Source organism: Enterococcus sp. R12 (assembly GCF_058135755.1).
In genome coordinates, this window is the sequence record NZ_CM176874.1 from 2,607,843 (window position 1) to 2,665,513 (window position 57,671).

Annotated in this window: 49 protein-coding genes, 2 tRNA genes and 2 pseudogenes (2 of these 53 cut by a window edge); 3 read left to right on the forward strand and 50 right to left on the reverse strand. The window is 42.5% G+C overall.

The features are described from left to right. The 11 genes from ftsZ to ACTW1R_RS12160 form a co-directional block, all read right to left on the reverse strand. Positions 1 to 866 carry the 5' portion of a cell division protein FtsZ gene (gene ftsZ / locus ACTW1R_RS12110; RefSeq protein ID WP_005228816.1) on the reverse strand. It extends 379 nt beyond the left edge of the window, so only the first 866 of its 1,245 coding nucleotides appear in the window; the start codon lies at positions 864 to 866; its stop codon lies beyond the left edge, outside the window. Between the two features lie 31 nt (positions 867 to 897). Beyond that, positions 898 to 2,220: a cell division protein FtsA gene (ftsA, locus tag ACTW1R_RS12115; protein ID WP_005228814.1), complete on the reverse strand. Its 1,323-nt coding sequence runs from the start codon at positions 2,218 to 2,220 to the stop codon at positions 898 to 900. Between the two features lie 153 nt (positions 2,221 to 2,373). Next, complete coding sequence (locus ACTW1R_RS12120) at positions 2,374 to 3,357, reverse strand: cell division protein FtsQ/DivIB (protein WP_081116377.1); 984 nt, start codon at positions 3,355 to 3,357, stop codon at positions 2,374 to 2,376. Between the two features lie 86 nt (positions 3,358 to 3,443). Next, on the reverse strand, positions 3,444 to 4,538 hold the full coding sequence (gene murG / locus ACTW1R_RS12125) for an undecaprenyldiphospho-muramoylpentapeptide beta-N-acetylglucosaminyltransferase (protein ID WP_010749767.1): 1,095 nt from the start codon (positions 4,536 to 4,538) through the stop codon (positions 3,444 to 3,446). 15 nt (positions 4,539 to 4,553) lie between these two features. Next, positions 4,554 to 5,912 (reverse strand): UDP-N-acetylmuramoyl-L-alanine--D-glutamate ligase, encoded by a 1,359-nt coding sequence (murD, locus tag ACTW1R_RS12130; protein WP_271812944.1) that lies wholly within the window; start codon positions 5,910 to 5,912, stop codon positions 4,554 to 4,556. A gap of 12 nt (positions 5,913 to 5,924) precedes the next feature. Next, positions 5,925 to 6,887 (reverse strand): phospho-N-acetylmuramoyl-pentapeptide-transferase, encoded by a 963-nt coding sequence (mraY, locus tag ACTW1R_RS12135; protein WP_271812945.1) that lies wholly within the window; start codon positions 6,885 to 6,887, stop codon positions 5,925 to 5,927. Between the two features lie 19 nt (positions 6,888 to 6,906). After that, the gene (locus tag ACTW1R_RS12140; protein ID WP_121260844.1) at positions 6,907 to 9,102 is read right to left on the reverse strand and encodes a penicillin-binding transpeptidase domain-containing protein; all 2,196 of its coding nucleotides are present in this window, start codon (positions 9,100 to 9,102) and stop codon (positions 6,907 to 6,909) included. Further along, entirely contained in the window at positions 9,103 to 9,522 is a 420-nt protein-coding gene (gene ftsL, locus ACTW1R_RS12145; protein ID WP_005228796.1) for a cell division protein FtsL, read from the reverse strand. It abuts the gene before it with no gap. 5 nt (positions 9,523 to 9,527) lie between these two features. Further along, on the reverse strand, positions 9,528 to 10,487 hold the full coding sequence (gene rsmH / locus ACTW1R_RS12150) for a 16S rRNA (cytosine(1402)-N(4))-methyltransferase RsmH (RefSeq protein ID WP_005228794.1): 960 nt from the start codon (positions 10,485 to 10,487) through the stop codon (positions 9,528 to 9,530). A gap of 25 nt (positions 10,488 to 10,512) precedes the next feature. Further along, positions 10,513 to 10,944 (reverse strand): division/cell wall cluster transcriptional repressor MraZ, encoded by a 432-nt coding sequence (gene mraZ / locus ACTW1R_RS12155; protein ID WP_005228792.1) that lies wholly within the window; start codon positions 10,942 to 10,944, stop codon positions 10,513 to 10,515. Between the two features lie 198 nt (positions 10,945 to 11,142). Further along, entirely contained in the window at positions 11,143 to 11,511 is a 369-nt protein-coding gene (locus tag ACTW1R_RS12160) for a DUF3397 domain-containing protein (protein WP_005228786.1), read from the reverse strand. 332 nt (positions 11,512 to 11,843) lie between these two features. Between ACTW1R_RS12160 and ACTW1R_RS12165 the strand changes: the two genes are divergently transcribed. After that, positions 11,844 to 11,963, forward strand: a complete 120-nt coding sequence (locus ACTW1R_RS12165; protein ID WP_005237290.1) for a DUF4044 domain-containing protein — start codon at positions 11,844 to 11,846, stop codon at positions 11,961 to 11,963. A gap of 64 nt (positions 11,964 to 12,027) precedes the next feature. On the opposite strand, the gene cls is transcribed toward ACTW1R_RS12165, so the two are convergent. From cls to ACTW1R_RS12245, 16 genes and pseudogenes are all read right to left on the reverse strand, one after another. Beyond that, entirely contained in the window at positions 12,028 to 13,473 is a 1,446-nt protein-coding gene (gene cls, locus ACTW1R_RS12170) for a cardiolipin synthase (protein ID WP_005228785.1), read from the reverse strand. Between the two features lie 124 nt (positions 13,474 to 13,597). Further along, positions 13,598 to 14,482 (reverse strand): permease-like cell division protein FtsX, encoded by an 885-nt coding sequence (gene ftsX, locus ACTW1R_RS12175; protein ID WP_010749773.1) that lies wholly within the window; start codon positions 14,480 to 14,482, stop codon positions 13,598 to 13,600. After that, entirely contained in the window at positions 14,475 to 15,161 is a 687-nt protein-coding gene (gene ftsE / locus ACTW1R_RS12180) for a cell division ATP-binding protein FtsE (protein WP_005228783.1), read from the reverse strand. The genes ftsX and ftsE overlap by 8 nt, the downstream gene beginning before the upstream one ends. Before the next feature lie 112 nt (positions 15,162 to 15,273). Next, positions 15,274 to 16,381, reverse strand: a protein-coding gene (gene prfB, locus ACTW1R_RS12185) for a peptide chain release factor 2 (protein ID WP_100214389.1) whose coding sequence is annotated in 2 segments (ribosomal slippage) — positions 15,274 to 16,308 and positions 16,310 to 16,381 — 1,107 coding nt in all. Because the reading frame shifts where the segments join, the coding sequence is not laid out codon by codon here. Positions 16,382 to 16,469: 88 nt separating this feature from the next. Next, a pseudogene (locus tag ACTW1R_RS12190) lies at positions 16,470 to 16,544 on the reverse strand (SEC-C metal-binding domain-containing protein); the annotation flags it as partial. Positions 16,545 to 16,589: 45 nt separating this feature from the next. Next, positions 16,590 to 18,974, reverse strand: a pseudogene (gene secA / locus ACTW1R_RS12195) (preprotein translocase subunit SecA); the annotation flags it as partial. A 248-nt stretch (positions 18,975 to 19,222) separates the two neighbouring features. Then, entirely contained in the window at positions 19,223 to 20,038 is an 816-nt protein-coding gene (locus ACTW1R_RS12200) for a DUF1189 family protein (RefSeq protein ID WP_010749776.1), read from the reverse strand. Between the two features lie 10 nt (positions 20,039 to 20,048). Then, positions 20,049 to 20,882: a sugar ABC transporter permease gene (locus ACTW1R_RS12205; protein WP_016608756.1), complete on the reverse strand. Its 834-nt coding sequence runs from the start codon at positions 20,880 to 20,882 to the stop codon at positions 20,049 to 20,051. Positions 20,883 to 20,884: 2 nt separating this feature from the next. Further along, the gene (locus tag ACTW1R_RS12210) at positions 20,885 to 22,174 is read right to left on the reverse strand and encodes a carbohydrate ABC transporter permease (protein ID WP_010749778.1); all 1,290 of its coding nucleotides are present in this window, start codon (positions 22,172 to 22,174) and stop codon (positions 20,885 to 20,887) included. A 160-nt stretch (positions 22,175 to 22,334) separates the two neighbouring features. Beyond that, positions 22,335 to 23,600: an extracellular solute-binding protein gene (locus tag ACTW1R_RS12215; protein WP_015510171.1), complete on the reverse strand. Its 1,266-nt coding sequence runs from the start codon at positions 23,598 to 23,600 to the stop codon at positions 22,335 to 22,337. A 156-nt stretch (positions 23,601 to 23,756) separates the two neighbouring features. Then, on the reverse strand, positions 23,757 to 24,704 hold the full coding sequence (locus ACTW1R_RS12220) for a LacI family DNA-binding transcriptional regulator (protein ID WP_005228774.1): 948 nt from the start codon (positions 24,702 to 24,704) through the stop codon (positions 23,757 to 23,759). Positions 24,705 to 24,888: 184 nt separating this feature from the next. After that, positions 24,889 to 25,446 (reverse strand): ribosome hibernation-promoting factor, HPF/YfiA family, encoded by a 558-nt coding sequence (gene hpf, locus ACTW1R_RS12225; protein WP_005231866.1) that lies wholly within the window; start codon positions 25,444 to 25,446, stop codon positions 24,889 to 24,891. A gap of 137 nt (positions 25,447 to 25,583) precedes the next feature. Beyond that, positions 25,584 to 26,267 (reverse strand): ComF family protein, encoded by a 684-nt coding sequence (locus tag ACTW1R_RS12230; RefSeq protein WP_010749781.1) that lies wholly within the window; start codon positions 26,265 to 26,267, stop codon positions 25,584 to 25,586. Next, on the reverse strand, positions 26,257 to 27,567 hold the full coding sequence (locus tag ACTW1R_RS12235) for a DEAD/DEAH box helicase (RefSeq protein WP_086337985.1): 1,311 nt from the start codon (positions 27,565 to 27,567) through the stop codon (positions 26,257 to 26,259). Before ACTW1R_RS12235 ends, ACTW1R_RS12230 begins: the two co-directional genes overlap by 11 nt. A gap of 106 nt (positions 27,568 to 27,673) precedes the next feature. Continuing rightward, positions 27,674 to 27,994: a PTS sugar transporter subunit IIB gene (locus ACTW1R_RS12240; RefSeq protein WP_005228768.1), complete on the reverse strand. Its 321-nt coding sequence runs from the start codon at positions 27,992 to 27,994 to the stop codon at positions 27,674 to 27,676. Positions 27,995 to 28,066: 72 nt separating this feature from the next. Next, positions 28,067 to 28,360, reverse strand: coding sequence for a DUF7662 domain-containing protein (locus tag ACTW1R_RS12245; RefSeq protein ID WP_005228767.1), 294 nt, complete (start codon positions 28,358 to 28,360; stop codon positions 28,067 to 28,069). 110 nt (positions 28,361 to 28,470) lie between these two features. Here ACTW1R_RS12245 and ACTW1R_RS12250 point away from each other — a divergent pair, with 110 nt between their 5' ends. Continuing rightward, positions 28,471 to 29,112: a YigZ family protein gene (locus tag ACTW1R_RS12250; RefSeq protein ID WP_086337984.1), complete on the forward strand. Its 642-nt coding sequence runs from the start codon at positions 28,471 to 28,473 to the stop codon at positions 29,110 to 29,112. A gap of 194 nt (positions 29,113 to 29,306) precedes the next feature. On the opposite strand, the gene ACTW1R_RS12255 is transcribed toward ACTW1R_RS12250, so the two are convergent. Both ACTW1R_RS12255 and ACTW1R_RS12260 read right to left on the reverse strand, forming a co-directional pair. Next, positions 29,307 to 30,014, reverse strand: coding sequence for a GntR family transcriptional regulator (locus ACTW1R_RS12255; RefSeq protein WP_005228765.1), 708 nt, complete (start codon positions 30,012 to 30,014; stop codon positions 29,307 to 29,309). Between the two features lie 198 nt (positions 30,015 to 30,212). Then, a complete protein-coding gene (locus ACTW1R_RS12260; RefSeq protein ID WP_270289875.1) occupies positions 30,213 to 34,439 on the reverse strand; it encodes a 2-hydroxyacyl-CoA dehydratase in 4,227 nt (1,408 codons plus the stop codon). 174 nt (positions 34,440 to 34,613) lie between these two features. Here ACTW1R_RS12260 and ACTW1R_RS12265 point away from each other — a divergent pair, with 174 nt between their 5' ends. Then, positions 34,614 to 35,219 carry a TetR/AcrR family transcriptional regulator gene (locus ACTW1R_RS12265; protein ID WP_005228762.1) on the forward strand — a complete coding sequence of 202 codons (606 nt, stop codon included), beginning with the start codon at positions 34,614 to 34,616 and terminating at the stop codon, positions 35,217 to 35,219. Positions 35,220 to 35,345: 126 nt separating this feature from the next. Here ACTW1R_RS12265 and ACTW1R_RS12270 read toward each other — a convergent pair whose 3' ends face one another. From ACTW1R_RS12270 to ACTW1R_RS12370, 21 genes are all read right to left on the reverse strand, one after another. Continuing rightward, a complete protein-coding gene (locus ACTW1R_RS12270) occupies positions 35,346 to 36,374 on the reverse strand; it encodes a LacI family DNA-binding transcriptional regulator (protein ID WP_270289873.1) in 1,029 nt (342 codons plus the stop codon). 208 nt (positions 36,375 to 36,582) lie between these two features. Further along, complete coding sequence (locus ACTW1R_RS12275) at positions 36,583 to 37,506, reverse strand: carbohydrate ABC transporter permease (protein ID WP_489927283.1); 924 nt, start codon at positions 37,504 to 37,506, stop codon at positions 36,583 to 36,585. A gap of 37 nt (positions 37,507 to 37,543) precedes the next feature. Next, positions 37,544 to 38,407: a carbohydrate ABC transporter permease gene (locus ACTW1R_RS12280; protein WP_115232640.1), complete on the reverse strand. Its 864-nt coding sequence runs from the start codon at positions 38,405 to 38,407 to the stop codon at positions 37,544 to 37,546. After that, positions 38,404 to 40,659 carry a DUF5696 domain-containing protein gene (locus ACTW1R_RS12285; RefSeq protein ID WP_270289871.1) on the reverse strand — a complete coding sequence of 752 codons (2,256 nt, stop codon included), beginning with the start codon at positions 40,657 to 40,659 and terminating at the stop codon, positions 38,404 to 38,406. Before ACTW1R_RS12285 ends, ACTW1R_RS12280 begins: the two co-directional genes overlap by 4 nt. Beyond that, complete coding sequence (locus ACTW1R_RS12290; RefSeq protein WP_489927284.1) at positions 40,656 to 42,671, reverse strand: hypothetical protein; 2,016 nt, start codon at positions 42,669 to 42,671, stop codon at positions 40,656 to 40,658. Before ACTW1R_RS12290 ends, ACTW1R_RS12285 begins: the two co-directional genes overlap by 4 nt. Before the next feature lies 1 nt (position 42,672). Beyond that, the gene (locus ACTW1R_RS12295; protein WP_270289869.1) at positions 42,673 to 43,542 is read right to left on the reverse strand and encodes a carbohydrate ABC transporter permease; all 870 of its coding nucleotides are present in this window, start codon (positions 43,540 to 43,542) and stop codon (positions 42,673 to 42,675) included. Positions 43,543 to 43,569: 27 nt separating this feature from the next. Beyond that, positions 43,570 to 44,505 carry a carbohydrate ABC transporter permease gene (locus ACTW1R_RS12300; RefSeq protein WP_271812961.1) on the reverse strand — a complete coding sequence of 312 codons (936 nt, stop codon included), beginning with the start codon at positions 44,503 to 44,505 and terminating at the stop codon, positions 43,570 to 43,572. After that, the gene (locus ACTW1R_RS12305; protein ID WP_375826512.1) at positions 44,489 to 47,503 is read right to left on the reverse strand and encodes an extracellular solute-binding protein; all 3,015 of its coding nucleotides are present in this window, start codon (positions 47,501 to 47,503) and stop codon (positions 44,489 to 44,491) included. Before ACTW1R_RS12305 ends, ACTW1R_RS12300 begins: the two co-directional genes overlap by 17 nt. An 89-nt stretch (positions 47,504 to 47,592) precedes the next feature. Further along, positions 47,593 to 49,119, reverse strand: coding sequence for a type 2 periplasmic-binding domain-containing protein (locus ACTW1R_RS12310; protein ID WP_271812965.1), 1,527 nt, complete (start codon positions 49,117 to 49,119; stop codon positions 47,593 to 47,595). A gap of 719 nt (positions 49,120 to 49,838) precedes the next feature. Continuing rightward, the gene (locus ACTW1R_RS12315) at positions 49,839 to 50,006 is read right to left on the reverse strand and encodes a hypothetical protein (protein WP_005228760.1); all 168 of its coding nucleotides are present in this window, start codon (positions 50,004 to 50,006) and stop codon (positions 49,839 to 49,841) included. A 153-nt stretch (positions 50,007 to 50,159) separates the two neighbouring features. Next, positions 50,160 to 50,231: transfer RNA gene (locus ACTW1R_RS12320), tRNA-Gln, on the reverse strand. 4 nt (positions 50,232 to 50,235) lie between these two features. Beyond that, a tRNA-Tyr gene (locus ACTW1R_RS12325) sits at positions 50,236 to 50,319 on the reverse strand. 85 nt (positions 50,320 to 50,404) lie between these two features. After that, entirely contained in the window at positions 50,405 to 50,638 is a 234-nt protein-coding gene (locus tag ACTW1R_RS12330) for a DUF2969 domain-containing protein (protein WP_005228752.1), read from the reverse strand. A gap of 126 nt (positions 50,639 to 50,764) precedes the next feature. After that, the gene (locus tag ACTW1R_RS12335) at positions 50,765 to 51,412 is read right to left on the reverse strand and encodes a CBS and ACT domain-containing protein (protein ID WP_010749788.1); all 648 of its coding nucleotides are present in this window, start codon (positions 51,410 to 51,412) and stop codon (positions 50,765 to 50,767) included. 3 nt (positions 51,413 to 51,415) lie between these two features. Further along, positions 51,416 to 52,117 (reverse strand): ABC transporter ATP-binding protein, encoded by a 702-nt coding sequence (locus ACTW1R_RS12340; RefSeq protein ID WP_015510178.1) that lies wholly within the window; start codon positions 52,115 to 52,117, stop codon positions 51,416 to 51,418. Next, the gene (locus ACTW1R_RS12345; RefSeq protein ID WP_015510179.1) at positions 52,117 to 52,893 is read right to left on the reverse strand and encodes an ABC transporter ATP-binding protein; all 777 of its coding nucleotides are present in this window, start codon (positions 52,891 to 52,893) and stop codon (positions 52,117 to 52,119) included. Before ACTW1R_RS12345 ends, ACTW1R_RS12340 begins: the two co-directional genes overlap by 1 nt. Further along, on the reverse strand, positions 52,874 to 53,851 hold the full coding sequence (locus tag ACTW1R_RS12350) for a branched-chain amino acid ABC transporter permease (protein ID WP_005228744.1): 978 nt from the start codon (positions 53,849 to 53,851) through the stop codon (positions 52,874 to 52,876). The genes ACTW1R_RS12345 and ACTW1R_RS12350 overlap by 20 nt, the downstream gene beginning before the upstream one ends. Positions 53,852 to 53,860: 9 nt before the next feature. Then, complete coding sequence (locus ACTW1R_RS12355) at positions 53,861 to 54,739, reverse strand: branched-chain amino acid ABC transporter permease (protein ID WP_271812968.1); 879 nt, start codon at positions 54,737 to 54,739, stop codon at positions 53,861 to 53,863. A 108-nt stretch (positions 54,740 to 54,847) separates the two neighbouring features. After that, positions 54,848 to 56,035: an ABC transporter substrate-binding protein gene (locus ACTW1R_RS12360; RefSeq protein ID WP_010749790.1), complete on the reverse strand. Its 1,188-nt coding sequence runs from the start codon at positions 56,033 to 56,035 to the stop codon at positions 54,848 to 54,850. Positions 56,036 to 56,319: 284 nt separating this feature from the next. Next, complete coding sequence (locus ACTW1R_RS12365) at positions 56,320 to 57,201, reverse strand: ROK family protein (RefSeq protein WP_489927285.1); 882 nt, start codon at positions 57,199 to 57,201, stop codon at positions 56,320 to 56,322. A gap of 124 nt (positions 57,202 to 57,325) precedes the next feature. After that, a protein-coding gene (locus tag ACTW1R_RS12370) for a GNAT family N-acetyltransferase (protein WP_087627834.1) crosses the window boundary here: on the reverse strand, positions 57,326 to 57,671 show its 3' portion. Its footprint extends 113 nt past the window's final position; the window shows 346 of its 459 coding nt (coding positions 114–459); its start codon lies off the right edge, out of view; it ends in the stop codon at positions 57,326 to 57,328.

Genomic DNA, 57,671 nt, shown 5'->3' on the forward strand with positions numbered 1-57,671 from the left:
CCTGTTGCCGCATGAGCGACGATATCAGAAGCATCTTGTGCTTCAAATAAAGTCATATCCAATCCGCCAGTGATGTTCAATAGCACTTGTTCTGCGCCATCGATCGACGTTTCTAGTAATGGTGAAGAGATCGCTTTTTTCGTTGCTTCGATTACACGTTCTTCCCCGCTAGCAACACCGATTCCCATCAAGGCTGTGCCTTGATTTTCCATTACTGTTTTCACATCAGCGAAGTCTAAGTTGACATAGCCAGGTGCAGTGATCAAGTCTGAGATCCCTTGAACCCCTTGACGCAAGACATTGTCTGCTTCACGGAATGCTTCAAGCATTGGCGTTTTCTTGTCAACAACTTCTAATAAACGGTTGTTTGAGATGATCAATAAGGTATCGACATTCTCTTTTAATTTAGCGATGCCTTCAGCCGCAAAACGGCCACGTTTTGGTCCTTCAAATGTAAACGGACGAGTAACGACACCGACTGTCAACGCGCCGATTTCTTTAGCGATTTTCGCTACGATCGGTGCAGCACCTGTTCCGGTTCCGCCACCCATACCAGCGGTAATGAAAATCATGTCTGCGCCTTCTAATGATTCGCGAATAGAATCTTCACTTTCTTCCGCTGCTTTTTGACCAACTTCTGGTTGAGAGCCAGCACCAAGTCCGCGGGTATATTTAGGGCCTAATTGAATGACTGTTTCTGCTTTTGAGTTTTTTAACGCTTGAACGTCAGTGTTGGCTGCAATAAATTCTACGCCCTTGACATTTTCTTCGATCATACGATTAACTGCGTTGCCGCCACCGCCACCGACTCCGATGACTTTGATCACAGCGCCGTCATTGATGTTATTATCAATTGAAAATTCCATAATTTATCTTCCTCCTGAGAATCGTTTTAGATTATTCAAAGATATTTGAGAAGAAATCTTTTACTCGGTTTGTGATCGACTCACCTTTTTTCTCTTCTTCTGCTTCTTCATAAGTTTCTTCTGGCGCTTCATATTGTTCGTAATGCACTTCTTGTTGTTGAATAGCAACGGGCTGTTGCGCCACTGTTTTTTCACCAGTGATCGCACTTTTGGCAAGCTGGTACACTTCGCTTAAGTTTGCCGAATAGTCAACGATACTGATCACATTCGTGAAAACAGGATTTCTAAGTCCCATATGATTAGGAACGTAAAGCTTGACGTTTGTTTCGAATACTTCTTGAGCAAGATCTACGACACCAGGAAGACTTGCAGCGCCACCAGTCAAGATCACGCCACCCGGTAAATCAAGTCCATCGATTTCGTCTAGGACTTCTTTTGATTTGGTGAAGATTTGTTCCATACGGGCTTCAATGATTTCTGATAAATAGCGTTCATCGATTTTCACTGGTTCTGATTTTCCGATCACATCAACCGGAAATTCTTCGCTGGCTGAAGTGCGTTCAGGATACGCATCCCCATAATTGATCTTCAATGCTTCTGCATTGTTGAAAGAGGTATTTAAAACCGTCGAAATGTCTTTTGTGACAAATTCGCCGCCCTCTTGGTTCACATGGGTGAATTTCAATTGCTTGTCGTGCATCGCTGCTGTGGTTGTTTGGCCGCCACCAATGTCGATGACGATCGTACCAAAATCTTTTTCACCGTCTGATAAAATCGATTCTGTTAGTGCTAATGGCGTAATGACTACTTCATTTACAATCAAACCAGATTTTTCAACACATTTGCGAATGTTGTGAATGATGGTTTTTGGTCCTGTATACACAACACCAAACATTTCTAGGCGAACCCCGATCATGCCACGAGGATCTTTGATTCCTTCAAAACCATCAACGGTAAATTCCTGCGGTAAAATAGCAATGATCTGTCTTTCAGGAGGGGTAGAACGAACGAGTGCTGCGGAGGCAACATTACGCACGTCTTCGTCGGTGATCTCTTTTGATTCACTATTGACAGCGATCATTCCTTGACAATTTTCCACTTCAAGAAGATTGGCTGGTACACCAACACTTACACTGCGAATTTGAATTCCTGCTTTTTCTTCTGCTTGTCTTACTGCTCTTTGAATGGCTTGTACCGTTTTATCGATATCTACAATGATCCCACGGTTGATTCCTTCTGATTTTGCATTACCTACACCAATGATATTCATTTGGCTGTCAACGTATTCGGCTACTACAACTTTTACAGATGTCGTACCGATATCAAGGCCAACATACATTCCCGTTTTTGCCATGGATGGGGTTCCCTCCTACTTAAATTGGATATATAGCGAACCATCACAGTCCGTTTTTAGAGTTCATTCGAATAATTTGTTCACTGTTACCAATTCTACCATATAATGGCGCTTTTTAGAAACAAGTTAATGAAAAAAACTCTTGAATTTTTCCTAAGAATCACTATCAGCTGTTTGATTTTCGTCTGCATCGTCTTCTTGTGTATTTGAAATTGGGTAAGTAAAGATTCCAACTTCCATATCCACAATACTGTCCTCGGTCAAATCTTTGGCAATTTGCGGATAATACTGCATTTGACTCACCATATTCGAAATGTTGACGATCACTTGATTGCCATCATTCATAAAGAGAGTCAGCAGCTCATCATTGCTGTCACGGGGGGTATATTTGATTTGAGAAACGCCATCGCGAATTTCTGAACTTAATTCTTGATAGGCACTAAGTGTTGCTTTGATTTTATCTTCAGCCGAAAAATTTTCTAAAACCGGCAATCCTTCCACTGGCTGCTCACTGATTTCATCTAACACAACGCCATTTTCTAAAACCGGCGCATAGCCACCATCTTGGGCTAGTAAAGCAACTTCTTGAAATTCAGTGACAGTGATATCGAAGCGATTGATACCAGATAGAGAAATTGAGGCATTTTTTATACGTGGCAATTCTTTTTTGATGGCAGACACGCTTTGATTACGTTCGAAAAATTGCGGCCACATCTCTTCATTGACGGTTAGGTCCGAATTTTCGAGAATTGCTTCTGCGGATACTTCATGATTGCCTTTGACGACCACATTCGCCAAACGACTAAGGGGCGAAACGAAATACAAAACAATCAATAAAGGAATCATCAACAATCCAATAATCAAGGCTAAACGGCGAATCAACACTTGGTTGCGGTACGCCTTTAGGTTAGGCAGCCGATCAGCAAAGGAGCGGGCCTTATTTTCTGGCTCTGGCAATGCTTCCTTCTCATCAACAGACTCTTCCATTGCTTCATCTGCTTCAAAAAATGTTTCTTCTTGCTCGTCTTCATGGTCTTTGGACGTATCTTCTGTTTCTTCAGGAGCAGGAGAAGACCAAGCTGGCTGATTGCCTTTTTCTTGCAAATACTTTAGATTTTCTTTTTGCCAAGGGGTCAACTCTTCCGTTGACGAGGGGGTTTGATCATCATGAGGTGTTTTGTCTTTACTAATGATAATCGCTCCTTTCTATCCCACACATTGTACTATTTGATTACCTCTTGCACAAGTCGAAATAATCGTTCTGAGGCATCGCTGATCCCTTGTTCTTTTGAGGCTTTTGCCATCTTACTACGAAGGGCTTCATCTTGCATGATACTGTCTACTGCTTCCACGAGGTTTTGACTGTTTAGTTCATGATCGGCAATCATTTTGACTGCTCCTGCATTGGCTAAACTTTGGGCGTTCTTCGTTTGGTGGTCATTGGTCACATAAGGACTAGGAATCAAAATCGCTGGAATCCCTAATGCAGTGAATTCTGCGATCGATGTGGCTCCTGCTCGTCCAATCAACAAATCACTATTTGCCATCACTTCCGCCATCTGATCAATGTAAGGGCGAATACTGATATTAGGAAAGGCATCTTTTGACATGCCGATTTTTTCTTCGATCTCTTTGTAATACCGTTCACCTGACGCATAGAGAAGCTGATACTCTTTTTGAGCAAACAGCGGCAGCGCATCAATGATCGCTTGATTGATTTTCAGTGCTCCTTGACTCCCACCAAAAACCAAGACCGTCTTTTTCGCCGGATTTAAATCGTAGGAAGACAAGATCGCTGACTTTTGACTGTTGCGTACTTCTTGACCTCTGGGATTCCCCACCAGCACTGTTTTCTTCGCTGGAAAGTACTGGGACGCATCGTGAAAGGCAATGGCGATTTTATCCACATATTTGGTTAGAAATTTATTCGTGATCCCGGGAACACTATTTTGTTCATGAATAATTGTAGGAATTTTCAACTTCGCTGCAGCAAAGACCACCGCGCCAGAAACGTAGCCGCCGGTGCCGATCACCACATCCGGTTGAAACTCCTTGATGATTTTTTTGGCTGCGTAATAACTTTTCATGAAAAGTTGGATCGTTTTTACATTATCGAAGGACAACTTACGCTTAAAGCCTTGGATTTCTAATGTTTTAAAAGGAATACCTGTTGGAGGGACGATTTTATTTTCCAAGCCCCTTGTTGCACCAATGTATAAAAATTCGGCTGTCGGGTCAATCTCTTTTACATAATCGACAAAAGACAACGCTGGATAAATATGTCCGCCAGTACCGCCGCCAGTCACAAGTATTTTCATATCCGTCACTCATTTCTATTTAAGTTCTGCTACTGCCGCCATAAATTTGTCGCCGCGAACTTCAAAATTAGGGTATTGATCCCAACTTGCATTCGCAGGTGACAATAAAATCGTATCTCCAGCAGCACTTAAAGAAAAGGCTAATGGGACGGCTGTTTCAACATTGTCTGTCATTTCAATTGTTTTTACCCCTGCTGCTTGAGCAGCAACGGCTAATTTTTCCTTTGTTTCACCAAACAACACGATGGCTTTTAGCCCTTTTAGTGCGGGAACTAAGTCATCAAAGCTGTTCCCTCGATCCAGACCACCTGCCAATAAAATCAGTTTCTCATTGTCAAAGCCGCCTAATGCCATTTCTGTGGCTAGAATGTTTGTTGCTTTGGAGTCATTGAAAAATTTCACCTGATTGATGGTGGTGACATACTGAGTCCGATGGGGCACGCCTGTAAAGGTTTGTAACGCTTGCTTAATGGCTTCGTTTGGCATATCGCAAAGTTTACCGACAGCAATCGCTGCTAATGCATTTTCAATATTATGATCTCCTGGCACGCCAAGTTCATCAGCTGCCATAATCACTTCTTCTTTATAATAGAGGATACCGTCAAGCATGTACGCGCCTGCTACTTTTTCCTTGGTGGAAAAAGGAATGATTTGCGCTTTTGATTTTGCCGACAGTGCTTCTAGTTCTGGCTGGTTCCAGTTGATCACCAAATAATCATCTGCAGTCATTCGCTGTTGCAACCGCCACTTTGCTAGGACATACTCTGGACGACTGCCATGGTAATCGATATGGGCTTCATAAATATTGGTGATCACGGCGATTTTTGGTCGCAAAGTATCGATCCCCATCAATTGGAAGCTAGACAATTCCATGACTAATCGGTCTTCCCCTTTGGCCGTTTGAGCAACGGAACTTGCAGGAAACCCAATGTTCCCAGAAAGCAGTGCCTGCCCTTTTTGCATCCCGGCGTTTAAGACATTGGCGATCATGGTCGTTGTGGTGGTTTTTCCGTTCGTACCAGTAATGCCGATAATCGGAGCCTCAGAGATTTGATACGCTAGCTCCACTTCCGTGATTACAGGAATTTTTTTCTCTAAAGCTTTTTGAACAAGGGGCTGTGAATAAGGGATTCCGGGATTTTTCACAACTAACGAAAAGCCTTCATCCAATAATTCGATTGGGTGGCTGCCAGTGATCACTTTGACCCCTAACGCCAAAAGATCTTGTGCTTCGGGATTTTCAGCAAATGGCTTGCCGTCATTAACGGTCACAAGTGCGCCCAAATCATGTAACAATTTGGCCGCACTGAATCCACTACGCGCTAATCCTAGCACAAGAACTTTTTTATTTTGATATGTTTTAATTTTTTTCATTTTCTTCATCTCCTACCATACAAGGGCTATTGTGAGCAACGAGCAACCTAACGCAATACACCAAAAAACAGTGTCGATCTTCCACTCAGACCATCCGCTCATTTCAAAATGATGGTGGATGGGTGACATCTTGAAGATTCGTTTGCCCGTTAATTTGAATGAGGCAACTTGCAGCATCACGCTTGCTGTTTCACAAACATAGACCAGTCCGACAAGCAAGAGGGTCCATTCTTGGTGTAAAAGAATCGAAATTGCTGCCAGCAGACCGCCTAAAGCCAGCGAGCCGACATCCCCCATAAAAATTTTAGCCGGTTTGCGATTGTACGGAAAGAAGCCGATCAATCCGCCAATGATTGCTAGACAAACGATCAATACATCGATTTGATCTTGCCGCCAAGCAATCAGTGCGTAAGTTGAAAAAGAAATCGTGCCCAGTCCTGCGACCAGACCATCGATACCGTCGGTCAAGTTGACTGCATTTGAAAAACCGACCAGCCAAAAGATGATGAACACTCCGTAAAAGATCGACAGTGGCACATCGATCCCAAAGAAATTTAACACGTCTGCATTGCCTTCCGCTCGAAAAACAAAGTAAAAGACGAGTCCGCCTAAAATTTGTCCAATCAATTTTTGCAGCGAGTTTAAGCCCATATTTCTTTTGCGGAAAATCTTGATGAAATCGTCAAGAAATCCTAATGCACCATAAACCAAGGTAATGAACAAAAGAATGAACAATGAAGCAGTCAGTTGATTTTGCCATGCCCCTACCCAAATTGCAGTGATCATTGCAGAAATCAAAAATACAAACCCACCCATCGTTGGTGTACCAGCCTTTACGTTATGCCATTTAGGGCCGTCACCACGTATTTCCTGTCCGTATTTCTTCATTTGAAAATAGCCGATAAACAAAGGCATTGCGGCTGTTACGATCGCAAAGCCGCTTGCCAAAGGTAATATCATCTCTGTCCATTCCATATCGTTCTCTCCTATTATTCTATTCGTTTTCGCTTAGTGTAAACTTGATCGATTGTCCCGATAACTCAGTATAAGGCTCCACGCTCTGTTTGGTACAATAGCCGTCCCCTTCAAAACTGACGTCCACATTCAACAGACTGCCAAATTTGATCAAATCTGCTTTGGACCAGGAGGTCGTATCAGGCATGTAATACTTGTCGCTATCCGTAATCAGCAGTACCCGTCCGCCAGGCATGATCGAAGTGCCGCTGTCAACGGACTGTGCGATGACCTTCTCGCCATCACCGATGACAACAGGGGTCAACCCAGCTTTTTGAACGTCAGTTGCCGCTGATTCTGTATCAAGATTACGATAATCCCCTACAGTCGTTTCACTACCAGAGGTTGTACTATCTTCTAATGCAGAATTTTTTAGATCCATGACTCGTTTCATCAATGGATTGGCAATTTCACCCAACACGGTGCTTTCGTGCTTCTCTGGTAATTTGATCGTCAAATACAAAATATATTCAGGTTCTTCTGAAGGAAACATCAAAACAACAGAATACAGATAATTGGTACCACCAGACAAATACTTACCGGTCGTTGGATCGGCTACTTGGGCTGTCCCCGTTTTTGCGGAAATATTGTAGCCCGGTAGTTCATAGACTCCATAAGCACTTCCGTAATTTTCACTTTCGACAACATCACGCATATATTCCCGTACTTTTGTTGCCGCTTCTTCTGTGATGGGATGGCCAACTTCTTCTGGTTGTGTGACCGTTTCTTCTCCTGTATTGCCATCAACGATTTTACTAATAAATTGTGGTTTCAACATCGTTCCGTTATTTGCCACCGACGTAAAGGCCTGCATCATTTGGAAATTCGTCACACCAATCGCTTGACCAAATGACGTCATCGCTTGGCTGACAGGGTTATCCTCTGGTGTGATCCCAGTATTTTCGTTAGGCAATCCTGAATAGGTACTGCGACCAAAACCAAATTCTTTTAAGTATTGTTGCCAACGATCTGCCATTCGCTGTTCCAAGGTCACCATTCCAATATTACTCGACCATGAAAGTGCTTGGCGCATCGTCAGTGTTCCTTTTTGACCGAAGTCCCAGTCGTTGATGGTTGCATCATAAAGTTTCATTCCATCAGGGCTTGGGGTAAAAGTTTCGTTTTCATTAAAGATCCCTTGATCGATCGCTGCTGCCGTCGTCAAGATCTTCATGGTTGATCCTGGCTCGTAGTTGTCCTCAACTAATAGGTTTTGCCAATCATTGATGGAATCCAAATTTTCTGGATTATAGGTTGGTCGTTGCGCCATCGCCACGATTTCACCCGTTTTTGCATCCATTAAGTTCGCTGTTAAGTTTTCTGGTTTGTTTTCTTTAAAGACACTGTCCATCAGCGTTTCCAAGTAGCTTTGGATCCGACTATCGATGGTCGTATAGACGTCTTTCCCATCCACCGCTGCAACAGTTTCGGCTACGGTTCCTGGCAACGGATTTTGATTGTTGTCTTTTTGATAAACGATCTCGCCATCGGTCCCAGAAAGCACGTCATTGTAGGCAGCTTCTAGCCCGGTTTTCCCAACTAGACCAGTATCGTCATCATTGGCAACAGCATACCCGATAAAGTGAGAAGAAAAGACACCATTCGGATAAAGACGAGCTGGATGACTGTCAAAATGAAAGCCAGCAATCCCTTCTTTTTCCATTGCATCTTCAATCGCATTCTTTTGTTCTAATGTAATATTGTTTCCTTTGCTTCCAAAAGAAACACGCCATAATTGTTGTTCAAGCCCTTCTTCTAATGTATTGACTGCTGTTTCTTGGTCGATGGACAATACATCCGACAAGATTTTGCCCAATTTATTGAAGTTTGCTTTTTCTGCAAAAAGATTCTTTTTGCCATCTTTGTAATTTTGGTTCAAAACAGCGTAAATCGAATACGAGGTCACATCTTCAGCAATTGGAATCCCATTGCGGTCATAGATCGTTCCACGTTTCGCTTTGATGACTTCACTGCCTTCATAAAGATTTTTCGTTTTTTCAGCTAAGGAAGTCCCTGCAACATCTCCGACAATGACGATGTAGCTCAAACGCGTGACAAACAAAAAGAACAATCCAATACTCGTAGCAAAGAGAATAATACCTACTTTTTTGCGATTGTTCGTTGTAGTTTGATTGTTCTTTTTTAAGTATTGCTTGAATTTATCTGTTAACTTCATTTAGTCCACTTTCCTTAAATTGCCGTCATCGATCGACAATCCATTATCCTCAGCAATCTTTTGGATGCGCTCGGTTTTAGAAAGTTCATTTTTCTCTTGTTCCAACTGTTCTGCTTGTGTTGTTTTTTCATTGATATCCGATTGGATCAAAGAAATATCGTGTTCGACTTGACTGATATTGGTTCGAATATTGATGGTCAAGATCGCCAACGTCAATACAGAGATGATCACAAAGGCAGCGATCAGTTTTTCCAGAGTAGAAATGCTTTTTAACCGACGAGCCGGAGATGCTGGTACGCGGATGACCTCAGGACGCTGGGGATCAGTAGGCAGTTTTTCAGTTGTCGGTTCAGAGTGTTCCATAGGTTGTGATTCAAGTGGTTCTCTGAATTCATAGTCATGAACTTTTAGTTCTGCCATAGTTGTTACCCTTCGCTTTCCTTGATTTTTTCCGCGATTCGCAGTTTCGCACTACGAGAACGATTATTTTCAGCTACTTCTTCCTCAGTTGGAAGTAGTGGTTTTCTTGTTATAAGTTTAAGTGTTGGTTGGAATTCTTCTGGTATCATCGGCAAACCTGGCGGCATATCCTTCGGTGTGCTGTATTCCTTGAACATCGATTTCACGATACGATCTTCTAAAGAGTGAAACGTGATGACACTCACACGTCCGTTGACTGCTAAAAGATGAATCGCTTGTTCAAGTGATTCTTCAATCACACCTAGCTCATCATTGACTGCAATGCGAATGGCTTGGAAAACCCGTTTTGCAGGGTGTCCGCCTTTTCTTCTTGCTGGCGCAGGAATGGCTGTTTTGATGATATCGACCAATTCACCCGTTGTTTCAATTGGATGATCTTGTCGCACCCGCTCGATTTCACGAGCGATTTGTTTCGAGAATTTTTCTTCTCCATAACGGAAGAAGATTTTGACTAATTGGTGGTAGTCGAATTGATTGACTACTTCATAGGCAGTCAATGCTGCAGTTTGATCCATCCGCATATCCAGCGGTGCATCTTGGTGGTAGCTAAAGCCGCGTTCGGCTTCATCTAATTGGGGTGAGGAAACACCTAAATCGTACAAAATCCCATCGACTCGGCTCACACCGTGTTGATGCAATGCTTCCTTTAAATAGCGGAAATTACTTTTAATGAACGTAACCATTCCTTTAGCAACATATGGTGCTAAACGTTCTTTCGCATGATCGATAGCAGTTTGGTCTTGATCAAAAGCAAAGAGATGTCCCTCTTCAGACAGTTGCGACAATAAATATTCACTATGACCGGCTCCACCTAATGTACAATCGACATAGACGCCTTCTGGACGAATCTTTAACCCATCAACGGTCTCCTGTAGCATAACGGTGTAGTGTTGAAAATCTGCCATGTGTTTTTTCCTCTTCCTATCAAGCCTATAAGCCAAAATCAATCATTGTTTCAGCAATTTCATCAAAGTTTTCTTCTGCTTCTTCAGAGAATGCTTGCCAACGCGTTTCATCCCAAATCTCGATTCGGTTTGAAACGCCGATGATCACACAGCTTTTGGTAAGGTCTGCATGATTTCTCAATGTAACAGGGATATTGATTCGTCCTTGTTTATCGATTTCGCACTCTGTTGCAGCAGAATAAAAGAAGCGGACAAATGTCCGAGCGTCCTTTTTCGCTAAAGGCATTTCGTTTAGTTTTTCTTCAAGTTTTTCCCATTCAGATAAGGGGTAGCCAAATAAACAGCCATCTAATCCACGTGTCACAACAAATTTTTCTCCGAGTTTTTCTCGTAGTTTTGAAGGGACGATTAGTCGGCCTTTTGCATCTATCGAATGTTGAAATTCACCCATAAACATCGATAAATAACCCCCGATCTCCACCTGATATTCACAGTCTACCACAATCCCCCACTTTCTACCACAAATTATATGAAATTTGAAAGGGAAGTTGTTTGACTTTTCTTTACCAAATGAGGAAAAAGAGGAAAACCGACTACTTAAAGTTTTTAAAAAAACTTTAAGTGAAAAAATGGGCGTTTATCAAGAGTCAAAACACTATAAGTAACTAACAATATTTAGAATGATCAAAACGACATGAAAAATGATCGTAAATAGAAAAATACTACGCCAATACATCTTTAAATAGCGACCATATTGGATCTCCTCATAGTAATATGCCTGAAAAACTGCCAGCAGAATCCCTAATAAAAAAATGGAGATCAAATAGTACAATGTGATCGCTTGATCAAAAGTATACTTTGATAATTGATGAATCCCGACCATCAAAAACGGTACTGCTAAATCCGGTGCCTTCACGTGGTAACGATCATTCAAGGACAACGCGGAAACAATAAACCGACAGGCGAAATAGACGAGCACAGGGAAGATATACCAAAACAAAACGATTGGATTAAATCCAGACATACAGCAAAATCCTTTCTAACAACTAGTGTCACTATACTTTATTTTCTTTACATCCGTGTTTCAGTTCTTTTAAAAATCTGAGCTGGAATAAGACAGTCATGAAATTTTTTAAGGAGCCTCTTTGTTCATCAGCTGACTTTTGAAAGTCTTGAAGAATGCATTTCTTTACCTATTAAAACAGAAGGGCGTATCTTCAACAAGTCTATCTTGCCATTCTAATGATTTTTTTTGTCCTGAAATTGAAAATTTCTTAATTTCTCTTTGGTTCAACTTGAGTTCTTGTGTATTTGAGGGTAAACTGTCACTAGAATAACTCTAAAAGGTGGATTAGAATGAACGAGAAAAAACCAAAAAGTACCTTTGCAAAAATCACGCAAGTCGTGATCTGGACCATGCTTATTCTCACTGTTGGCTCGATTTTCTTAGCAGCATACACAAGTATTATGGGTTAATCCTATTAAAAAAGTGCCCTTTTCCAAAATGATGGCTTCCATCTTTTGGAAAAGGGCACTTTTTTTACAGCAAGGGTGACACAAGGCGTGCCAAGCCTTCTTTGATTTTGATCGTCAGCTTTCTTTGCTGATACGCTTCGATCGTTAAGTGCTTGGAATCGATCGAATCCGCCAGAAACGCTTCTTTCGTTTGCGTCGCGAGTTGTGCATCGTAGATGATCGTATTGACCTCAAAGTCTAAACGAAACGAACGGACATCAATATTTGCTGAACCAATCGAAACGAGCCCACTGTCAATGATCATCGTTTTTGCATGCATAAACCCTTTCTCATAGGTTTCGATGACTGCCCCAAAATGCAGTAGCTCAGCCGCAAAGGAATAGGTCGCCCAATATACCAAGGGATGATCCGGTTTGTTCGGGATTTGTATATGAACTTTCACCCCAGAAAGCAGTGCCAACTTCAAGGCATTGTGAATGGCTTCATCCGGAATATAATAAGGTGTTTGGATCAAGATTTCCTTTTTGGCTAAGTTGATCATTTTCAGATAGGTCATTTTGATTTCTTCATGTTCCGTATCAGGACCACTCGTGATGACTTGGGCTGCAACTGTCCCGACTTGTTTAATTTCAGGAAACAAGGAAGGATCATATTTGATCTCCAACGCATGTTGTGAATTCCAATCCATCAAAAACCGATTTTGCAGCGAATAGACAGCTGAACCGGCAATTCGCAAGTGATTGTCTCGCCAATAACCAAATTTTTCCACTTGCCCTAGATATTCATCTCCCACATTAAAACCGCCTGTATAGCCAATTTCTCCATCGATCACCACGATTTTCCGATGATTTCGATAATTGATTCGCGGATTGACATAAGGAACGAATAAAGGAAAGAAGAAGGCAATTTGACCGCCATGTAGACGCAACTCATCAAAAAACTTCAATGATACTTGGGTGCTGCCCCAAGCATCTAATAAGACTCTTACTTTTACGCCTCGCTTCGCCGCGCGCACCAATGCCTCTTTGACTTCATTTCCCAATGTATCACTGCGATAAATGTAATATTCCATATGAATGTGATTTTTTGCCTGTTCGATATCCGCGATCAAGGCATCAAATTTCTGCCGTCCGTCGGTATAAAGCGTCATACTATTCGCTGTCGTATACAGGGATTGCCCAAAGACTGTCAACAGGTAGACCAGCTGCTGCACTTCTACCTGCGCGGTCGGCGGATGCGGAAACAGCTGACGAGCGAGGGCTTGTTTTTGTTCTTCTAATTCAACATTCAGCCCCACCTTTGCCTGTGAGCGCATATCAAAGATCTTTTCCTTAGAGATCCCTCTACCAAAGAAAAAGTAAAGCACAAAGCCAACGATTGGAATGAACATCAAGACCAAAAGCCAGGCCCACGTTTGAGCAGTCTGCCGCCTTTCTCTGAAAATGATAATGATTGATAACAAAATATTGACTATAAATAAAATGGTTACCAAATTATCCATTACAACCATTTCTCCACCTCTTCCCCGATTTCCCGCTACTAAAGCATATCAAAAAATAGTACCTAAAGTAAAGAAACACTGTGATGAAACAAAAAAAGCCGATCTTGACGATCGACTTTAAGAAAACATCGGTTTAGAATTTTAAGAAACGGCGCATTGATAAGACAGAACCAAGTGAACCGATCACGATCCCAATCAGTGCCATCACACCGCAAACTTGTAATAGAAACATATTTGGTGCAATTAAACTGTAATTTGAACGCAGTAAGGATGGATTGACCATTGCATAAACTTGGTGGTAGCCGAAGTACATTAATGCAATCGGAACGATCGAACCTAAGAGTCCGATCCAGCCGCCTTCAAGGAAGAATGGCCAACGAATGTAGCCGTTTTTCGCCCCCACCAGACGCATGATCTGAATTTCTCTTTGACGAGACAAAATCGTGATCCGAATCGTATTAGAGATCAGGAACATTGCCACAAAAATCAATAAGACAGCAGCAGCTAAGCCCCAAGTCCGCACAGCAGCAGACAATTCAAAGATTCGGTCAGAAGAATCTCCGCCGTAATCGGCTTTGAAAACATTTGGCAATTCGCCAGCTTGCTCAGCGATCTCTGTCGTATACTCTGGATCTGTTGCACTGACGACAAACACGTTATACAGCGGATTGCTGTCGCCTTCGAACAAGTTCCATGAATCCCCCATTGCATCTTGGATCTTCTGCAATTCTTCGTCTCGGCTAGAAAATTTCACTTCTGAAACGTTCGGCAGATCATTTAAGGACTGTTCCAAAGCATCCATGTCTTCTTGTTCCGTACCAATATCAACGAAAACCGAAACGTCCACATTCTCGCGAATGTCTTCGGCTAGTTTTGTTGCATTTAAGATTACACCTAGAAAAATACCGACTAATGTCAGTGTGATCGTTACCGCACTCAATGACGCAATAGTCATCCAGCCGTTACGCTTTAAACTTTTGATACTCTCCAGGAGATGACGGAAAAATGTTCTAATCATCGTAACCATATTCTCCTTCCGCTTGGTCGCGAATAATGCGGCCATTTTCAATCGCGATCACGCGATGACGAATCGTATTTACGATCGTACTATTATGGGTCGCCATAACGACCGTTGTTCCTTGGGCATTGATCCGATCAAGCAGCTTCATGATTTCCCATGAGTTTTCAGGATCTAGATTCCCCGTTGGTTCATCCGCAATCAATACTTTCGGCGTATTTACGATGGCACGAGCAATCGACACCCGCTGTTGTTCCCCACCGGAAAGCTCACTTGGAAATACCCGCACCTTATGTTTCAGGCCGACCAAATCTAACACTTCCATCACCCGTTTTTTGATATCACGAGGTTTGCGGCCGATAACTTGCATTGCATAAGCAACATTTTCAAAGACCGTTTTCCGTGGTAAAAGTTTATAATCCTGAAAGACCACGCCGATTTCCCGACGCATCAATGGGATCTCGCGGTTTTTCATGCCGACCAAATCATATCCTGCGACATTCAAAACGCCTTTAGTTGCTTTTTCTTCCCGATACATCAATTTGATAAAGGTTGATTTACCGGCACCCGATGGGCCCACGACATAAACAAACTCTCCTTGATCAATTGAAATCGAAAGGTTACGGATAGCAGTCGTACCATTAGAGTACTTTTTCATTATATCTTTCATTTCTATCATACAGCTATCTCTCCATCTCAAATTTTCATTCTGGCTTATTATAGCATGAATATATTTCACCTTGCTTGCAACAGATTACAATTATGTTTCAATCTGTTTAAGTCACACAAGGTTATTTTTGATTCAGTTTCAGCTTCAAATACGCGTCGATAAAGCCATCCAAATCGCCATCCATGACTGCCTGTACATTCCCAGTTTCGAAATTCGTTCGGTGATCTTTGACCATAGAATATGGATGGAAGACATAAGAACGGATTTGCGAGCCCCAACCAATTTCTAACTGCTCGCCTCGCAAAGCTGCTGCCTCTTGCTCTTTCTTTTCCACTTCTAATTGATACAGCTTGGCTTTCAACATCCCCATCGCTTGCTCACGGTTTTTCAATTGTGAGCGCTGGGCTTGGCTAGCAACGACCGTTCCTGTCGGAATATGGGTGATCCGCACAGCAGATTCGGTTTTGTTGATGTGCTGTCCACCCGCACCACTTGCGCGGTACGTATCGATTTTCAAATCATCTGAGTTGATTTCCACATCGATCGCCCCATCTAATTCTGGCATCACATCCACCGAGCAAAATGACGTGTGCCGTCTCTTGGCTGAATCAAAAGGTGAGATCCGAACTAAACGATGAACGCCTTTTTCCGATTTCAAATACCCATAGGCGTTGTGGCCTTTTACAAGTAAAGTGACACTTTTGATCCCCGCTTCATCACCAGCTTGATAGTCGAGGGTCTCTACTTGATACCCGTGTTGTTCGCAAAAACGAGTATACATCCGTAACAGCATGCTGCCCCAGTCTTGTGATTCGGTACCGCCTGCACCAGGATGAAGCTCGATGATGGCGTTATTTCGATCATAGGGTTCATCTAACAGCATCGACAATTCATAAGACGCCATTTTCTCGTTTAGCTTCGTGATCCGTGCTTCAAGTTCTGCTTCCATTTCTGGGTCTGCTTCTTCTTGAATCATTTCCAACATCACTTCCAGCTCTTCCAATTCTTCTGCTAACTGATTGAACTGATCGTAGGTCTCTTTGTTGGCATTGTTTGCGTTAATGACTTGTTGAGCTTTTTCTGAGTCATCCCAAAAGGTGGGATCTGCCATTTGGTGTTCCGCTTCCGCAATGTCCTCTTCTAACTGATCTAAGTCAAAGAGACCCCCTAAAACTGATTATTTTTTCATTCATCTGGGTCAATTGATTCCGAATATCTGCGATTTCCATTAAAATTCCTTCTTTCTTTTTTTCTTACAAACGAAAGTAGACTGGACAAAAACGTCTGCCAGCCTACTCTCAACTTTTTCAAAACGTGTTACATATTTTTCCCGTGGCAATTCTTGAATTTTTTCCCGCTGCCGCATGGACAAGGATCGTTACGACCAACGTTTTTGAAACTTGGTGCTTGGGCAGCAGGTGCTTCTTCTACCCCTTGTGCTTCCCCTTGAGCAACTTGTTCCCGTTGAACGTTTTGACGAATCTCTGCCTTCATAAAGAGACGAGTTACTTCATATTCGATCGCTCCAACCATGTTCTCAAACATATTGAATCCTTCTGTTTGGTACTCAACTAATGGATTGTTTTGTCCATAAGCCCGTAACCCAACCGATTGACGCAGCTGATCCATAGCATCGATGTGGTCGGTCCACTTCGTATCGACAACTCGTAAGATGACGACTTTTTCAAATTCCAGTAATTGTTCTGGACTATTAAGTTGTGCTTTCTTTTGTTCAAAGACTTCATCTGCCCGTTGGTTTAGGTAGTCTTTGATCTCTTGAGCTGATTTGCCCTTGATGTCCTCGATACTGATAGTATCTTCATGAACAAGTGCATTCGCCGCAAAATCAACGATTCCTTCGTAGTTCCAATTGCTTTCTTCTAATTGCGTATGACTGTCGACGACTCGGCTGATGGAACGTTTCACCATATTCATTAATTGTGGTGAAAGATCCGATTCTTCCATGATCACTTCTTGACGTTGTCCGTAAATAACTTCCCGCTGTTCTCGCATCACGTCATCGTATTGCAAGACGTTTTTCCGAGTATCGTAGTTATTGCCTTCCACTCGTCGTTGGGCAGATTCTACTTGTTTTGAAAGCATCTTGCTTTGGATCACGGCGTCGCCTTCATCGATCTTCATCCGATCCAAGAACACTTTGATTCGTTCAGAACCAAAACGCTTCATTAAATCATCTTCTAACGACAAGTAAAATTGCGACATCCCTGGATCTCCTTGACGTCCCGCACGTCCCCGCAACTGATTATCGATCCGTCGGGATTCATGACGCTCAGTACCGATAACTGCCAAGCCGCCTAGTTCTGCAACACCAAGACCTAACTTGATATCCGTTCCCCGACCAGCCATATTGGTCGCGATCGTTACAGCACCTTTTTGTCCCGCATTCAAAATGATTTCTGCTTCTTTAAAGTGATTCTTGGCATTCAATACTTCATGAGGAACTTTCTCACGATCAAGCATTGATGACAATAATTCAGAAGTCTCAACAGCGACCGTCCCTACAAGCACGGGTTGTCCTTTGCGGTGACGCTCTTTGATGTCTTGAACGACTGCTTGGAATTTGCTCGTAAGCGTTGGATAAAGCAAGTCCGCACGATCATCCCGTAAGATTGGTTTGTTCGTTGGAATCTGAATGACTTGCATGTTATAGATTTCTCGGAACTCTTCTTCTTCCGTTTTCGCTGTACCGGTCATCCCAGACAGTTTTTTGTACATCCGGAAGTAGTTCTGGAATGTGATCGTCGCCATCGTTTTGGTTTCATCTTCGATTTCGACACTTTCTTTCGCTTCGATCGCTTGATGGAGCCCATCAGAATATCGGCGACCATCCATGATCCGACCTGTAAATTGGTCAACGATCATTACTTTTCCATCTTGCACGACATAATCGATATCGCGAATCATAATGTAATTCGCTCGTAGTGCTTGATCCAAGTGATGGGTCAATGCCGTGTTTTCAATATCATACAAGTTTTCTAAGCCGAAGGTCTCTTCCGCTTTTTCGATCCCACGTTCTGTCAAACCGATCGTTTTTGATTGGATATCGATTTTGTAGTCTTCTTCTTCCGTCAAGCGTTTGACAAAATTGTCGACCCGATTGTATAGCGCAGTTGATTTTTCTGCTTGTCCTGAAATGATCAACGGTGTTCTCGCTTCATCGATCAAGATCGAATCGACCTCATCGACGATGGCATAGTTTAATGGACGCTGTACCATTTGATGACGGTAAACCACCATGTTGTCCCGCAAATAGTCAAACCCTAATTCATTGTTTGTACTATAAGTGATGTCACAAGCATATGCCGCACGTTTTTCTTCTGCTGATTTTGAGTTGATGTTCAAGCCGACCGTCAACCCTAAAAAGTTGTACAGCTCCCCCATCTCAGTCGAGTCACGAGTTGCCAAGTATTCATTGACAGTTACGACGTGGACACCTTGACCGCTCAAAGCATTCAAATAAACAGGTAATGTCGCCGTCAAAGTTTTCCCTTCACCCGTACGCATCTCTGGGATATTCCCATCATGCAAGACGATCCCACCCATTAATTGGACGTGGTAAGGATAAAGGCCCAAAACGCGTTTTGCAGCTTCACGTACTACTGCAAAGGCTTCAGGTAATAATTTATCCAAAGTCTCTCCCTCTTGGAAACGACGACGAAATTCATCGGTTTTCCCGCGTAATTGTTCATCAGATAAAGCGGCCATTTCATCCGCATGTGATTCAACTTGATTCGCAATATGGTCAAGACGTTTTAATTCTTTTTTGTCGTTTTCGATTAATTTTCTAAAAAAATTGGCCATACCTTAATAATTCTCCTTTTACTTCTGCATTATCCTAGCTGGAAACTCTCCTAACTATTTTAGCACTAGTTCACCATAAATGAAATATTTTTCGATAGAACTATCGCATCAATCTTGCGTGATAAACGGATTCTTAACCTTTTTTCACAGATTTTAAAGAAACGCGGAAAAAAAAACACGCAACAAGCCATTGATCGGCGCTGAAAGTCCAGCACACGCCCAAACGTCTTGTTGCGAATGTTTGCAAATTATGCCGTTTTAAAACGGGTTTTTAAGAAAGCTAAGAAGAGCATCAGTAGCATGCCTAAAGACTGAATCCCGATCATCAAGACGATATCAGCGCCAATAAATCCTGCCAACATCGCAACGAGAGAGCCTGCCCCCAGTGCATTTAAAATCACGTTCGTACTTTCTTTAAAGCTGCCGATTGTCGACAGTCGTGATTTTTTCGTCAACCAGAGGAAAAACGCTGCGCCTATGACTAGAATACTATTCATTGCCACCAATAAAAATGCCACTGTGATCGTCTGACTGAAGAAAATCGCTGTCTCGTTGTTGCGATAGAAGCCGTCTTCGATTGCTTTTTGAAACGAAGCCGCATCATCTACTTGATCAGGTGCCATTTCCGCCGTGTAACGCATTTCATAGTGATAAGTTTGTCCATCGATTTCTTCTTTGATGGTCCAGTCTGTTTCCCGAAAATTGATGGCGTATTTCGCTTTTTCAAGAGCCGCTTCTGAAAGCGCAACGCCTATGATCCCCGCTTCTGTTTGGGAAAAGACTTGTGACTCATCCGCTAAAAGTTTGCCATCTTCCAGCTGCAACTCATTGTATTTTGCTGCCGTTTCTGCCGTCACGAGTGTTTTTGCATGGGGAAAAAATGCCGCAAAGGCTTGATCCGTTTGCTTGCTGATCATTAAGGTCAACGGGATCATCAGCAAGGACATCAAGAAAACATAGACGAACACTTGCTGCCAGCGATTTAATTTTTTACGCCATGCATAGACTTTTGTTGGAGAAAAAATGGCCCCAAAGTACGTTAAGGGAAATCGTTGTTCAGACATCCTATCATTCCTATCCTTTTGTTCCGCCAGAGGTCAAACCTGAAACAAAGTATTTTTGTAAGAAGAAAAACAGTGCAGCGATCGGTACGGCGATCAAAATCGCCCCTGCCGCAAAGAGTGCGACCCGTTGGTTACGGGCATCATTGATAAAGGTTTGCAGCCCAACTGCGACGGTCAAACGCTCTTGTGAGCGAAGCAAGAAACGCGCCAGCAAGAATTCGCCGAATGGTCCCATAAAGGCCCACAATGCTTGGACGGCAACCATTGGTTTTACGAGGGGCAAAACGATTTGCCAAAAGATGCGAAAATGCCCTGCACCATCAAGTTTTGCTGATTCATCCAAGTCGATGGGTACCGTATCAAAGTACCCCTTCATCAGCCAAGTATTCATCGGAATCCCACCACCGATATAAATCAATGTCAAGAACCAGAAGCTATCTAGACCGTTTGCTAATAAGCCCATAACATAAAAAGCGGTCAACGCCGACATTGTCGGTACCATTTGAACGATCAAGAACACCATCAGACTACTTTTACGACCAGCAAAACGGTAACGACTGTAAGTATACCCTGCTAACGTTACGATCATTACTTGAATGATCATCGTCGAAACGGCCACGATCAAGGTGTTTTTATACCATGTCAAATACGGGGTTTCATTGAATAAACGTCGAAAGTTGTTCAATGTCCAATCCGCATCAAAATCTAAGCGAAAAGCGATCATGTTCCCTGCCTTGAAGGCTGAGGTTGCGGTAATCAACAAGGGATAGATGATAATGATCGATAACGCGATCATAAACAAGTAGGTAAATAATTTGCTGAAAGAAAACTTCTTCTTTTTCATCCTCAATCCTCCATATTAAATGCATTCGTCTTTTTAAACACCAGTAATGAAATGGAGATCACCACAAAGGAAATGATCAAGGTCAATGCAGAAGCAATCGAATATTGTGGTGAGCCGCCGGTCGTCAGTTTGTAGATCCATGAAATCAAAATATCTGTCGATCCAGCATTTCCGCCTAAACTCCCTGGTCCACCTTCGTTAAATAGATAGATCATCGAGAAGTTATTAAAGTTCCCTGTATATTGCGTAACGAAGGTTGGGGCTGCTACCAAAAAGATTGCCGGCAGCGTAATGTTCCGAAAACGCTGCAACGCATTGGCTCCATCCATTTTTGCTGCTTCATACAAATCTTCGGAAATGGATTGTAAAATCCCCGAAACCATTACATAGATGTAAGGAAACCCTAACCAACCCTGAATCAAAATAATCGCCGTTTTCGTCCAAAACGGATCAGTCTTCCAAGCAATGTTCCCAATATCCACAAAAGGCAGATTGTTCAATAGCGGGATCACCTGCGTATTGATCGCTCCTGCGGTATCATTAAACATATTTGAAAAACTCATGATTGTGATAAACGCTGGCACCGCCCAAGGAAGCAAGAAAATCACCCCAAAGACGCGACGAAACTTCACAAATTTTTGATTGGCAACAACTGCTGTCAGTATGCCGAGTGTAATTTGCAAGGTGGTTGCTAAAACGGTCCAAATCACCGTCCAACTGAATACTTTTACAAAGGTGTCGCGGTAAGAACTTAAGGTGAAGATATTCGTGAAATTCGAAAAACCGATCCAGTCGATTAAGTTTGCTGGCGGAATGTGTCGAAAATCATAGTTGGTAAATGCCATAAAGAGCGTCACCATTACTGGAAAAATAATTGCTACGATCATTACCAAGTAGGCAGGGATCGTCAGTAAGTACGCGAACCCATCTTCGTATAATTTTTTGAAAAATTCTTTTCTCGTAACAGCTACCGGGAAGCCTTTTTCAATGCTTTGCCGAACCTGATAGGCATCTTTGATATTTAAAACCCAAAAGATAATGAAAATAACGGTAACGATGACCTGCAGTGTTCCTTCAATCAACAAGAACAAAGAGTTGTCTTCCATTGGTACTGATCCGAGTGTGACAAAGTTATAAAGTGCTTGTCCACCAAACAAAAGCATTTCGACCAGAAAAATCAGAAAGGCTGCAAAAAAGAGACCCGCTTTGAATTTCTGACCATTTTTGAATTGTCCCCCACCAGGGATGATTGAAAGAAGCGCTGTCTGCATGGCTTGTGAATTCGTCCTCATATGTATCCTCCTTAAAATCGAAAGTCTGCCAAGCGGCCGACGATCGATAGAAAACAATCTCGTCAAGCAATTTCTTGCGTGCTACGTTGCAAGGAATCCTTTTGACAAACATCCTCTATAGAATCGTCGACATGAATGACAGACCGTAATCGGCTAATTATTAGTATTTCTGCTCAATCGCTTCTTCGATTGTTTTGGCAGCATTATCCGCTGCTTCTTGAGGAGTCATATTGCCTGAACCTGCATCAAACAGCATGTTTTCAGCCCCTACCCAAACCTCAGACATTTCAGGGATATTTGGCATTGGTTGTGAAACACTGTATTGCTCGATCACTGCTTTTGCTACTGGATCATCAGAAGCAGCGACTGTTTCTTGAGCCATAATGTTCGCTGGAATATCATGACGCATGTCATACAATTTCTCTTGATTGGCTTCGTTGGTCAAATACTCGACAAATTGTTGCGAAACGTCTTTGTTTTGTGAGTAGTTAGATACCACCCACGCTTTTCCGCCGCCAAATGTTTCATAGTCGTTGCCGTTGTTTAGCGTTGGGATTTTCGCTACACCATAGTTGATGCCTGCTTCTTCAAAGCCGTTCACGCCCCATGGTCCATAAATGATAGCTGCTGTTTTGCCTTGATTGAAGTAATCCAACATCAAGTTTTCGTTGGCTGATACATCCAGCATTCCTTGCGGCCAGACATTTTGGAACCAATCAGTTGCATACGTGATTGCCTCAACAGAACCTTCGTTGTTCAGCCCTAGATCAGATGGATCTGTTCCTTCATCACCAAAGACATACCCGCCATGCCCCGCTAATAGACCATACGTATAATAAAAGTCCGTCCAACGAGCTAAGAAACCAACATTGTCATCGCCTTCTGCAAAACGATCATCTTTTGCTAGTTCTTCTAAATCAGAAAAAGTTGCTGGTGCTTCATCGATCAAGTCTTTGTTGTAGAACATGACAACCGCTTCGATCATTGCTGGTGCGCCATAGATCTTATCATCGATGGTCACTTGTTGCTTGTCGGTATCGCTGTACCGTCCATCATCTGGCAAAGTCATTTCTGCCAAATGCCCTTGGGAGCCTACTTGACCCACACGGTCATAAGGAGACATCGTAACATCTGGGCCTTTCCCAGCAGGACCGTCTAGTTGAAGCGCATCCATTTGATCGAACATGTCCATTTCTACAACGTTGATGGTGACATCATTTTCAGATTCAAAGTCAGATTTCACTTCATTGATATAATCAATATAGTCTGCGCCTACAGAGACCGTGATCGTTTTTTCATCGCTACCTGAACCTGCATCTGCATTACTACCATCGGTACTACCGCCGTTGCCGCCACACGCCGCAAGCGCTAACAACGCACTTCCTGAAACTAATCCTAGAGCTGCCTTTTTCCAATTCACTTTCATCCTGTTTACCTCCTGCAATTTGTAACTCTATTATGCAACCGGTTTCTTAAAATGGCAAACATTTTCTAAATGTTAGCGATAACAAAAATTGAAAAAGCCTTTAAATTAAGATATTGAGGAATTGAAAAGAAATTGCGCAACCATTTGCTTAACTTTTCACCTTGTGGATTCACGAACCACGAGTTGCGGTAAAAAGCGCTGTTGTCGCAGGCTCGTATCGTTCTGTTCAATTTTTTGAATCAGTAATTCACCACAAGCTTCGCCCATCTCAACGATGGCTTGCTTCATAGTCGTCAACTTGGGCGAGCTGACCTGATCCAAGAATACCCCATCGTAGCCGACAATCCCAAAATCCTTTGGTATCTGCGCGCCAATCGACTGCAAGCCTTGATTGATGCCTAGTGCCAAACGATCCGTCGCACAAATAAAACAAGTATTTTCCGCAAATTGTTCCTTCTGTGCTGTGATAAACGTGCGGGCTGCAGAAGAACGGTTTTCAAAACGATGGATTTTTGGTGCTTGTCCTGTTTTTGTCACTGTATCTATGTACCCTTTTTCTCGGCTTTTCGTAAATGCTTCTTCCAACTCTAAACCAATATAGACCAAGTGTTGATAGCCAGTATCGAGGGCGTGTTTACAAGCAGAAACGATCCCTTGGTAGTTGTCACTATCAACAAAGCTGAATCCAGCTTCATTTTCACCAAATAGAACGACGGGTTTCTTTAAATTTTTTATCCAGTCCATATCCTTTTGGCGAAATCCCGTAATGATACAACCATCAGCTGGGCCACGATCCACCCCATCCGTCGTAACCAGCTGCAACGAATAATGCGCTTTGCCGATGGAACGAGCGATCCCCACTAATAAATTCATATAGTATGGCTCCGTCGTGTCCATCTCCTCTAAGATATACACTTTGATGATATGGGAACGCTTGGAAACTAATGATTTGGCAGCAATATTCGGTTGATAATCCAGTTCTAGCATTGCTTGATGAACGAGCTGCTTTAGCTCTTCGGTCACTTTATCTGGATGGTTGATCACTCGAGAAACGGTCATTGCGGAAACATTTGCTTTTTTGGCGACATCTGCTAACGTAGTCATGATTCACTCTCCCTGTATTATTTCATCTATAGTATAACACAATAAAACAAAAGAGAAACAAAGCCAACTTTTATATAGAAAGATTTCTTGCTTCATTCCAAAAGATAAAAAAACAGAGCAGCTTATCAGCTACTCTGTCAAAAAAGACTTTTTTTGGGGTGTCGCCAAAAGGATCCCACACGTGTTAATCCGTTTCGATCAACCCGTATTTACCATCTTTCCGACGATACACAATGCTCGTTCCATTCGTTTCCGCATCTTCAAAGATAAAGAAGTTGTGTCCAAGCATGTTCATTTGTAAAACAGCTTCTTCACTATCCATTGGTTTTAAAGACAAACGTTTTGTACGTACGATGTCTAAATCAGAACCATTGGTTTCTTCATCGTTTGCTTCAGTTGTGAACAAATCACCATCTGTTGGCGGAACCAACGCTGTCTCACGAGATTTGCGATTGATTTTTGTTTTGAATTTGCGGATTTGGCGTTCCAATTTGTCAACAACCAAATCGATACTAGCATATAGATCAGGTGAAGTTTCTTCCGCACGTAGAACTAGGAATGGTAAAGGAATCGTTACTTCTACTTTTGCAGTTTTTTCTGTATAAACTTTCAAATTAACGTGTGCTGTTGCTTCTGGCACATCATTAAAATAACGTTCTAATTTACCTACTTTTTTCTCGACGTAATCACGGATCGCTTCTGTTACCTCGATATTTTCGCCACGCACATTATATCTAAACATAAAAATTACCCCTTTCGTCTACCAGTAAAGAAGGAAAAGGACCACTCTTTTCTTCTTCTTAACTCTATTATATCGAACTCTTGGTCATTTGCCTAGTAAATCGAACAATTTTCTTTAAGCGTTTTCAAAATAACGTTTCAACGAGCAATAGAAAAAGAACGAATCGACTGGGGGCCAAAGGACTGCAGTGCTTCAGCTGCATGATATAACGTTCTACCGGTAGTATACACATCATCGATCAACAATAATTTTTTCCCTTTGATTTCACACGCTACATCTGGCTTCACTGCAAAGGGTTGCGCCTCTACTAATCGTTGCCTGCGAGAACGTTGTGCCTGTGGTGCGGTATCAACAACTTTCTCCAGTAACTCTTGAAATCTGACTCCGGCGGCTTCCAGCACAGCGGTGACTTGATTAAACCCTCGCTGTTGGTAACGCTCTGCCGATAGTGGGATGGGAATCAAACACTCATAGTCAAACCTGTTGAGTTTCTGTTTGATCACAGGCGCAAACGTCCCCCGCAACTGATAGTTTCCCATCAGTTTGTATTCGTGAAGCCAATCCTTCATTCCTTGATCGTAAGCAAATAGCGCTCGGTGCTGCAATTGTATCATGGGACACGTTTCTTCCCAATAGAGACAATCGCTGCAAAACTCAGTTTCTTTTTTTCCACACGAAGGGCAGCAGGTTCGCCAATCGATCACTGAAAACTGTTGGGCACATTGCGGGCACAATTCATTTTCTGGGATACGCCAAGGAGCCAACACCTCAATGATCGTTCGTTCTCTAGGAAAAGTCCTTTTACACCAACTACACACCATCGGTCAGCCAGCTTTTTGCCAATTGGTTCATTTCCTTAATTTCGTTGAGTGCTTTTCGGATCGCTTCCGTCATTTGGTCGTAGAAAAAAATGACCTCCCCTTCCGTATAGGCCCCTTTACGATCGACACGACCAGCAATTTGCACGAGCGCCGATTTTGTAAAGACTGGATGATTAGCACCCAATACGATGACTGAGACGTTTTCAAACGTCACCCCACGCTCTAAAATCATCGTTGTAAACAACACCTTGTAAATCTGTCGACGAGCAGACGCTACTTTTTCGCTCCGTTTTTGATCTTGCGACGAAACGCTTGTCAAAGACCATGACGTGCCTTGTCGGCGGACAGCCGCTTCTACTTCCTTCATCAGCGCAATGCTTGGACAAAACACCAAGACAAAGTTTTTTTGAAGCAGCCGCTGCAACTGCTGCAGCAATGGTCGCAGCCAACGTTTTCTGCGATAAGCCTGCGCCCAGTGACTATAATGAACAGGTTTTGGAACGATCAATGGACGCTGATGAAACCGCAGCGGCATTTTCAAGACAGCGAATTTCCCACGAATTTCTTGCAGCAGTCGTTCTGAAGGCGTCGCACTTAAATAGATCAGACACCCGTTTTTGGCTAAGGCATTGTATAATCCGTAACGCAGCTGCGCATCGCCCTCGTAGGGAAATGCATCTACCTCATCCACCACGATCAGTTGAAAGCTCCAATAAAAATGCAGTAGCTGATGGGTGGTGGCAATAAGGATGTTTGTGTAGCGATAAGACTCTTCTGATTTTCCATAAAGGAGCAAGCTTTCCTCTTGTGGAAATGCTTGCTGAATTCGCGGAAACAATTCACGACAAACATCGATCCGAGGTGAGACGATCGCCACTCGACCACCTTCTTGCCGAACGTAGCGGATCGTTTCAAAGATCATTTCGGTCTTCCCTGAACCCGTGACCGACCAAACAAGCGAGGATCGCTTTTGTCGACAATTAGACACCAATTGCTGGGAAATTTTTTTCTGAAACGGCGTCAATGCTCCTGGCCAGACGATGTGGTGATCAATGGCTGGACTATCCGTAGGTTGAATCACCAGTCGCCCATTTGATGTGATCCGACCATAGCGAATACAGGTTGGACAGTAATAGCTGCCTATCGGTAATTGCACCGACGGCTTGCGGTGGGAAGAACCGCATCGCTGACAAACGATTCTCTGCCCCTGCTCGAGCATTGCCGGTCGAGAATCAAAGGGTTTTCCTACATTCATTGTTTCATCTAAAACAAAAAATTGTCTTCCTTTTTGATTGGTCATAACATACACCTCAGTTTTAAGTACGCAAAAAAATCGGTTCAAGTACTTTTTGAAAAGTACTTGAACCGATTACAGGTTTCTTGTTTGCTTCAACAGCAGGTCTTGCTTATTCGCCGATCAATGTCAAAGCTTGATCTAAGACTTTTTCGCCGTTCATCATGCCGTAATCTGCCATGTTGATTACTTCTAAAGGAATTCCTTTTGGCGCTAGACGTTTCTCAAAATCGCCTTTCATGAAACGAACTTGTGGTCCTAATAATAAAACATTTACGTCTTTGCTTTCTAAATGTTGATCTGCTTCTGAAGCGGAAACTGCAAAAATATCTGCTTCTAATCCTTTTGCTTCAGCTGCTTTTTGCATTTTTGTTACTAATAAGCTTGTACTCATTCCTGCAGAACAAACTAACATAATTGTTTTTTTCGCCATATCGAACACTCCTTGAATTTTAAGAATAAGATAACATTTCCTATCTCTAGTATAGAACAAGTTTGAAATTTGTCAACGCTTTCTATCCAGCAGCCAGTTTGATTTTACTAAACGGTTAAAAACGACATACTCTTTTTTTAAATTGACGAGGACTACCTCATAGCCGGCATTCAGCCACGCATAGGCCCCGTTTTCAGGATGTCGGTAATCATTTGCCCACCAATCCGTACTCGTGCGGGCACTTTTGGGCAAACCGGATGCTGGGAAAAGAAATTCATCAAACTGGGTAAAGGTTAACGTAATTTGTGAACCGCCGTTGTTTTTTAAATAGTGCGTGATCGTATCGTACTTTTTGCGTCTACCCAAAGCAACTGCCTCCTCTTTTTCAGGTCTGTGTTGGTGCCTTTTTCTTTCTTCTATTTGTAACTTTCCTTCCGATTGCCTATACTAGAAACATAAAGGAGGCGATCGTACGCGTGACTTATCGAACGATCCGACAAGATGGAGAAACGGAAATAGAAATCAAAAAATCGCGTTTCATCTGTTCGTTAAAACGAATCCAATCAGAAGATGAAGCCAAAGCGTTTATACAAGCCCTCAAAAAAGAACATTGGAAGGCGAATCATCATTGCAGCGCCTATGTATTGGGTGAAAACCATGAGATCCAACGCAGCAGTGATGATGGTGAACCTAGCGGCACCGCTGGAGTACCGATTTTAGAAGTATTGAAGAAAAATGACTTGATCAATATGGTCGCTGTCGTTACCCGCTACTTCGGTGGAACGAAACTTGGCGCTGGCGGATTGATCCGCGCTTATTCCAGTTCAGCTTCCGCTGGCATCAAAGCGGTGGGAATCGTCGAAGGCGTTTTGCATCAAGAGCTTGCATTGACCATTGATTATCCCCTTTTAGGTAAGCTGCAAAACTATTTAGAACTGCAGAACATCTACGTAAAAGACATTGCTTATACCGAGAAAATCGTTGTTACCTTAATGATTCCCGAAGCAACGCTTGCCGACCAAGAAGCCGCTTTGATTGATTTGCTGCAAGGGCAAGTGCAGCTAAACAAAGGCAAGACCGAATATGTAGAGCGCCTCATTGAGGAGCCAACCGAGTAACTACGCAGGGCAAGCACCCTGTCAGGTTTGCTTTTTTCCTCAAAGCGCGGACTCTAATGCCGCTTGCTGCAGCGAATGCAGGAACGCCCAATCGTTGAAAAACCGAATTGACCGATGCGGAGCAACAGCACGTATGCTCGCAGTGTCCTTTCGGCTTTTTCGCGTCTTTTTTGTTTCCAGCCGTCTCAGGCAGCTTATTTTTCCATATAAAATTCGAAACGATTGCCGACATATTGGGTGCGCACATATTCAAATGGTTGTCCATCTTCAAATGAAGTGATTTGCCGCATACGTAAAATCGCATCGCCGCGTTTGATTTGTAAGTAATCAGCAATTTGCTCGGAAGCGACCATAGCTGAGATCGTTTGCGAAGCGCCGCCAATTTTCCGCTGTCCTTTTTCTTCCAACACTTTATAGAGGGAAGAGATAATCTCCTCCTTGCTAAAGTCATGAATAAACTTTTCAGGGATACTCGCTACTTCAAAACAGATCGGCACATCATCCGCATACCGAATCCGCTCCATCCGTAAAATCGTTTCGTGTCCTTCTAATTGCAGCTTTTCCATCTCACTGGAGCTAGGTGCCGTCAAGAAATAAGCGACCGCTTTGCTGGAAGGCTTACGACCAAGAGAATTCATAATTTCGGTAAAACTCGTCGTGCCCGTCATTTTCTCTTGTACTTTTTGGCGAGCCACATAAGTGCCAGAACCGATTTTGCGCTCAAGAATCCCCTCATCCGCTAAGGTTTGGATCGCTTGCCGCAACGTCATGCGACTCACGCCGAATTGTTTTGACAACTCCCGTTCTGAAGGCAGACGATCCCCGATTTTGTATGTATTGTTTTCGATATTGGCTTTGATTTGATCATGAATCTGGATATAAACAGGTAATTTTTCCACCACTACACATTCCTCCGTTCCCCTCCTATTATAACTGGTATATACCTAAATAGCTAATAAAAAAAGGAAAAACTGCTCAGTTTTTCTCAATTTGTGCGAACTCTTTCCCCATTTTATAGGCAGAAAAAGAAGTTATCACAAATTGTCCAAACAAGAGCAGTCTCTTTGCTTTTAAATTGGTTCGGTCGCTGGCTTGAGAATTTATTCAGCCAGCGCTTTATTAGCAGTGGCCATCAGCAAGCGAATGCGATTCAATTGATTGACGATCGAAACACCTGGATCGTAATCAATCGCTGCAATGTTCGCCTGTGGGTATTGACGACGTAATTCTTTCATAACACCTTTTCCTACTACATGGTTAGGCAGACAGCCAAATGGTTGCAGACAAATGATATTGTTGACATTATTTTCCAACAGATCGATCATCTCACCGGTCAAGAACCAGCCTTCTCCCGTATGATTGCCGATGGAAACAATCTCGCTCGCTTGCTCGGCAAGCTGATAGATCGAATGAATGCCCTCAAAGCGCGTTGACGCCCGCAACGCTTTATCCATTGGTTTTTGGAGCCGTTCAATCGCCATGATCGCAAAATCAGCGATCATTTTGCTTTTCTTCGCCATCCCCAAATGCTCGTAGCGCCAAATCTGATTGTAGAGGGAATAATTCATGAAGCCGACAATATCTGGTACGACCGCTTCCGCTCCTTCTGCTTCTAACAGGCGAACGACATCATTATTGGCAGTCGGTGAATACTTCACTAAAATCTCTCCCACGACACCGACACGTGGCTTCTTGATAGCATTTAACGGCACTTGATCAAAGTCTTGAATGATTTTCTTCATATTGCGATTAAAGAGGCTGAAGGAGCCATTGCGGACATTTTTGGCAATTTTTTCCAGCCATTCTTGGTGGAGCCGATCGACAGCCCCTGCTTCTTGCTCATATGGACGGGTGCGATAAACGACTCGTTCAAAGAGATCTCCGTATAAAAATGCCACCGCCAAGCGTTTCATCATCGGCAAGGTAAAGCGAAAGCCAGGATTTGATTCAACACCAGTATTGCCCATCGAAATAGATACCACCGGTACTTGCGGAAATCCTGCATCGTTCAATGCTTTACGTAACAAGGGAATATAGTTCGTTGCGCGACACCCACCGCCCGTCTGGGTCATCAATACGCTGGTGTTTTCGACGTCATATTCCCCGCTTTGTAACGCTTCTACCAGCTGTCCAATGGAAATGATGGCCGGGTAGCAGGCATCGTTATTGACAAAGCGCAAACCGACATTGACTGCTTCTCGATCTTCACTGGGCAGACAGACCACTTGATACCCAGAAGCCTGCAAAGCGACATCTACTAATCCGCTTTGATGGATGGGACTCAACATCGGCAATAAGAGCGTGTGCTGCTTGCGCATTTCCTTGGTAAAAATAATCTTTGCTGGTTCCTCGTATTGCTTTTTAGGAACAAAGTGCTGTTTATCCCGTTCGTTGACTGCTGCTTTCAAGGAACGTAACCGAATCCGAATCGCTCCAAGGTTTGCACCCTCATCGATTTTCAACACCGTATACAGCTTGCCATATTGCGCCATGATCTCTTCGACTTGATCGGTGGTCACTGCATCGATCCCGCAGCCGAAGGAGTTTAATTGAACCAATTCCAACTGCTTGTTTTTCGCCACCACTCGTGCAGCCGCATACAACCGTGAATGATAGACCCATTGATCCACGACCCGCAGATCGCCGACATTTGCTAAATGAGCAATACTGTCCTCGGTCAGTACATGAAAGCCTTCTTGGGTAATGACTTCCGCTATCCCATGGTTGATTTCAGGGTCCAAATGATACGGTCTTCCAGATAAAACGATTCCTTTTTGGTTGGTCGTCATCAGCATTCGCAGCGTTTCTTCTCCCCGTTGCGCAATATCTGCTTTGAACTGATCTAGTTCCTCGAAGCCGCTGCGCAGCGCTTGGGCAATTTCGTCTTCAGAAAAACCAAAATCTTGAAACGTCCCCATTAAGGTTTTGACCATTGAGGCTTCATCTGCCAGATTTAAAAATGGACAGCGGTAGTCAACCGCCCCTTCACGAATCGCATCGACGTTGTTACGAATCACTTCTGGATAGCTTTGTACGATTGGACAGTTAAAATGATTTTCAGCGGCAGTGTTCTCTACTCGCTCAAAAATGACTCCTGGATAAAAGATCAACGGTATGTTTTGATCGATCAGTGCTTGGATGTGTCCATGGGCTAGTTTGGCTGGGTAACAAACGGTATCGCTAGGAATCGTTTCGATCCCTTGCTCATATAGTTCTTTATTAGAACGCGGCGACAAGGTTACTCGAAACCCTAACTGGGTGAAAAAGGTATGCCATAGCGGATAATTTTCATAAAGATTCAACACTCTTGGTAAGCCGATTTCCCCATGGAGGGCATCTTTTTTACGCAAAGAACGGTACTTGAACAAGCGGCGGTATTTTTCATCCACGAGATTGACTTTGCGGTCTTCTTTTTTGATTTTGATCCGCGCACCACGTTCGCAGCGATTCCCCGTAATGAATTTTCGACCATCCGAAAAGAGGGTCACGGTTAATAAACAATTGTTTTCGCAAAGACCGCAATTTGTAAATTCTTTTTCTGCTTGAAAATCGGCCATTTCTGCAGGAGACAACAACGTACTGACATCGTCGATCGCCGCTTCTTCTAACGCGATCAACGCCGCCCCATAAGCGCCCATCAAGCCAGCGATCGATGGTCGTACGACTTCACGGCCGCTGATCAATTCAAAGGCGCGCAGAACCGCTTCATTATAGAAAGTCCCTCCTTGGCAGACGATTTTCTCGCCAAGATCTTCGGGGCGCCGAACCTTGATCACTTTATAGATAGCATTCTTTATGACCGAGTAAGACAAGCCAGCCGAAATGTCGCCAACAGAGGCTCCTTCTTTTTGGACCTGTTTGACTTTTGAGTTCATAAAGACGGTACAACGCGAACCCAGGTCAACCGGCGCTTGGGCTTTTGTCGCTGCCAGCGCAAATTCTTTGACATCCTGATTCATGGATTTGGCGAAGGTCTCAATGAACGAGCCACATCCTGACGAACAGGCTTCATTTAGCTGAATCGAAGAAAGTGCACCGTCTTTGACTGTCATCGCCTTCATGTCTTGCCCACCAATGTCCAGGATAAAATCAACCCCTGGCTGGAAATGTTTAGCAGCTTTGTAATGGGCCATCGTTTCGACTTCACCGATATCGACCTTCAGTGCATGTTTGATCAGATGCTCACCGTACCCTGTGATCGTTGACTTTGCGATGTAAACGTCAGAAGGCATCTGACGATAAAGCTCTTGTAAAACCGCCATCGTTGTCGCTAACGGCTCGCCTTCATTGTTGCCATAAAAAGAAAACAACAAATCCCCTGCATCATTGATCAAGACGACTTTCGTTGTCGTTGATCCAGCATCGATACCCAAATAAGCAGCACCTTTATGCTCCGACAAAGGTTTTTCTGCAGCAACCGCTTGGGCATGGCGGGCACGAAAAGCAGCCAGTTCTGCTTCGTCTTTGAATAAAGGATCTAGCGTATCTGTTGGCGCAAGTGTGCCGTCTTCTTCATTGGCTAAGCGGTCGCATAGTACAGAAAGCTGCTGCGCTTCTTCTGCATACAGTGCAGCCCCCATCGCCACAAACAGTTCTGGGTTCTCGGGAAAAATGATATCTGCTTCTTGCAGGTTCAACGTATCGATAAATCGTTGACGCAATTCCGACATAAACGTCAGTGGACCGCCTAAGAAGGCTACCTTGCCTTTGATTTTACGACCAGCTGCTAAGCCAGCAATCGTTTGATTGACCACCGCTTGAAAAATACTCGCAGCAATGTCCGCTTTTGCCGCTCCTTCATTGATCAGCGGCTGCACATCAGTTTTGGCAAAGACCCCGCAGCGTGAGGCAATCGGATAAAGGGTTTGGTATCCCTTGGCTAGCTCATTGACCCCATTGGCATCCGTTTTCAATAAAACCGCCATCTGATCAATAAACGCACCGGTCCCACCGGCACAACTACCATTCATCCGCTGCTCCAACGCACCTTCAAAAAAGGTGATCTTCGCATCTTCACCGCCTAATTCGATCGCCACATCCGTTTCTGGGATCACTGTCTCGACTGTTTTGGTACAAGCGATGACCTCTTGGACAAAAGGGATCCGCAAAACTTCTGCCAGCCCCATTCCGCCTGATCCGGTAATCGCCAGCGCAACTGGCTGATCTTGGATTACTGCTTGCGCTTCTTTAATAATTTTTTCCGCTGCCTTTTGGATGTCTGCATAGTGTCGTTCATACCTTGAAAAACACGTTTGATTGCGTTCATCTAACAGAACCATCTTGACCGTTGTTGAACCGACATCGATGCCCGCCTTATATTTTTTCATTTGTTGCCTCCATCTAAACAACACTTTGTTGATTATCTAACAAGCCGTTTGTTATAATACTTATGTTCATTGTAATTCTTTTGATTGATAATTCAACAAACAATTCCAACGAAGGTGTGGGATAAACAACAATTAGACGTTTTTTGTCGTTTATTTTGAAAGGAAATTCACAATATGAAAAAATTGGATTTACGTGTCAAACGAACCAATAAGTACATTATTGAAGCCTTTATTCGCTTAGTTGAAGAAAAAGGCTTCGAGCAAGTGACTGTCCAAAATATCGCAGACGAAGCCATGATCAACCGCGCGACCTTCTATGCCCATTACAAAGACAAGCAAGACTTGTATGAAAAAATATTTGACTTGGCCGTCGAATCTTTTACCTCGATCCTTGACTTTGAAGATTTCGTCCAAGGCAATCGAATCAAGATCCGTAAAATCGAAGCGGCCATGACCGAACTTTTTTTACACATTCAAAAGAATCGCTCTTTTTATTTGACGATCATGGATGCCTCTGCCATTGAGATCATTCGTAAAAAACTGGGGCTGATTTTAACGGAACGGTATCAAGAGATCTTTTCAACCTTGAAGATTACAGAAGGCGATCTTGAAGTGCCCTTAGACTTCATCATTGATTATATGACCTCAATATTTGTTGGCACGCTGCATTGGTGGCTAACGGCAGAAACAACGATGCACGCCGACCATTTAGCAAAGCTCGTCATCAAACTAGTGGCAAACGGTCACCTAACTGTCTTGGGGATTGAAATTGAGGAATAACTGCTAAAGCATCACCATTCCCTTCACTGACTATCTCACTCGTGTAAAAAGCATTAAATCTTCCCTTGATAACATACACATGGTCTTTTCTTCCTCCACAGAAAAACCCGCCCTGATCATCTGCTCTCAGGGACGGGTTTCTTGCAATTTTTCACGGTTCTTTTTTACTGATTTACGTTCGATCAATTCGAAAGGGATGATCTCAGAGGTGATCTTTTTCCCATTAAGTACACAATTAAGCAGTTTCAAACAAGCCAGTTTTCCCATCTGATGAAAGGGCTGTGAAATGGTAGTCAGTGGCGGACTGACCATTGCGGCAATACGGGAATTATCATAACCAACGACTGAAAGATCATCTGGTACGACGATATGGTTTTCGTAACAAATGGAGATGATTCCCAATGCTGTTTCATCACTTGCACAAAAGACCGCTGTAATCGGTTCTTTTCTTTCCAAATACGCACTCATTGCTCGTCGCCCAGATTGAAAACCAAAGTACCCATACTCAATAAATTGTTCTTTAACGGGGATCTGATTCTTCTCTAAGGCATCAATATACCCCTTGATCCTCGGTACACTCGTATTCTCATCATCATAGCTTAATCCTGCCAGCCCAATATTCGCATGTCCCTGTTTGATCAAATAGTCAACCGCCGTATACGCTGCCAAATAATCATCCACTTTTATGGAAGGAATTTTGTTGTTTGTGTCCGTACTTGAGACGAGTACAATCGGGATATTCAAGCTTTCGATTGGTGCCAAATCGTACTTTGATAAAAAAATGGAAAACACAATAATGCCATCCACTCTACGTTCAGCCATGAGATCCAAACTCTTCTGGAAGCCTTCTCCCCCGATCCCTGCATGGGTCACGATCACGCTAAATCCTCTTGCGTGTGCTTCTTCTTCAATTCCTTCAATGATTTTCACATAAAAAGAAGTATCAGAATTTGGCATAATGATTCCCACCGTCTTAGTTGTTTTGGTCACTAAACTGATGGCAGTCTCATTTTTGCGATATCCTAGCATTTTAACTGCCGAAAGGACTCGCTCTTCAACTTCTTTGCTATACCCGCCAATATTATTCAGCACTCTCGAAACAGTGGCAATCGAAACGCCTGTCTCTCGAGCAATATCTTTTATAGTCGCAGCCATCTCAAATCTCCTTTTGTGTGCTTTAGTATCCGTTGCTTCTGATCAAATGAAAAAGCTTGCTACTTTTATCTCATTAGCATTCATAGCCATTTATTTCTCTTCTATTCTAACAAATATTGAAGAAAAAACGATAGTTAGAAGAAGTAAAAACGTCCTCTAGCTATCGTCAAAGCAAGAATAAAAGGGAAAATAGAGCTACGATTACCTCTTATTCTCCCGTGATTCCTGACTTGTCGATACTTTCCACAAACCATTTCTGAACAAAAACATAGAAGAATATCAACGGAAAAATGCTCAAGATCGTTCCCGAATATGCCACTGCCTCCGTATAACTAAGATTTGGATTGGTTCCCGGATCCCCTAGGGTCGCAGTGTTATTGACGACATTGTTAAATTGACTCTCCAATGAATTGAGTAGCATAGGTGTGGTTTGAATATTTCCTTCAAGATAAAAAGAAGTCAACAACGTTTCATTCCAATACAATGCAAAAGCATAGATCCCGACAATTACAAATGCAGGTCTCACCATCGGTAAGGCAATCTTATAAAACGTCTTAAAGGCTCCTGAACCATCTAGAAAGGCGGCTTCTTCTAATGCCGTTGGAATCATTTTGAAAAACTGATAGAAGATCAAAATAAATAAAGCAGCTTGTTCCCCTTGCCCCATTAGAGCTGGGAAGATCAACGCACCCATATTTCCACTTAACCCAAACGTAGTAAAGAGTTGGTATCGTGGAATAAAAAACAATACTTTGGGTGCTAGATAGGTAAATAAAAGCAATGAAAAGATCAGAAATTTAAAGGGAACTTGAAAGCGAGCTAAGCCATACGCAATCAGCGCAGATGAGAGCATCAAGCACACGGTGGAGACCCCTGCAACCAGTACAGTAGTGAAATAACTCCCTGGCAGTCGCAACGCTCGCCAGGTCAGACGAAAATTTTCTAAATAAAATTCTGAAGGGATCCATTCGATCGAGTGATCTGCCAAATCTAAATTTGACATCAATCCAACCGTTATCATATTGATCAAGGGAAAGATAAAGACAAAACTCAGCACGATCAAGATTGCATATATGGCGATTTTCCCTAGTAAACCATTTGTAACATTCGTTCCCAGTATCATTTTTTTCATTCTATGGGTATTTCCTCTTCGTCGTATCATCATGTTCTTAACCCGCCTTACTTTTCTTGCGCTCTTTTATGATCGTATACAAAATACCAATCATTAAAAATTGGAACAGTGTGTACAATATAGCGATCGCTGATGCATAGCCTTCTCTTCTAGCCCCGTCATAAGTGGATTCTAATATAATGGAAACTATTGGATTTGCTTCGAAATTTGCTAAAAAAACGACTATAAACACGACAGCGACATTGATCAACGGAAAAATGATCGGTAAAGTGATTTTCCAAAAACTGACCCAAGAAGAGGCGCCGTCGATCGATGCAGCTTCATAGATACTCGGGTTGACATTTTGCAAGGATGCTAGAAAAATCAATACTGGAACTGCACAATACCATAGCAGTTGCGCAATCATTTCAAATAGCTCTGCAATCAGTAGAACAACCGCTTGTGAAGGAATAAAAAGTTCTAAAATATCGAGAATCACGAGATTCGCCACAATTCCTGTTCCACCATACTCACTGATCATGGTCATCAGTTTGCCGCTTAAGATGATAATAGGTAGAAAAAAGATCAGACGAAAGAACCAATTACCACGGATTTTTTGGTTCAATAGCATAGCGATAATCACGGATAAGGCGATGATCACGGGTACCTGAAATAAGGTAGCCACAAAAAAGTCTTGCAAGGCGATCACAAAGTCAATATCTTGAAACAAGATTCGGTCATAATTCTCCCAACCGACCCAATTATAACGCCAGCCTGAACGAATCCCGTAGGAGACGTTATGGAAGCTAAAGAAGATCGTTCGACTAAGCGGATAGGCGACTAACGTCAGAAACCCAATGATCCAAGGACTGACAAAAAGCAACCCTGTTAACTTCTTTTTCTTTTGCATGGATAATTTCATCGAACAACGACCCCCTTTCCTTCTACTGTGACTTCCCCTGTATCAAAGGTCGTTTCATTATAATTAATCGTTAGTGTCTTTTGATTGGCATAGGTTACTTGAACGACCCCCTCTGCTAAGCGTTGATGGCCGATCATCTCACTTCCTCTGACACCTGCCAAGGCTTCGTTCATTGCCTCATAATAAAAGGTGATTCGTTCTGCTAAATACTCATATTCAGAAACAGTGATTGCACTTGCACCGGTACCTTTCATTTTGTATGCTGGTTCCCCCGTCAAGACGAATGCAGGATAAACACCAAATTCGATTAGTCGCAAAAGGGTATCTTGGTCATGGGAAACACTATTCAGATAGGTGGCATACATCTCAACATGTCCACTTAAAATCAGTTGCAACAATGGAATCGTTTCATCAATAAAAACAAACCCTGAAGAATAGATAGGCGTATCATAATAATCATCGAGGTAAGGGAAAAGATACGCATTTGGTCGATACATATTCGCTGCTACCTCAGCTTCCTCCAATCGCTCAAGCAACTGTTTGACACTTGTCATCGTCACCAGGCTGCTATGGATCTGACGGTCTTCAAAAAAAGTAAACAAATTGTGATCGAAACCAGCCAAAGCCAGACTCACGCCCTCAAGCTCAGCGAGTGTCGTTAAGTCCTTCTCTAATGATGAAGCATAGGAGTAAGGACTATTCATATAATTGAGGGTTGCCTTTTCTGGATCAAAAAACTGAAAATCGTTCCTATTTAATTTATACGTTTGCTGATTGCTTGCATTATGATAAGATTTCGTATAATCCACATAAAAGTTAAAAGCGATCTCATGCTCATCAAAGGTTGCCAACAACGCTTGAAAGTCTTGGTTATTCTTTAGGTCTTTTTGCGGGCCAATGCCATATGCCCAGCGATCTTGTAAAAACGATTTAGCAGTGACCGTTAACTGATCGATGCCACTTTCTAGTAATTGCTCTGTGATTGCTTGTGCTTGCAGATGATCTGTCAGCGCTACCTCCTCAATCCCCAAATTTCCCAGCTTTACTTCATTCATTAAGAAATCAATTTTCACAGGCATCGATTGAACAGGTGTCGCTTTTTCTTTGGTCTCTCCAACCTGTTCAATAAAGCTTCGATAACTTTTTGCCAGACCAACATAATTCGCCTCATCTTCTCGCAAGAAAACATAGCGTTGCACGACATCAAAATCATTGGGAAGTTCTTGAAAGCCTAAGATATGTTGATCTTCATTGATCCGACTTTGAAATTGTGAATAAGCGGTACGATAGGTATAAGTAAAATAGGATTGATAAAAATGCGTATCTGTATTTTTGGGTCGATAGTTATACGTGGCATAGCTTTCTCCGTTTTCAGAAATAACTAACACGCCAGCGGTGTTCTCTTCTTTAATCACACCATAGATCGGTAACGTCAAAAGCTCAATTGGCTTTGACGGGTAAGCGCCTCCTCGAGGATTGTCTTCATACCCCTGATCTAAGCCATAAACAGGAGCAGAATACCCGACCAGAGATCTTGGGGTCTCGTCTAGGCGAATGATTGCCCCTGGACCATCGGGTACAACTAGATACCCTGTTTCTTCACCTTCTGTACTAGCGAAAAATGGATACAAGATCAGTTGATTCAGTGAAATATTATTGTTTCCTGGTTGCCAGAGATGCTCATTGTACTCCTCAACACTTTCCTTGGGAATATGAACAAGAAGATCGCCACCTTGAATACTGACCTTCAATTCAAAACGAATCTTTTGTGAAGTAAAATCAATACTGGCAACAAAACCACTCTCGTGAAACTGGTATTCTTTCGTGACACCCGAATCCATGAGTGTCCGTCGTCCTGGTGTTGCGCGATCATACGTAACGATTGAAACACCAGACTTGATATAATTGACGATTTCTTGACTATATTGCATCTCAACATAATCTGCTTGATAGTCATAGGAAGTCCATTGCTCGCCGTTCACCTTGTCAAAGACGATGATAGCCGCCGTCTCTTCTTCGACATACAACATCAGTTGCTCATTTTCAGCTACTAACCGAAAAGAAGCTGGAATTTCAGACGGTACATCATAGCTTTCCTCAGAAGCTTTTGCTGCTGTGTTAACTGTCACTGCCTGAAAATCGTTCATTATCGGCTCGATTCTGGGCTTTTCTTCTTTCGGACTGATCAGCCAAACAACCAGGAAAGCAATTACTGGTAAAATTAGTATATAAGTCAGCCATTTTTTTTTCATCGGGCACTCACCTCAGTTATCACATCTAGAATAAAGTTGACAAGCTGGCTACCTAATGTGTACAGGACAAAGACACATAGCCCAATAATCAACATGGTAAAAATACTTTTAAAGATGATCGAAAACGTCTCGCCTACGTCATAGTTGTGAAGATCTTTGATCACAAAAAATTGTAGAAATAAGATCCAAAGTCCTGTAACTGCTTGTGGAAGGTAGAAAAAGACACTTTGTTCTAAGGTAAGACCATTACTCAAAAGAATAACGACTGGAAAAACAAATAATAGTGGTGTCATCGCATAAGCAGTTCCATTTACACTTTGGATAAACGTACCTTCCCCATCATTGATCGAGCAAATCAAATAATTTGATACTACCCATAATAAGACTAAAAAAATGAGGAGTGCTAGTTCATATAATAGATATTGATTGTTTGCTACAAAAATTACATTTGTCCATTGATGATAGCTCAGAAACAAAACAATATAGAGAAAAAAGAGAATCATAGAGAAAAACACTGATACCCGATTGCGACGTTTGATCGTATAGATTCCATCAAAAATCGCTTGATGAAACTCAAAAATAAACAAGAAATTATCGACAAGTTTGTACTTTTTCATCCATTGAAGTTTATGACTTAACGAAAGAGAACGGCGACTAAATTTCTTTAACAATCGCCATATGCTCCATAGGAGAAAGCCAACCATCATCAGGACAAACAAGGTATTTAAATTGGCACTCAACCAATCTTGCCGAATTTCCCAAAAAGCCGCCGATATTCCAGGGGTAAACTCAGCACTCATAAATTCCTGGTAAGCTGACTGAGCGTCACCTTCTCGTAAATAGGCATTGCCTAATCCAATCCGTGCGTTATCGAAAACGGAATTATAATTCAAGGTATACGCCCAAAGCTCTTGGCTCACTCGGTATTCCCCTTGCTGATAACTACTCATGGCTTGATGAACCGCTTCTGTAAAACGAGTACGTTCATACTTTACCAAGGAAGATGCTCCTTGATCGACGATGATCAGTTCATTGTCTGAGGTGGCTGTGATACTCGTAGGACGACTTAAAATCCCGAAACGACTAGAGATCACATCATTGCCTCCAAACACGAAGAGCAACTGTCCTTGCGCATCATATTCATAGATCCAACCATCTGAGGAAACGGCATAGACGCTGTCTTGTTGACCGACCCAAATACTTTCCATATTAAATTCCCCCAACAGATCATCCGGAAAATAATTGGTTCCTGCGACATTAAACTTTTTTATCGCTCCCGCTGCCAATGAAGAAGTCACCGTATAAACAAATCCTTTTTGATCGATACTCACATCAGCGATAATATTTGGAAAAACAGTTTCCATTGCTTGTTGCTGCGTTTCTGTTAAAAAGAAAGAACGAATCTGATCTAACAGTGGAACATTTAAAGGGTTGGCACCAAAGAAGGTAACGAACTCTCCAGCGCGATTCAGCATGATCAAGCCGTTGCTTGATTCAGAGCCTCGGATATAGAGGTTTCCTCGCATATCAACCGCTAGATGCGTCGGTAAGAAAGGGTAGCCTTCATTGAATACGGGTGCGTCTGGTGTACCGATTTCTTGTAAGAATTCATGCGTCTCTTTGTCATATAAAAAGATTTTATTTTGGCTCGTATCTACTGCGTAAATAATCTCATCTGTGACGAAGGTACTTTGCACTTCAACCAATTCTTCGCTAGCTAAAACTCCTTGATAGGACAGTTCTTTATCAAGAATGATGACTTGATTCAACCCTATATCAGAAATATACACATTGTCTTCGCGATCAACGAAAACATGATTAGGTTCGACAAAGGATCGCCCATCAAAGGTGGTGATTTCTTTTGCAGGTGTATAGGCCGTTTGCGTCCGTAGAAAGTAATTTTCACTATCTGTAGTGAAGGTGAAATAGGGTACTTCTTGGGCAAGAACTGATTCCGGTACTAAAGTTGCCAAGAGCAGCGCCAATAAAATAAGCATCGTCTTCTTTTTCATATCACTTGATCCCCGTATGCGCCATCGAATTCATGACTTTATTTTGCAAAATGATAAACAATAACAAATTCGGTACAAACATGATAAGTCCCCCGACCGCTTCCACTCCTGCACTAGCGACAACATTTCCAGTTTGTGAAGAAAGAGTCGACATGTAAAAAGGAAGCGTTCGGATGGCTTCACTATCCATAAAAATAGCGGAAGCTTCTACATTGCCCCACACCGACTGAAACGTCAGTAATGAAACCGTGATCAGCGCGGGCTTGATCATCGGCATGATGATACTCCAATAAATTCGAGCAAAGCTTGCCCCATCCATTTTGGCCGCTTCAATCAAGGAATCTGGGATTTGGTCAATAAACTGCTTCAACAAAAACAAACCGACAGGCATTGCTAACATTGGAATAATGTGTGCCCAAATCGAATTGTAAAGTCCTAATTGAACAATGATCAAAAACCGCGGGATCGCCACCGCAACAGGCACAAACATAAGCGCCAAAGTATTGATTTTGTTAAAGGTCTTCTTGCCTTTAAAATGCAGCTTAGATAGTGCAAAGGCAGCGGAGGAGCTGATCAACAACGTCAAGACAATCAACGTGAACGCTACGAATAAACTATTGAACAAATAACGGCTCATTGGGATACCGGATTGATTGGAAAAATTGGTCAAGAGCTGAAAATTTTCTAATGTAGGCTGCCGAACAAAAAAAGTCGGCGGATAAGCAAATAACTCGGTAAATGGTTTAAATGCATGATTAATTATAAAGATCACTGGTAACCCCATGATCAGTGAAACGAAGATCAAAAGTACGTGGATCTTCGTTTGGTCTTTATGAAATCGTTGTGGATTCACTTTAACGGGACTCGACATCTTTTCACCACTCTCTAGATAATAATTTTAGTTTTCACTAAACAGCTTATAGCTGACACGATTAAATAGGACTACAATAAGTAGTAGCACAACTGTGACGGCTGACGCATAGCCTAACTCATACCGTGTAAAGCCAAAGTCTTGCGCATGATCAACGATCAACCAACCGGAATATTGCGGAGGTGGATTTCCACCACTCAAAGCCGCCGCCAATCCAGCTGTGTTAAACGTGCCAACGATGGCCATGACTGCCCCAAACAACATTTGAGGTTTTATAGAAGGAATTGTAATAAAGAAAACTTCTTGCCATCTATTTTTCACACCATCAATACTTCCTGCTTCATAAAGTGAACGATCAATGTTCAATAGACCACCTAACATGGCTAAAAAGCCGACTCCCATGCTACTCCAAATCCCGATAAAAATCATAATGACAAATAAAATCGTAGGCTGCTGCAAAAACTGAATCGGTTCTCGAACGATCCCCCATTCTAAAAGCCAATGATTCAAGTAGCCAGTCTCATCGCCACTGAATAAAACACGCCAAACCGTCCCCATCATAATAGAGCCCGTAATTGAAGGCGAGTAAATGATCACCGTATATATGGTTCGCATCCGATGCGTGACTTGCGAGATATTCCACGCGAGGAAAAAAGCCAACATATAGCCTACTGGACCGACGATCACCCCATACAAGATCGTATTCATCAGTGCATTTTGCAAGAAGATCGTATCCCCCATGATCAAATCAATATAGTTTTGAAAACCAATAAATTCTGGAAATTGAACGGTATTGAAATAGGTGAAGGATAAAATAAAAGCGACTAAAACAGGCAATAAAATCAGTAAACCGAATAATAGTGCATAAGGCGAAAGAAAGAGAAACGATGAATTCAACAGACGATCTAGCCAGCGATGCTCTTTTTTCGTTGTCTTTTGACTTGATTTAGTTATCCCCATCATGACTTGGTATCCACCTTTCAATTGTTTCTAATACGGGGACATTAAAAGGTCGGACCAAGACATCTTCTTGGATATACCCAAATTCCCTCAATTTTCTTTCCAACTCTTTATCGATAATCCCGACGGCATGATCAATGGCGATTCGTGGATTTTCCCCATCTAAAACTACTTTGTTCCAAGCATTGCTTAGCTCTCTTTCAACAATATAATCTCCAGGAACTCTGCCTGTGGTTTGAATCCATTGCCATTGGTCTAAAATCACTTGCTTTGATTCTTGCGGCCAAGCGCTTGCTTTGAACCCTTCTAGATTAGCGGGCAGATAAAGGAATTGGTGCCCTAAGGTCGCCTGCAGATCATAGGAGAACGTCGCCTGTGTTTCGCTACTGTTCCACCATTGTAAGAATGACCAGCTTTCTGCTTTTTTCTCACTATCGCTAAAAATGATCGATGCAGAACCATAGGTAGGGTCCCAGCGCTCGATTTCTCCCTCTGCATTTTCTATACCAGGAATTGGGATCATCCCCCATTGTCCAGCGATTTCAGGTGCTGCGTGTTTTAATTGCACATACAGGTTCGCATCACCGATCCCAATCGGCGTTTTCCCATCCCGAAAGCTCTGATAAAATTGTGCAGTAGTCAAGGGCATATTGTAGACCGTAAATAGACTAGTCATAAAATCAAACGCTTCATAGGCACCGCCTAAATGAATCTCCGTTTGACTCCCTGTGTCATCAAACAGTCTGCCGCCGTACTGATAAATAAAAGGTGTCGTCGTGTCGAAACCTTTATGTGAGCTATCTGATCCTAAAGGAATATAGATATTCATATCGTATCTTTGCAACAAAGGAATGATACTGATCATTTCTTCCCAAGTTTGTGGCGGCTCTTCTCCGATCATCTCCAATAGATCCTTGCGATAATATAGCAGTTTGACTGTTTGCGTTTCTGGAATCGCATAGACGCCTTCATCATAGATGTATTGCGTAAAGGAATTCGGATTGTAATCAGCAGTAAGCTGGTCAAATCCCTCCAATGCACTAAGATCCTCGATGATCCCTCGCAAACCCAGCTCAAACGGCATCCCATGACTGACACTGAGAGCAGCATCTGGTACACTTCCTGCAGCATTATTTAAAATGATTCGTTGTTCATCTGGTAACAAAGATAAGTTCACTTGGATTCCTGTTTTTGGTGTGAATTCTTCATCAACCAGTCGCTGGATGATCTCCAAGTTCAATCGTGATTGATTGACCCAGACCTCAATTGCTTCTCCCTCAGTTTCATTGACTTGCCTATATCTTGGATTGATGAAGGTATAAATAAATGCCTTAACTCCTTCGAAGGCTGTAGTAAAGATCCCAGCTCGTTCCCTTGGTAATTCCGCATTGGCATCGTGGATGAAAATGCGATCCATTGATAACGGACTAGTGATCAATGTTGGCAGAACAGATTGAATCCTTCCGTATGCGGAAGAATACCCTTGATTAAAACGGGTCAAATAATGTGGCAATGTATCAGGCTGTTCATAGAAACTCTCTACCATTGAGATAGCCACGGCTAATTCAGTTAAAATGGGCAATTTTTCGTTGCCAAATAAATCGATAAGCACTTCTTTTTGTGTTTCTAATCCCTCTAGGATCTCTGCTAATGAAGCTTTGAGTTCTGGAAAATAAGTTTCGATCCGCCAGTCTCTTTGACGATCGACCAAACCACCCGTCAAGCGCACGACTTCTGCACCAATGGCATCCATTTTTCCCAGTAATGCAAGCAATTCATGATAGGGTGCTGCTACTAACGTGCTATCAATCGTAAGAGACATCGTGTGCTGTCCCTCTTCTAAATAAAAAATATACGCGTTCCCCTCAGTATCACTTAGGGTTTCATGCGTCCACTTATTTGCGTAATCAAAAGTGTAGGTACTCATTTCCTCAAATGGAACTTCGCCATTCAACTCGATTCGTCTTCTAGCAGGCATACCGTTATTCATATTTTGTAAATACTTGAAGGTGATCTGATAAAAACCACTCTCTTCTACATCAAAAAGATACGTCACCTTGTCTCCGGGTTCTGAAAAAGAAGCACCATCTAATACATTCAATAATCGAGTTTGATAGTCATAAGGGCTCAATGCTGGGTTTCGGAGATATTGCCCACGAATACTCCTGCGACTTTTTGTCAAAGGCGCTTCCGTCTCGATCGTCAACAATTGTTGTTCATTTTGACTTGATGTTCCTTCATGCAACGCAAGATATTCTTCGTACGAGGGAATCGATTGTTGCGTATTTTTGATAATGATATCTCCTAGCAAAAGAACCCCTTCATTTACCTCAAAAGAAAAGGTATTCGCGCCTTGCTCAAGTTCAAACTTCAATGGTTCTGCAAAAAAATGATTTGGGTCTTTCAATGGTTGTTGCGCCCACTCCCCAGCTAGTTCTGATCGTACTTGAAGCTGATCGCCATAACGGTCAAATTGAATAGCGGCTTCATCATTTGTTTGCTGCCATTGTAGCGGCAACGTCAATGCATTCATCTCATTAAATTGACTGGTGTCGTTGATTCTCAATGACAATTCTGGATTTAAAAATGTTTGCTCATCTACACGATAATCCATCCACACTTCATACAAACCACTGACTGGCACATTGATGTCAAACACTATTTTGTCCCCAGCTTGAATACTGGTGACATGCCCCTCATAGTTTTTACTCTGAGAAGGAGGAATTAATTCGCCACCTGTGCGTTCTGGCGCTTGATTGGTCACTTCCTCAAGGGGAACCTCAAGACCTTCTTTCGCTCGCCTCATCGCAATCGCATAATAGTGGTCCGCTTCATAGGAGAAAGCCATTACTTCTTCAGTAGCCCTTACTTCATTCCCCTCTGCTTCTTGCTCCCCTCCACTATCGTTTTGGGAAGAAAGAGCTGCTGCGAATACAATCGCAATCGTTACTACGATCGACCAGGCGATTTTGACCGTCCTTCTATTTTTCTTCTTCGTCATAGCATCCCAACCTATCACTCATTTTTTGATGCAAGGAAACCTTGTTATGGTTCGAATGACCATAACAAGGTAGGTATTGACTATAGTGATCATCGATTGTATTGTCGTAAGTATTCTTCGATCTGTTCATTGATTCTGCGATCCCATTCGCTTGCAATGTCACTGTAGCGAACACCTTCATCTTTGATTTGGTGCATGATTTCCCAAGGATCGACATCCCCTTGAACATTAGAGAATCCAGGCATCTGTCTTGGGTAAGCCACTGGGTTTGAAAGCTGTTGTTGGAATGCTTCTTCTTTAAAGGCAGCAAAATTGTAGTTTGCTAATCCGCTCTCTTCATCGAAGCCTTTTACCAGTGGATGATTTGCTAGTACCGTTGGATTGGTCGTGATTGGCCATCCTTGAATAAAGTCCATCAAGCGATCTTCTGCTCGTAGTGGTGCATCTTCTGGAAGACCTGTATATTCATTGATCAATGCCCATCTGGACAGCAATCCTTCCTCACCATAAGTCAACCACTTCAATAGCTCAAATGCCGCCTGCGCCTTGACAGGATCATCTTCTAACTGACTAGAGATACTGAAGGTATCATAGTAACCTGGAATATAGGTTTCACCACGAGGAGCAGTAGGCATTGGGTAAATATCGATCTCCATATCCCGCGTTTCGATCAATTCAGAAACATCGCCACTTAACGCCCATAACCAGCCACTATCTAACACTTGCAAGCCATCACCAAACGCCCAACTCAAGTTGCCGACTTTTGCTACTCTTTCCTCTTCGCTCAGATCATAAAAATGCAACCCTTCGATTGCCTCGCGGGCAAATCGCTCATAATATTCACCAAAATTAGTTGCACTAGCTAAGTCCCAGCGTTCTGTTTCAATATTGAATCCTTTCCAGCCATTGGGAATATCATCAAAGTAATTTGGACCTATTTCACCAAATCCGACAACACCTGGAAAGATTGGGCTGTTTGGTGTTAGAACTGCAATTTCACTTCGAAGATTTTCGTACTCCTCATAACTCCAGTTGTAGTCTGGAATCGCAATGTTGTTTTCTCTTAGGAGCCGTGTATTGACTAACACATATTGAGAAACAGACTGCCACGCCAAGCCATAGATTTCTTCTCCGTCATGGGTACGTAAAAACTCCATTGCGTTCTCAGAGATCCATTGCGCTTCATCATCTGCTTCTAAATAAGGGGTTAAATCAAGCGTAAATTCACGATCGTAAACTTCAGCAGACATCGGCGAAAAATAAATGTCAGGTAAGTCATTGTCTTGTGCACGGGCATTCAGCATTTCCAATTGTTCAAAGTTTCCATTTTCACCATTGGCAAATTGCGCATCACGAATAACATTGACGTTCGGATACTTCTCCATAAATTTCTCGATATTTAACCACATTGGATTTTCGCTATTTTCTTCCCCATAATAGCGGCTGGCAAAAACCAGATCGATCTCTTCTTCTTGCCAGGCAGGAGTCCCTTCTTCCCCTTGTGTTGCATGATTTCCAGAACCAATGGTTTCTTGATCATCCGAGTTACTACACGCTCCCAAAATAAATACACTGGAGAACAAACAGACCGACTTTACTATTTTGCTATTTTTCATACAAAACACTCCTCAATTTTATTTTGTCTTTTATTTCTTAATGGAAATGGGACAACTTTCCTTAAGCGCTAGGCAATCTTTTTTAGTTAAACGTTTACGTACGTATTACGTAAACGTTTAACCAGAGTCTTTTCCTTCACCCTCTAATCGTAACGCTGAGAAACGATACATGTTAACGAGCCGTCGTTTTTAAATTGTTATCGGAAAATTCTCATAATTCTTTTACTCACTGTGGTACATTGTTTAAACTCTCTCTTTGATTCTTAGGTTGTTAATTTTCGCTGCAATACCAGAAAAGATACACTCTGCTATTATTCATTTTGATCTAATTATTGGGTTCCGAATATACTAAACCTATCTGTAAGCGCTTCAGTTATAAAGTAATAGTACCATATGATAACAGATACTCAATATAAAACTTATAATTTGTGCAAATAACCTCCCTATTTTATCTCGAAAATCGATAAATTATCGCCTTAAATAAGGTAATTCACATCAAAATATTTTATTTTTTGATTATTTAAATTCAATTAGAAAAAACAGCCTATAATAATATAACAAAGCATACAAAACGATCGGTGATGACAAGCTGACGAATTAGTAAACTATCGCTAACTATTTCTTCATTGTTATTTTTCAGGAAAACAAAAAAAGCACCGTGCTGTGCACAAGTGCTTCTCAAGGTGGATCCTTTAAAAAAAATGTTTCTGTGATTCGTATCAATGATTTTTTGCGCGCCATTTGATCGTGTCTTTTGTCTTACGCTGTTTAGTTACTTTGATTCCTTTTGGAGCCACACGAATCGCATAGTCTTCCTTTTTGACAACGTCATAGACATGCTCGGCAACTTCCGTTACTTTTTCTTTTAGATTCAGTTTAAATTTCATGTGTTTTCATCTCCCGAATGCTTTACTACTAGCGTATCGCAAATAAAAAAAATCTTCAACTTATAGCCCTTCCTCAAACCAAAAAAAATAATGGTTAAATAACGAAAAAAAACAGCAAAACTACTTGCTGTTTTTTTCTGCGTATTCATCTGACTGGGGTAGCTGGATTCGAACCAACGCATGACGGAGTCAAAGTCCGTTGCCTTACCGCTTGGCTATACCCCAATAATGGTGGAGGAGAGTGGATTCGAACCACTGAACCCTAAGGAACGGATTTACAGTCCGTCGCGTTTAGCCACTTCGCTACTCCTCCAAAAGGTTTTTCTCAAACCTGACAATAGTTATAATACCGAAAAAGATAACAAATTGCAAGAGCAAAAAGTAAATTTTTCTAGAAATTATTCATGTAAATTCCATTGGCGAATAATCATCTCGATCGCAGCTTCTAAACTTCTGCTTGAACCTAGATCTTCATCCCCTAAAAAGCTTTGAAATTCTTTCGGTCCAGTCGTTAAAATCTCACCGATACGTTTTTTACCAATAAATAATTCATTGACGGTATAGTCTTTGCCATGAATGGCTTTCGTTGTTTCTTCAATACGGACTTCGATATCTTTATTTTTCTTAGACATGATTGCACCTCTTTCTTTACAGCACCTTCCTATTTTAACAGAAAACCAGCAAAAGAAAAAGAAAATCTCATCTGGAACGAAAAAAAGTAGTCAATCGTTACGATCGACTACTTTTGCTGCTTTGTCTCATTTCTGGTTCGTCAAGACAGCACTGGTTACGGTATACCCCGCATCGCTTAAGATTTTCTCAATCGCTGCGACTTGGCGCGACTCTACTTGGATCTCAACAATCGTTTTTAGCGCCATCCGATTGACTACGATGGTCAAAATACTCATCTGATGATCGGCAAGCAGCTTGGTCACGTCTGCTAACACGCCTACATGGTCATCCGTGATCTCGATGGACACTCGGGTTCCACCATCATGGTAGCCAGTGATTTTCAAAAAGGCATCGAAAATATCATTGTTGGTAATGATTCCCACTAGGGTATCATCATCCATGACTGGTAAAACCCCCACGTTTTCACTACGCATGACGGAAATGGCGTCCTCTAATAGTGCATCTGGTTCAATCGTGGTCACTTTTTTCAACATGATATCAGCGACAGTCGTTTTATTTAAGAGATAGTTCATTTCATAAACGCTTAAGCTTGTCGCTTTTGAGGGAGTTGCTTCAGCGATCGTTCCTTCTGTGATCAACCCTACTAATTTACCATCGTCAACGACGGGCAGACGGTGGATATCGTGCTGCTTCATTAAATCTACTGCATCAAAGATCGGTGTCTGCGAATCGACGGTGACGACCGTCTTCGTCATAAAATCACTTACACTCATTGTTTAGCCTCCTAGATACGCTTTTCTTACTTCATCACTTGCTAGTAATTCTTCTCCAGTACCTTCTAAAACGATTTTCCCCGTTTCTAATACATAGCCGCGATCGGCAATCGATAAAGCCATTTTTGCATTTTGTTCAATCAGCAGCACAGTCGTTCCTTGCTGCTTGATTTCTTGAATGATTGAAAAAATTTCTTTGATAAAAATCGGTGCCAAGCCCATCGAGGGCTCATCCAGCAAAAGCAAGCGCGGTTTTGACATCAATGCCCGCCCCATTGCCAACATCTGCTGCTCACCGCCAGATAATGTCGACGCATCTTGCGAGAGGCGTTCTTTCAATACAGGAAACTTGCGGTAAACTTGTTCATAGTCTTCTTTGACACCACTGTCTTTACGCAAGAAGGCGCCCATCTCTAAGTTTTCTTGAACCGTCAATCCTGAAAAGACGTGCCGCCCTTCTGGCACTTGCGACAAGCCGTTTGCGACGATTTTTTGCGGTGCTTCTTTCTCAATTCGTTTTCCTTCAAAAGTGACTGAGCCATTTGAGGGGCGGATCAATCCAGAAATCGTCCGTAAAATCGTGGTTTTCCCTGCACCATTGGCACCAATCAGTGAAACGATCTCCCCTTGATTGACGTGGAAGGAAACATCATGGACCGCTTGGATCATGCCGTAGTGTACACTTAAATTTTGAATTTCCAGCATCAGATTTCCCCTCCTAGATAAGCTTCGATCACCCGCGGATTGTTTTTGATCTCTTCTGGTTCACCGTGGGCGATGACTTGGCCGTATTCCAGCACATAAATCCGTTCGCACACTTCCATGACCAAACTCATATCATGCTCAATCAAGAGGATCGTCAATTGAAAATCTTTTTGGATCTTATAGATCAGCTTTGTCAGTTCTGTTGTTTCTTGAGGATTCATCCCCGCAGCCGGCTCGTCAAGAAACAGAATTTTTGGTTCTGTAGCCAATGCGCGTACGATCTCTAACCGACGCTGCTCGCCATAAGGCAAATTTTTCGCTAACGTTTGACTTTTGCCATCCATATCAAAGATCCGTAACAGCTCTAAGGCTTTTTTCTTCATGGACGCTTCGTTTTTGTAGTACTTTGGCAAACGCAGGATGCTAGTCAGCAGGCCTTCTTTATGCTTACTGTTCATAGCGATCAAGACGTTGTCCATCACAGTCAAATTTTTAAACAAGCGAATGTTTTGGAAGGTTCTTGAAAGACCTAAATCCGCAATTTTATAGGGCTTCACGCCATTTAAACGTTTTGGCTTACCTTGGGTCTCAAAAAGCACTTCCCCTTCACTAGGTTCATACACACCTGTCAGGAGATTAAAGAGCGTTGTCTTGCCAGCACCGTTTGGTCCAATCAATCCGACCAGCTCATTGGTATCTAAATGGAGGTCTACATGAGAAACAGCAGCTAAACCGCCGAAGTTTTTCGTTAAGCTTTTAACTTCTAATAGAGGCATCGTTGTCATCCCCCTTTTTTCTAAATTTATCCAGCAGTCCTTTTACGGAGAATTCCCATGTCCCTAAAAGTCCGCTTGGTTTAAAGATCATGATGATGATCAAAGCCAATGCATAAATGATCATGCGCAAATCAGAGAAGCCTTGCAAGTACATATTTAAGATTCCTAGCACTACTGCCGAAACAACTGCTCCTGTGGTACTCCCAAGCCCTCCAAAAACGACGATGATCAATACATCGATCGATTTCATAAAACCGTAATCTCGTGGGAAAACCGACTGCTGATAGCTGGCATAAAGGGTACCAGCAATGCTTGCCATCACTGCCCCCATTACAAACGCAATTACCTTGTATTTCGTTGTGTTGACCCCCATTGATTCTGCAGCGATCTCATCTTCCCGAATCGCTAAAGTCGCCCGACCTGGTCCGCTATGGATAAAGTTTGACACGACAAGAATCGATAAAACGGCAAAGAGAAAGACGATCTGCCAATTACTGAATTGGGGCAATCCGAAAATTCCTGCAGGACCATTGGTCAAGCCTCGTAGGTTCACCAACAAGATCCGAATGATCTCTGCCACACCTAGGGTAGCGATCGCTAGATAGTCGCCTTTTAAACGGAGGGTCGGAATCCCAACCACTAATGCGACTGCACCAGAAACCAGCATCCCCACCAGTAAACCAGTTAAAAAGCCGCCAAAGGTTGGATTGCTTGCCGACAGGATCGCGCCAGCATAAGCACCGATTGCCATAAATCCAGCATGTCCTAAGGAGAATTGCCCTGAAAAGCCGATGATCAGATTCAAACTGACTGCCAAGATGATATTGATTCCGATATTGACGATGATGGCATCAGAGAACAAATTGATCATTCCGCCATTGTAGGCTGCAAATAATCCAAAATAAAGAATAGCTGCCAGAGCGAGCCAGATTAAGTTGTAACGTAAATTCTTTTTCATTTCTGCCACCTACACTTTCTCTTTGATATTTTTGCCGAGGATCCCAGCTGGACGAACCAACAATATAATTATTAAAATGACATACACTAAAGCATCCTTATAATCAGAAAAACCAAGCGCTGTCGCTGCTGTTTCCACCAAACCGATCACAAAGCCACCTAAGGCTGCTCCAGGAATGATCCCGATCCCGCCAAGAACCGCTGCAACAAAAGATTTCAGACCAGGAACGACGCCCATTGCTGGATCAATGGAATTATAATACAAACCGATCAGCATCCCGCCAGCTGCAGCCAAAGCCGAGCCTAAGGCAAAGGTAAAGGAAATCGTTCGATTGACATTGATCCCCATCAAACGCGCTGCATCTGCATCAACACTTACTGCCCGCATCGCTTTTCCCATACGGGTCTTTTTCACGATCAATTGCAAGAGAATCATTAAGGTAACCGAAACAGCCAAGATCAATAACTGGACATTACTTACTTGAACAAACCCGATGGAATAAGTTTGTCGTTCAATCGCTTGCGGAAAGGGGCGCACATTGGCTGAAAAGAAAAAGATCATGACATTTTGCAAAAAATAAGAAACCCCGATTGCCGTGATCAGTGCCGAAATTCGCGTGGAATTGCGTAAGGGACGATACGCTAAAAATTCGATCGTTACCCCAAGAGCTGCACTGGCGATCATTGAAATGAACAACGCGGGGAAAAACCCTAATTGCCATTGATTGATCAAAAAGTAACCGATAAAACTACCGATCATGTAAACTTCTCCGTGGGCGAAGTTGATCAACTTGATGATGCCATACACCATCGTATAACCCAACGCTAACAAGGCATAGATACTGCCTAGAAACAAGCCGTTGATCAATTGTTGGATCATCATTTCCATATACTCACTTCCAATATCATTTATTATGGTCATTCTTTTAGAGAAAAGAAACTGAGACAAACACATCAGGTCTGTCCCAGTTTTCACTGCCAAACAACTGCGGGTGTTTTAAGGTTCCACAGTGTCTGCTGAGGTTTCTTTCCCGTCAGTCAATCCTAAAACAACTGCTGATTTTTCAGGGTTATGATTTTCATCCATCGTGATTTCACCGGTCACACCGACAAAGTCTTTCAGTTCAGACAAACCAGCTGCGATCGCCAATGAATCTGCTGAGTTTTGATCTTCGATCGCTTGTTTGATCATATAAACGGCATCATAGGCTAATGCATTAAAAGCAGAAGGCTCTTTGCCATATTTTTCATTGAAAGCTGCCACAAACGGCTCAACTTTGTCGTTTGCTGGTGCTTTGGTAGAGAAGTGACCTGTATAGTAAACATTGCTGACATTTTCTGCACCAGCTGTTTGAACCATTTTTTCATCACCGAATCCATCCGCACCAATGATTGCTTGATCAATTCCTAATTCTCGCGCTTGCTTGATGATCAAACCAGCTTCTGTGTAGTAGCCTGGAATGAACAAGACATCGAAGTCGACATCTTTGATTCTTGTAAGAACTGCTTGGAAATCTTTGTCGCCTTCGGTAAAGTTATCCTCTAAGACGATTTCGCCTGGGTAGCTTTCTTTAAATGCTTCCGTCAAACCAATTGCGTAGTCACTTGAGTTATCACCCAAGATTACGGCTTTTGAAGCATCCAAATTTTCTGCTGCATATTTTGCCAAGATTGTTCCTTGGAAGCTATCTTGGAAACAAGAACGGAATGCAAATTCTTGGACTTTTCCACTGGTGTAAGTAATCGCATCATCGGTACCTGAAGGAGTGACCATCGGTACTTGGGCTCTCGTCACATTCGGTAAAGCCGCTTTTGTGGCACCTGAAGTTGCTGGTCCAATAATGGCAACGACTTTATCGTTGGTTGCTAAGTTGGCTGCTACTGTCGCAGCTTCATTGTTATCTGATTTGTTATCTTTCGAAATGATTTCAATTTGTTTTCCAAGAACGCCGCCGGCAGCATTGATTTCTTCGACTGCCAAGTCGATCCCCTCTTTTTCAGCCGTCCCATAAGCAGCAACTGCTCCAGACAACTCTAAGTTGGCACCAATCTTAATGGTATCTCCCTCTTGTTTATTGCCGCCTTCAGCAGCACCACTGCTATCCGTTGGTCCACCTGTTGGTCCTGCACTACAAGCTGTCAATAAAAACAAACTCGCAAACAAAAATGCAAATTTCTTTTTCATAATTTTCCTCTCCTTTACTTCCCCTGAATATGTTATCCAATATACTGAAAAATCTAGGAAATGTCAACGAATTATCAGAATATTTCACCTATTCAGAATTTATTTTTTTTGCCGATAAAAAATGGTGCTTTTAAAACATTGATCCAGCAATAATGGAATCGCTTTTCTAATTTTTGGATAAAAAGAAAAGCAAGCAAAGGTTTTTCCCCTTTGCTTGCTGCCGATACGCTTTGATTTGATACTTTTTTCTTCAAACGGACGTTTGAAAACATTACATCCTCATGTTAGCGGCTATTTCGTGGATACAATGCTTGAAAATTTGCCGCCGCCCCAACTAAATTGGCATCATTGCGATAGTCACATAGCTTGATCAGTGGGACGAAATCATTTAATGCTTGATCCGCCAACATTTTTTTCAAGCGCTGGTCAACTTCTTCTAACAAGCCTTTTTTGGCACTGACACCACCGCCGATAATGATCACTTCAGGATCAAAAGCAAACTGAATACTGAACAATCCTTGTGCTAAATAGTTGTAAAATTTATTGACTTCCTCGATCGCAATGGCATCGCCATCTTCTGCACGTTGAAAGACCTCTTCACCGGTAATCGTCGTTCGATCCACTCCGATCCGATCACAATACCGCCAGGCCATCTGAACCGCTGTCCCTAGTTGCGAAAATGTTTTGCCTTGATCTAGGATCATCAACCCAAATTCGCCACCGTATAAATGTGCCCCACGGACTAGCTCACCATTTTGAAACAAGGTACCGCCAACGCCTGTTCCGATCACAACGAAGGCTGCTTGCTGATACTCTTTGCCCGCTCCTTGATAAAACTCAGCCATCCCAGCGCAATTGGCATCATTTTCGATGGTTACGGGTACTTCAAACGCTGCTTCGAGTTCTGAGTAAATATCAAACCCATGGATATAAGGGATCGCACTAATGCCGTCGATCCGCCGTTCTTGGGCATTGACCGCACCTGGCGCACTGATTCCAACGCCTTCAATCTCTTCATCTACGCTTGCCCTCACTTGCTGCAGCTGTGCTTTCATTTCCTCCCAAGTATTTGGAGTAGTGAACTTCCCTTTACTCACCAAAGAATCTTGTGACCAGACGCCATATTTTACTGCTGAACCACCCATATCAAAGACTAAAATCGCCATTTTTTTCCCTCAATCCTTTATTATTCTGATACTGTCTATTTTACCGCAAGTCGGCGCTTGAAGAAAGCGATTTCCGAGGACAAGAAAAAAACAGTCTCATTCACTTAGACTGTCTCTTCATCCATTAGAGTTGCTTTTCTAAAATCACTTGATCGAACAGCTGCTGCCCATTCTCAAAAATCGGTTCGACATAGTGGGTGGTGAAATAATTCTTCACCCGCTCTTTTTCAACATAGCCTTGCTTTTGGTACAAAGTCAAGGCTGCAGAGGACAGACTACCAGTTTTGATCACTACGATCGGCCGTTTTGCCCCGAGGTGCTGACTAAGGATCGCTTCTTCGGCAGCTTGCAGCAATTGACGACCGATGCCCATTCCTTGCTTTTCTGGAGAAACGGCCACATTCATGATCTCCCAGTTCTTGCCTTGATTTTGATAAACTAGCACACCAATCATTTCTCCAGCTTCTTCA

Coding starts and splice junctions, on each gene's coding strand:
- ftsA (WP_005228814.1), bottom strand. CDS start 2,220: ATGGCAAAAACGGGAATGTATGTTGGCCTTGATATCGGTACGACATCT.
- murG (WP_010749767.1), bottom strand. CDS start 4,538: ATGAAAATACTTGTGACTGGCGGCGGTACTGGCGGACATATTTATCCA.
- murD (WP_271812944.1), bottom strand. CDS start 5,912: ATGAAAAAAATTAAAACATATCAAAATAAAAAAGTTCTTGTGCTAGGA.
- mraY (WP_271812945.1), bottom strand. CDS start 6,887: ATGGAATGGACAGAGATGATATTACCTTTGGCAAGCGGCTTTGCGATC.
- ACTW1R_RS12140 (WP_121260844.1), bottom strand. CDS start 9,102: ATGAAGTTAACAGATAAATTCAAGCAATACTTAAAAAAGAACAATCAA.
- ftsL (WP_005228796.1), bottom strand. CDS start 9,522: ATGGCAGAACTAAAAGTTCATGACTATGAATTCAGAGAACCACTTGAA.
- rsmH (WP_005228794.1), bottom strand. CDS start 10,487: ATGGCAGATTTTCAACACTACACCGTTATGCTACAGGAGACCGTTGAT.
- mraZ (WP_005228792.1), bottom strand. CDS start 10,944: ATGTTTATGGGTGAATTTCAACATTCGATAGATGCAAAAGGCCGACTA.
- ACTW1R_RS12160 (WP_005228786.1), bottom strand. CDS start 11,511: ATGTCTGGATTTAATCCAATCGTTTTGTTTTGGTATATCTTCCCTGTG.
- ACTW1R_RS12165 (WP_005237290.1), top strand. CDS start 11,844: ATGAACGAGAAAAAACCAAAAAGTACCTTTGCAAAAATCACGCAAGTC.
- cls (WP_005228785.1), bottom strand. CDS start 13,473: ATGGTTGTAATGGATAATTTGGTAACCATTTTATTTATAGTCAATATT.
- ftsX (WP_010749773.1), bottom strand. CDS start 14,482: ATGATTAGAACATTTTTCCGTCATCTCCTGGAGAGTATCAAAAGTTTA.
- ftsE (WP_005228783.1), bottom strand. CDS start 15,161: ATGATAGAAATGAAAGATATAATGAAAAAGTACTCTAATGGTACGACT.
- ACTW1R_RS12200 (WP_010749776.1), bottom strand. CDS start 20,038: ATGTCTGAACAACGATTTCCCTTAACGTACTTTGGGGCCATTTTTTCT.
- ACTW1R_RS12205 (WP_016608756.1), bottom strand. CDS start 20,882: ATGAAAAAGAAGAAGTTTTCTTTCAGCAAATTATTTACCTACTTGTTT.
- ACTW1R_RS12210 (WP_010749778.1), bottom strand. CDS start 22,174: ATGAGGACGAATTCACAAGCCATGCAGACAGCGCTTCTTTCAATCATC.
- ACTW1R_RS12215 (WP_015510171.1), bottom strand. CDS start 23,600: ATGAAAGTGAATTGGAAAAAGGCAGCTCTAGGATTAGTTTCAGGAAGT.
- ACTW1R_RS12220 (WP_005228774.1), bottom strand. CDS start 24,704: ATGACTACGTTAGCAGATGTCGCCAAAAAAGCAAATGTTTCCGCAATG.
- hpf (WP_005231866.1), bottom strand. CDS start 25,446: ATGTTTAGATATAATGTGCGTGGCGAAAATATCGAGGTAACAGAAGCG.
- ACTW1R_RS12230 (WP_010749781.1), bottom strand. CDS start 26,267: ATGGTGTGTAGTTGGTGTAAAAGGACTTTTCCTAGAGAACGAACGATC.
- ACTW1R_RS12235 (WP_086337985.1), bottom strand. CDS start 27,567: ATGACCAATCAAAAAGGAAGACAATTTTTTGTTTTAGATGAAACAATG.
- ACTW1R_RS12240 (WP_005228768.1), bottom strand. CDS start 27,994: ATGGCGAAAAAAACAATTATGTTAGTTTGTTCTGCAGGAATGAGTACA.
- ACTW1R_RS12260 (WP_270289875.1), bottom strand. CDS start 34,439: ATGAAAAAATATAAGGCGGGCATCGATGTCGGTTCAACAACGGTCAAG.
- ACTW1R_RS12265 (WP_005228762.1), top strand. CDS start 34,614: ATGAAAAAATTGGATTTACGTGTCAAACGAACCAATAAGTACATTATT.
- ACTW1R_RS12270 (WP_270289873.1), bottom strand. CDS start 36,374: ATGGCTGCGACTATAAAAGATATTGCTCGAGAGACAGGCGTTTCGATT.
- ACTW1R_RS12275 (WP_489927283.1), bottom strand. CDS start 37,506: ATGAAAAAAATGATACTGGGAACGAATGTTACAAATGGTTTACTAGGG.
- ACTW1R_RS12280 (WP_115232640.1), bottom strand. CDS start 38,407: ATGAAATTATCCATGCAAAAGAAAAAGAAGTTAACAGGGTTGCTTTTT.
- ACTW1R_RS12285 (WP_270289871.1), bottom strand. CDS start 40,659: ATGAAAAAAAAATGGCTGACTTATATACTAATTTTACCAGTAATTGCT.
- ACTW1R_RS12290 (WP_489927284.1), bottom strand. CDS start 42,671: ATGAAAAAGAAGACGATGCTTATTTTATTGGCGCTGCTCTTGGCAACT.
- ACTW1R_RS12295 (WP_270289869.1), bottom strand. CDS start 43,542: ATGTCGAGTCCCGTTAAAGTGAATCCACAACGATTTCATAAAGACCAA.
- ACTW1R_RS12300 (WP_271812961.1), bottom strand. CDS start 44,505: ATGATGGGGATAACTAAATCAAGTCAAAAGACAACGAAAAAAGAGCAT.
- ACTW1R_RS12305 (WP_375826512.1), bottom strand. CDS start 47,503: ATGACGAAGAAGAAAAATAGAAGGACGGTCAAAATCGCCTGGTCGATC.
- ACTW1R_RS12310 (WP_271812965.1), bottom strand. CDS start 49,119: ATGAAAAATAGCAAAATAGTAAAGTCGGTCTGTTTGTTCTCCAGTGTA.
- ACTW1R_RS12315 (WP_005228760.1), bottom strand. CDS start 50,006: ATGAAATTTAAACTGAATCTAAAAGAAAAAGTAACGGAAGTTGCCGAG.
- ACTW1R_RS12330 (WP_005228752.1), bottom strand. CDS start 50,638: ATGTCTAAGAAAAATAAAGATATCGAAGTCCGTATTGAAGAAACAACG.
- ACTW1R_RS12335 (WP_010749788.1), bottom strand. CDS start 51,412: ATGAGTGTAAGTGATTTTATGACGAAGACGGTCGTCACCGTCGATTCG.
- ACTW1R_RS12340 (WP_015510178.1), bottom strand. CDS start 52,117: ATGCTGGAAATTCAAAATTTAAGTGTACACTACGGCATGATCCAAGCG.
- ACTW1R_RS12345 (WP_015510179.1), bottom strand. CDS start 52,893: ATGCCTCTATTAGAAGTTAAAAGCTTAACGAAAAACTTCGGCGGTTTA.
- ACTW1R_RS12350 (WP_005228744.1), bottom strand. CDS start 53,851: ATGAAAAAGAATTTACGTTACAACTTAATCTGGCTCGCTCTGGCAGCT.
- ACTW1R_RS12355 (WP_271812968.1), bottom strand. CDS start 54,739: ATGGAAATGATGATCCAACAATTGATCAACGGCTTGTTTCTAGGCAGT.
- ACTW1R_RS12360 (WP_010749790.1), bottom strand. CDS start 56,035: ATGAAAAAGAAATTTGCATTTTTGTTTGCGAGTTTGTTTTTATTGACA.
- ACTW1R_RS12365 (WP_489927285.1), bottom strand. CDS start 57,201: ATGGCGATTTTAGTCTTTGATATGGGTGGTTCAGCAGTAAAATATGGC.